The organism is Pseudomonas sp. CFBP2511, from assembly GCF_030209255.1.
Taxonomy (GTDB): Bacteria; Pseudomonadota; Gammaproteobacteria; order Pseudomonadales; family Pseudomonadaceae; genus Aquipseudomonas; species Aquipseudomonas avellanae.
In genome coordinates this window covers 1-57,198 of sequence record NZ_JARVSI010000021.1, presented here as the reverse complement: position 1 = coordinate 57,198, position 57,198 = coordinate 1, and the positions used below count along the sequence as shown (strand labels likewise).

Below are 57,198 nucleotides of genomic sequence, written 5' to 3'. Positions count from 1 at the left end.
TAACCCCGAGGCATTCATGGCTGCCAGCAGCCTGTCGGTCATGTGTTGTGGATCATCGCTGATGTATTCGATGACCTTACCCTTGGCGCCCAGCACGTGAATGAAGCAATGCGAGGTGGTTTTCGAGCGTATCTGGAAAATGCCCGGCACGGTTTCGCCGCCGAGTGACAACACGCGAACCTCGGATTTTTGCGCGCACCCGCTTTGTTCCAGCGCCTGTGCGTCGACAGGAAATTCGCTCAGCCCCAAGGCGTCCAGCGCCAGAACGTAGCCATCGAGGCTGATTTGCCGGTAAGCGTATTGGCGGGCCAGCGTGTCCAGAAAGCTCAACCGTGACAACACGCGGAAGGTCTCTGCATGGCGGGCCCGGAAAGCCTCGAGCATTGCGCTGTAATCGCGGTCCAGAGGCAGCTCGCTGACCCACCTGAACGCCTGCGTGGTGCTCAGTGACGGGGTCTCGTCAGACAGCGGCATGTCAGTGATATCGCTGCGATTCAAGGCCACAAGCAGCGCCGGGTCGAAGGTAGCCAAAGCCAGCTCGGTCAGCGACAGGCGAGCGCTGTAACGCTCATACCCATCGTCGTCCACAGCGGGGTGGTTCTCGGTGCTGAAGGTCATCGTCAGTGTGTCGGGGTTCAGTGTCTTGCCGGTTTTCTCTGTGAGCTGCGTGATCAGTTGTTGGCGAACGTAGTGCTGTCGGGACGGTGGGAAGTCCATGTCCAGCTGGCAAGCCTTCAGGAGCAATGCCGAGTGTGCAATCAGCTTAAAACCGGGGCTTGCGCGCAAGGCCTTGAGTTGGCGTTCGATGTGCGCAGACTGCCCTTCAGGTTCGCGCTCTTCAGGCAGCAGCGGCGTGGGGTTTTCAGGCGGTGGGAAAGGGAACGGTGGCACTGTAAATGGCCGCGCAGCGTTGAGCGTATCTTGCCGTGCGCTGCCGTGTTCGGGCCGCAGGATACCGGGCTGCTCCAGCAGGGAAGAGTAGGATTGAAACAAGGTGTCTTGGCGAAGCGGATTCCAGGGGTGGTTCATGACGGCCGGTCAAAGTGAATGGATGCTCACTATGTCGGAAGGCGTGCCTGCAAACGGCATAACTATTTATCGAGAGACAGGTGGCATACCCAGGCATGCCACCTGTTCGGTCACAGCTGTTGCAGGTAGGCGCGCCAGCCGCCGAGGTGGCTGATATCGCGAGCGCCTTCAAGCCCGGACGTTTCGCAAATGAAGCCGGTTTCCCAGCGACCATCGGCCAGTTGCACTTTGCCCAGGCCGAGCGGTGCCGGAATACCGGTCAGGAACGAGCCCAGTTCGGCGCTCGGCAGCTCCCAGACTTCAACGGCAATCGCTACGCCGTGCTCGGCCACCCGCACCATGCCGGGCCTGAACGGCGGGCCGCCGGCCAGTGCGTAAAGTTGATAGTCGGCTGAGCTGTATGTGACCTCCAGCAAGCGGGCACCGCGTTGTATGAGCTGCCAGTTCAGCGCCAGGCCGTCCAGGTGCGCGCCGCAGACCACCAGCCGGGCCATGTCGTTGCGGGCGGCATTGCTCGGCGCGGGCAGCAACGGGCTGTCACCGCCAATCAGCGGCAGGGCGGTTTGCCGCTGGAATGCATCGGCGAGACTGAGCAGATACTGGTCAGTGAACGCCCGCCCGAACAGCGTCACGCCCCACGGCAGGCCGTTGCTCATGAAGGCGCTGGGTACTGCGATGGCGGCATAATCGAGCAGGTTGACGAAGTTGGTGTAATAACCCAGTTCCGAGTTACGCAGCACGGGCTCGGCGAGCAGTTCTGCCGAGGTTACCGGGCGACCGATGCTCGGTGTCATCACGCAATCCAGTCCCTCCAGCGCCTGATCACACAGCGCTTTCAACGCTTGCAGGCGGTATTGCGCGCGAAAGGTATCGACCCCGTTCACACCCGGTGCCTTGGCCAGTACATCGCGAATCACCGGCAATACAGCCTCTGGATGCTCTTCCATCAATGGCCCGGCGATGCTGTAGCGCTCGGCCACCCACGGGCCGTCGTACAGTAGCTGTGCAGCTTCCAGAAAGGGCGACAGGTCCAGCGTGACCGCCTCGCCGCCCAGCGCAGTGAGGCGTTCGATGGCATCGCTGAACAGCTGCGGCCCTTCGCTGCAGCCGAAAAACGCCAGGTCTTCACTTCGCGGTACACCGAAGCGCAACGGACGGGGCGCGCCGAACGCCGAGGCGTCGTTCCACTGCGGGTTGCGACGGCTGTACGCGTCGCGCGGGTCAAACCTCGCGACCAACCCCAGCAACTGGCTGGCCTCTCTTGCCGTGGCGGTGAAGGTGGAAACGCAATCCTGCGTGCGGCACGCGGGCACCACACCCGCTGTGGAGATCAAGCCCTTGCTGGCTTTCATGCCCACCAGATTGTTCAGCGCTGCAGGCACTCGCCCCGAGCCTGCGGTGTCGGTGCCCAGCGAGAAACTGCTGACCCCCAGCGCGACCGCCAGCGAAGAGCCGGAGCTTGAACCGCCGGACGGATATTCGTTAAGAATGCTGTTGGGACAAACGCCATAGGGCGAGCGACTGCCATTGAGGCCGGTGGCGAACTGGTCGAGATTGGTCTTGCCCATTGGCACTGCGCCCAATGCGATCAGTTGTTCGACAATGGTAGCCGAGCGCTCTGGCGTGTAGGCGTAATCCGGGCAGGCGGCGGTGGTTGGAATGCCGGCCAGGTCGATGTTGTCCTTGATCGCGAAAGGTACGCCGTACAGCGGCAGATCCTTGAGGTCACGGCCCTCCAGTGCGGCCAGATAAGGCTCAAGTTCAGCCGGGCTGAGCAGGTGAATGAACAGGTGATAAGCGGGGTTGAGCGCAGCGGCCTTTTCCCGCAGGGCCAGAATCAGCTGGCGCGGCGACAGATGGCCGGCCTGGTAGGCGGCGCGTACGGTGTCCAGACGCAAGTTGTTCGGCAGAGCTGTGTCGTTCATGACAGGATTCCCTCGAAGTTGAAAAGTTGATCGGTTCAGTCTGCTGCCAGCACTACGACCCGTTGCCCGGCGCGGACTGCCGAGCCAGGTTGCACCCGCACTTCCTGCACCACGCCTGCGACCGGTGCGAGCAGCGGGATTTCCATCTTCATCGACTCCAGAATCACCAGCACATCGCCTGCTTCGACACGCTCGCCGGGTTGCACCTGGACCTGCCAGAGGTTACCGGCAATGTGGCTCTCGACGCCTTGCTGGCCCGCTTGCAGCGGCAGTTCTTCGATGTATGGCGCGACACCTTCATCGCTTTGGAAATCAGCCTGGCCGTTGGCAATCCAGCGTTCACGTTCGGCGTTGAATGCGCCCTGTTGTTGAGCGCGGAACGCCGCGATGCCGTCAGCTTCACGGGTCAGAAAGGTCTGGTAATCGGCCAGGTTCAGAGTGCTGTGTTCGATGTTCAGCGCAAAACGGCCCAGCGGAAAATCGCGGCGAATGCGCAGCAGTTCGTCGGCGCTGACCGGGTAGAAGCGGATCTGATCGAAGAAGCGCAACAGCCACGGTTTGCCTTCAAAGGCTGCGACTTCGCGGTAGCGATTCCACATCTGCAACGTGCGCCCGACAAATTGATAACCGCCGGGGCCTTCCATGCCATACACACACATATAGGCACCACCGATGCCGACCGAGTTTTCGGCAGTCCAGGTGCGCGCCGGGTTGTACTTGGTGGTCACCAGACGGTGACGCGGGTCCAGCGGGGTGGCAACCGGCGCGCCCAGATACACATCGCCCAGGCCCATGACCAGATAGCTGGCGTCGAACACCGTGCGTTGCACTTCGTTGAGGTTGGGCAGGTCGTTGATGCGCCGGATGAACTCCAGATTGCTCGGGCACCACGGCGCGTCCTTGCGCACGGTGGTCATGTATTTCTCGATGGCCAGCTGGCAGGCCGGATCGTCCCAGGACAGTGGCAGATGGACAATGCGTGAAGCGACTTGCAGGTCTTTCGCTGCACACACGGCGTCCCATTCGCCAGCAATAATGACGAGCATTTGATCAAGCGGCAGTTGCTCGGGGCGATAGTGGACTTGCAGCGAGCGAATGCCCGGCGTCAGGTCGATCACCCCTGCCAGCGCCTTGGCTTCCAGCGCCAGCATCAACGCATGGCCGCGCAGCCGCAGCACCAGATCCAGCTCGGGCGCGCCGATTTCCAGCAGCAGGTGAGTGTCGCCGGACAGCCGCGCAACGAGGCGTTTGTCGCCCTGACCGATGTCGAGAATGATCGGGCTGGGCAGGCTGGCTACCTTGTGTGGGAGCGAGCTTGCTCGCGAAGAGGCCGGTACATCCGATGCATTTTCTGTGTCTGGAATAGTGCCTTCGCGGACAAGTCCGCTCCCACTGGTGTTAAGCGGACCTTGTGGGAGCGGGCCTTGTGAGTTCATTGCTGCATGACATGCCTCGACACTCACTGGATAAAACCTGACCTTGTCCCCGGCCTTCAACTGTCCCAACTGCCACAAGTCCGCTTCGATGATGGTCACCGGGCAAACGAAACCGCCCAGGCTCGGGCCGTCCGGGCCGAGGATGACCGGCATGTCGCCCGTAAAATCCACCGCGCCAATGGCATACGGGTTGTCGTGGATGTTGGACGGATGCAGACCCGCCTCACCACCGTCCGCGCGGACCCATTCAGGCTTGGGGCCGATCAGGCGCACGCCGGTGCGGCTGGAGTTGAAATGCACTTCCCAGTCGGTCGCAAAGAACGTCTCGATATAGCTTTCGGTGAAGTATTCCGGCGCGGCGTGCGGGCCGTAGATCACTCGAATCTGGCGAACGTCTTGCAGCGCGTCGAGTTGTTCATCGGCGATTTTTTGCCCGGCAGTGCGATCAACCAACCGCGCGATATGCAGCACATCACCCGCGCGTAAGGCCCGACCGCCATGACCGCCGAACTGGCCAAGGGTAAAGGTGCTTTTGCTGCCCAGATAATCCGGCACGTCCAGCCCGCCACGCACGCACAGGTAACTGCGTACACCCGCCCCGGCAATGGTGCCCAGCGCAAGGGTCGAACCTGCACGCACCAGCAACGCGGTGTTCATGGCGCAGGACTCGCCATCCAGCGTGATTGGAATATGCGCGCCGGTCACGGCGATCACCGCGTCTGTGTTGAAGCGCAGCAGCGGCCCGCTCATGGTGATTTCCAGCGCGGCGCAGCCCTCTGCGTTGCCCAGCAGCCGGTTGCCCTGACGCAAGGCGCGGCTGTCCATCGGACCGGACGGCGGTACACCGACCGCCCAGTAGCCCAGCCGGCCGGGATAATCCTGAACGCTGGTTTGCGTGCCGCCGCTTAACACCTCGAACGTATCGGCGCGATACACCAGACCTTCCAGGCAACGCGTCCACGGCTGACCACCGGCGAAGGGCGCGTCATCGATGATTTGACGCAGGTAGTCTCGGTTGGTCTCTACGCCATACAGGCGCGTCTGCTGAAGCGCGGTAGCCAGCCCGGCGCTGGCTTGATCGCGGGTGGGCGCCCAGCTGATCAGCTTGGCGATCATCGGGTCGAAATACGGCGGTATTTCGCAACCGGCTTCGACCCAGGTATCGATGCGCAGCGCATGCCCATCAGCAGGCGGAAAATTCACTGCGGTCAGCAGGCCGGGGCAGGGCTGGAAATCGCGGCCTGGGTCTTCGGCATACAGTCGCGCCTGAATGGCATGGCCGACCGGTTGCAAGCTGGCCTGCAACTGACTGAGCGGCGGCAGATCACCGGCAGCCAGTTGCACCATCCAGCCGACCAGATCGACGCCCCACACCTGTTCGGTAACGCCGTGCTCGACCTGCAGGCGCGTGTTCACTTCCAGAAAATAGAAGCGCTGGTCTTCACTGTCGAACACAAACTCGACGGTCCCGGCGCTGCGATAATTGACCGCTTTGGCCAGCTTGATCGCCGCCGCGCACAGCTCATCGGCCATGCCCTCCGGCAGGTTCGGGGCCGGGGTTTCTTCCAGTACTTTCTGGTTGCGGCGCTGCACCGAGCAGTCGCGCACGCCCAGGGCCAGCACCTCGCCCTGGCCGTCGCCGAACACCTGCACTTCCAGATGGCGGGCGCGCTGGATGTATTTCTCGATGAACACGCCCGCGTCGCTGAAATTGTTCTGGCCGAGGCGTTTGACGGCCTCGAACGAGTCCGCCAGCTCCTCGGCACTGCGGCACACGCGCATGCCGATACCGCCGCCGCCCGCCGTGCTTTTGAGCATGACCGGATAGCCGATATCACGCGCTGCGGCGATGGCCGATTCCAGGCTGTCGAGCAGTTCGGTGCCTTCCAGCAGCGGCACGCCGTGTTGTCGGGCCAGCGCGCGGGCCGTGTGCTTGAGGCCAAACACCCGCAGTTGCTCGGGCGTCGGGCCGACGAAGGCGATACCGGCGTCTTCGCAGGCCTGGGCAAATGCAGCATTTTCGGAGAGAAAGCCGTAACCCGGATGAATGGCATTGGCGCCGCTGGCTTTGGCGATGGCGAGGATTTTGTCCACCGCCAGATACGTCCCGGCCGCGCCGCCTTCGCCCAGGCTGTGGGCTTCGTCGGCCTGCATCAGGTGCAAGCTGGCAGCGTCAGCTTCGCAATACACGGCCACACCTTTGACCTGCAAAGTGCGCAGGGTCCGCAGAATGCGGCAGGCAATGGCGCCACGGTTGGCGATCAGCAGTTTGTCGAACATGGCATAACCCCGGAAACCCAGCCGCGCTCGGTTTCGTGGTGGGAAGCGGGCCGTCCCGCTATTGATCTATCTACGCAACGGTCGTCCGTTGCTGAGGACGCTTGCCGGGTCAGTCGCGAATCAGCAACTGTGCAGGCGTCGGGTTGTAGCCGTTGCACGGATTATTCAATTGCGGGCAGTTGGAGATCAGCACGATCACGTCCATCTCGGCACGCAACTCAACGTATTTGCCGGGCGCAGAAATACCGTCTTCAAAGGTCAGGCCGCCGTCGGCGGTCACCGGCACGTTCATGAAGAAATTGATATTGGGGCCGATGTCGGCCTTGGTCAGGCGACCGTCGTGCAGGCAGGCGCGCAGGTAGTTGTCGCGGCAGCTGTGCATGTAGCGTTTTTCCAGGGCGTAACGCACGGTGTTGCTCTCTTGTGCACACGCGCCGCCCAACGTGTCGTGGCGACCGCAGGTGTCATCGATGATGGTCAGCATTGGCCGGCCGAGGTTGGAAAACAGCACGCTGCCGGTGGTCAGGTAAACGCTATTCTGACGGCGCAAGGTGCGCTGCACGTCATAGCGTTCGCGCGGGTTGGCGAGGCTGAAAAACAGCGTGTCGACGGCCTGATTGCCCTCCAGGTCGAGAATGCGCACGGTTTGCCCGGCCTTCACTTCGGCCAGAAAAGGCTCACCTGCCGCAATGGTCGCGTCGCAGCAATGATGATTATGTGAGTTCATGACAGGGCTCCTCAAGCGAACAGGCGGTCGGTGTTGATGAAACCGCGCTCGTTTTCCGGGCGCGAGGTGCGGCAGTGCTCGGCGACGCTGGCGTCGGCTTTCATCCAGCTGAGCGTGAGCGGTTGCGGCACGTAGTCAGGGTTGGGGTCCATCGGGTGTTGCAGCGCGGTCAGCACCACCAGCGTGTCCATCGGCGCATACAGCTCGATGTAGTCACCGGCTTTCGAGTTGTTCGGGGCAAAATGCAGCGTGCCCGTTTCGCTGACATCGACGCGGCTGAACAGGTTGAGTGTCATCAACAGGTCCGACAGGCCCAAGCCCCATTTGCCCAGCTCGACCAGCAGGTTGTCGACGCCGTTGCGAAAGAAGCCATTGCGCAGTTCCTGATAGCGGCCCTGGCCGTATTTTTCAGCGACTTCCTGAGCGTTGAGCACGCCACCTATGCTGTCGCTCCAGCCGCAGGTGTCAGTGACGATGGCGGCCAGCACGCGGCCCATGTCCGAATACAGGCAGTGGCCGTTGCTCAATTTGGCCGTGTGCTGACATTTGAGGCTGTCGGGCAGGTTCAGCCGCTCGGTTTTTTCGTGAGCGTTGAGCAGCGTCAGGCTGACGTTGGCATTGCCGTTCAGGTCAGTCAGACGCAGCAGCTCGCCGCGCTTGAGGATGAAAGAGCGGTGGCCGCCACCGGGCAGCAGTTCTTCGGCAAAAACCGGGTAAAGGGTGGTCGAGTCAGTCATTGAACGGGCTCCTCTGAAACGGTAAGCAGCGAATCGATGGCGGCGCGTTCGGCGCGGCGTTCGCTGTTGAGGGGGATGTCGTAAGTGATGCGCGCGCCATACGCACCGGGCTCGTGCGGGTCGTGGCGGACCTTGTCGAACACCAGCAGACGGGTGCCGAGGTTGAAGCCTTCGGACAGGTCGTGGGTGACCATGAACACCGTCAGTTTCGTCTCGCGCCACAACTCCAGCAGCAGGTGGTGCATGTCCTTGCGAATGCCGGGGTCGAGCGCGCCGAAGGGTTCATCCAGCAACAGCACGCGGGGTTTCATGATCAGTGCCTGAGCGATCGCCAGCCGTTGTTGCATGCCACCGGACAACTGCGTCGGGTACTTGTCCAGCGCGTGGCCCAGGCCGACTTTTCCCAACAGTTGCGCGGCCTGCTGGCGTGCCTCGCGTTTGGCCCGACCGAACAGACGGCCTGACCAGGACGCCCGGGGCAGTTCCAGGCCCAGCGCCACGTTGTCCAGCACTGACAGGTGCGGAAACACCGAATAGCGCTGGAAGACCACACCACGGCTCGCGTCCGGCTCATCGCGCAGGGCCTTGCCGTCCAGCGTGATCAGGCCGCGACTGGGCGTTTCCTGACCCAGCAACAAGCGCAGGAAAGTGGATTTTCCGCAGCCCGATGCGCCGACCAGCGTGCAGAACTCGCCTTCGGCCACGTCCAGATTCAGGCCCTCAAGCACCACTTGGTCGTCGTATTGCTGCCAGACATTGCGCACACAGATAAAGCTCATGCGCGGGCTCCTTCGTACCAGGGGAACGCGCGGCGGGTCAGGGCTTTGAGGCCCCAGTCCATTAGCCAGGCAAGCAGGGTGATCCACACCACGTAAGGCAGAATCACGTCCATCGCCAGGTACCGGCGGACCAGAAAGATCCGGTAGCCCAGACCGTCCGTTGAGGCAATGGCCTCGGCGGCGATCAGAAACAGCCATGCCGAACCCAGCACCAGGCGCAGGGCGATCAACAGGCGCGGTAGCAGTTGCGGCAGGACCACCCGCAGAATCAGCGTCCACGTCGACGCGCCCAGTGTCTGGGCCTTGATCAGCAGTTCGATCGGAATCTCCCGGGCGCGCTGTTCCAGATCACGGGCCAGAATCGGCGTGATACCGATCACGATCAGCATCACTTTCGACAGCTCACCCAGGCCGAAGACAATGAAAAGAATAGGCAGGATTGCCAGCGGCGGCACCATCGACAGCACCGTCAGCAAGGGCGACAGCGGTGCACCGAACAGTGGCAGAATGCCCGACGCAATGCCCAGACACAGACCCAACAGCGCGCTGATTCCCAGGCCGATGGCCAGACGCTTGAGGCTCGATGCCGAGTCTTGCCACAACAGGTAGTCGCCGGTTCGCGTGTCTGCGGTAAACGCCATGCGGTTGACCGCATCGGCCATCTGCACAGCGCTGGGCAGCAGTTTGTCGGTGGGGTTTTCCGCAAGCCGGGTGGCCGAGCCCATGAAATAGGCGAACAGCAACAGGGCGAACGGCAGGATCACCAGAATCAGGCGACCGGCGCGATCCGGATGGCGGTTTATCAAGCGCATGGCAATGACCTTTTTACGAAACGTGATTTACAGCTTGCCGTCGGCGGCCATCTGCACGTAGCTGGGGTCAAAGTGCAGCTTGAGATTGGCCTTGTCGCCGAGGACCACGTCATTGGCAAATGTCATGCCGACTGCGTTCGCATCACGCGCGCCTTCACCGAGCAAGTCGTGGGCAAACGAGAAGTCCGCGACCTTGCGCTGGGTGTCGGGCAGTTGTTTGCTGGTGGCGAACTCAAGCGCTTCCTTGGGCGTGGCGAACAGCCTGGTGGTGTCGAGCTGCGCCTGGAAACCGGCCAGATCAGTACCCGATGCCTTGGCCATGTGCTCCAGTGCGGTTTTGCTCTGGGCGTTTTTGGCGTTCATCAGCGCGACCACTTCAAACCATGCGCCGGTCAGGGCTTTGCCCAGGGCCGGGTTATCCTTCAGGGTCTGAGTGTTGACGACCATCATGTCCATAATCTCGCCAGGGATCTGGCTGGAGTTGAACACTTCGGTCACGCCAGGCTTAGCCTTGATGTCCGACAGCATCGGGTTCCAGGTGGTGACCGCCTGCACGTCATCGGTATTGAAAGCAGCCGAGATATCGGCATCCGAGGTGTTGACGACTTTCAGGTCTTTTTCGCTGAGCTTGGCGGAGTCCAGCGCACGGGCCAGCAGGTAATGCGACACCGACAGTTCGACCAGATTGACGTCCATGCCTTTCAGGTCGGCGACTTTCTTGTCTTTGCCTTTGAGTACGATGCCGTCATTGCCGTTGGAGAAGTCACTGACGATCAGCGCCGTGCTTTCCACGCCACCAGCGGCCGGGATGGTCAGGGCGTCCATGTTGGTCATGGTGCAACCATCGAACTGGCCGGCGGTGTACTGGTTGATGGATTCGACGTAGTCATTGAGCTGGGTGACATCGATCTTGATGCCGTATTTCTTGGCCCATTTGTCGACGATGCCCTGGCTGCCTGCGTATTCCCACGGCATCCAGCCTGCATAGATGGTCCAGCAGACGTTGAAGTGATCTTTCTGGGCGGCATTCGCCGAGAGGCTCAACGCAGCCAGCAAACCTGCGGTGAGCAGGCTGAAGAAACGAGACTTTTGCATGTTGAGAAATCTCCAGTAGTGAAAAAAGGCGGCCAGGAGCAACGTGACACCACTGGTGTCCCTGTCTCCCGGGCTTTTGTCCCGCCGTGTAACCTCTACTGGAGGTCGCCAACTCTCGGACCAGCCACTTGCCTGTCGGCAAGTCGGAACCCTAGTCGGCTATTGCAAATTGTGGTGCCGCGAACCTGTGTTGACTCCTGCACAACAGTCCTCAAGCGAGAGTTGTGCCAACTCGCGCAAAGCACCGGTTTCAATGAGGCGCTGCTGAAAGAGGGCGCTTGATGGACGCAGAACTGCCTTGTGCTGGTGCGACGCTGCACCGCGATGAGGCGCGAGGTTTTCGGCCGTTGCGAAATGTTTTGTAGCATCTTTGTAAGAAACTGCGACAGTCCCGCAAACCATGGTTTCAGAGCCTTTTCCAGATCGATTGCCAGTGCGCAAACGGCGCAGAAGGTAAAGGGCCCAGGGCACTAGAAGGCCTTTTCGCTGTCTGATTTTTCGTCCGCCAACCGCTTTGGCGGACGCCGACCAGCGTCGCTGGTTTGTGCCCAATCGCGGTCCAGGAGGCCGCCATGTATCGAAGACCCTTGCTTATCACGTTGCTGACCCTTTTCCTCACTGGTTGCTACGCAGGCCCTGGATACTACGAATCTGACGTGTACACACAGCCGACGACGGTCGTCAGCGGGGGTGCTTACGCGTACGACAACGGCTACAACGCCACCTATTATCAAGAGCGGCGCGTCTACGTGGCGCCGCAACCGCGTTATTACACCCAACCTCGCTACTACGCTCCGGCACCGCGTTATTACGCGCCACCCCCCGTGCCGCGCTATTACCAGCCAGGACGCCCGCCGGGCTATGGCTGGAGAAATGACGGCTTTCGTGGAAATGGCGGTTTCGGGCGTAACGACGGTTTTCGCGGAGACCGTGGCAATCGCGGCTGGGATGACCACGGTGGTCGAGGCGGGCGCGATGGCCGCGATCATGGACGAGGCGGACGCGGTGATGGTCGTGGTGGTCATCGGTAGCTGAAACCTGCGCGTTTACTACAATGCCAACGCTGTGAACTGACTATCGTGCTGACGCTCTGCGTCGGCATGCCTTTCTGGACGCTCTGCGTCCGATTCTGGATGCGCAGAGCGCAACCGGCATTGACTTTGCTGCCGGGCTTTTCTAGTGTCCGCGCATTGTTTTTACCGGATGTAACCATGACGAGCGATGACCGCATCAAGCTTGAGCCAAGCTGGAAAGAAGCCCTGCGTGACGAATTCGAGCAGCCTTACATGGCGCAGCTGCGCGAGTTTCTGCGTCAGGAGCATGCCGCTGGCAAGGAGATCTATCCGCCGGGGCCGTTGATTTTCAATGCGCTGAACTCCACGCCGCTGGACAACGTAAAAGTCGTCATTCTCGGTCAGGACCCGTACCACGGCCCTAACCAGGCCCACGGCTTGTGCTTCTCGGTGCAGCCAGGCGTGCCGACGCCGCCTTCGCTGGTCAACATTTATAAAGAGCTGAAACGCGACCTGAACATCGATATTCCGAACCATGGTTGCCTGCAATCCTGGGCTGATCAGGGCGTGCTGATGCTCAATACCACCCTGACGGTCGAGCGCGCCAATGCTGCGTCTCATGCGGGAAAGGGCTGGCAGCATTTTACCGACCGGATTATTCAGGTGGTCAGCGAGCATCAGCCGCATCTGGTGTTTTTGCTGTGGGGCGCTCACGCGCAAGGCAAGCAGAAGCTGGTCGATGCGACCAAGCATCTGGTGCTGACCTCGGTCCATCCGTCGCCGCTGTCGGCGTACAAAGGCTTTCTGGGCAACGGGCACTTCGGGCGCGCCAACAAGTACCTTGAGCAAAACGGCCTGGCGCCGATCGACTGGCGATTGCCTGCACTCTGATCAATGTGGATCAAGGTATCAGTCAGCGAGCCGCGTGTTCCAGCGTCGATACAGCGGTTCGGCGAGAAACAGTACGAACAGCAGGCGCATGACCTGCATGGCCGTCACCAAGGGCACCGACAGTTGCAGCACCTCGGCGGTCAGGCTCATTTCGGCAATGCCACCGGGCATCATGCCCAGCGTCAGTGAGCGCACATCCAGATGGGTGAGGGCGCTCAGCCCCAGTGCTGCCAGCGCTGCGATCAACATGGTCAGCGCAGTGCCCAGCAACGTGCGCGCCAGAAACGACGGCGCTCTCCGAAAGAACTCCCGATTGAAGTGACAACCCAGCCCGCTGCCGATCAGCAATTGACCCAACTGGCTGGCCCCATTGGGCAGGCCGATTTTCAGGTCCCAGACCACGCTCACCACGGCGCTGAGCAACAACGGACCAAACAGCCACGGGTTAGGCTGTTTGAGGCGTTGCCACAGCCAGGCCAATGCCGCGCCGGCCACCAGCAGGAAGGCCAGCCAGCGCCAGTCGACTACCGTGCTGTGCAGCGCAGGCGCGCCATCACCCAGCAGGTATTTGAAGATCGCCGGCACGCATAACACCACCGCCAGCACCCGCAGACTTTGCGCGGCAGCGACGCTGCTGAGCTTGGCCCCGTTGCGTGCGCCAAGGTTGACCATCTCGCCGGAACCGCCCGGCATGCTCGAGAAAAACGCTGTTGGGCGATCCTCTCCGGTGCGCAGCATCAGCCAGACGCCGACCAGACACGAGAGACTGGTAACCAGCGCACCGATGAAAATCAGCCCGAAGTGCGCCAGCACCTGCTCGATGACCACCGGGGTGAAGTGCAGGCCGATACCGATGCCAATGATCAACTGACCGCATTTGCGCCCGCCGGGAATCTGCGCCAGTTGCCAGGGCGTCAGGCAGCGCACCAGGATGATCGCCAGTAAAGAACCGACCATCCACGGCAATGGCCAGCCGACCTGGCTGGCGAGATACCCGCCAAGCAGACCGACCAGCGGTGTCGCCCACCAGTGGCGAAAAGACGAATCAGCCATGCGTCATGGCAGCCCGCTGTTTTGCGCGCTTGCGCCAGATACGAATCAGCGGGAACAGCATCATCAGTACGGTCACCACCCAGACGCCCAGCGTGATCGGGCTGGCCCAGAGAATGCCCAGCTCGCCATTGGAGATCGACAGGGCACGGCGCAGGTTCTGCTCCATCAGCCCACCGAGGATGAAGCCGAGCAGGATCGGTGACAGCGGGAAGTCCAGCTTGCGCAGGATGTAACCGAAGATGCCGATGCCGACCATCAGGAACAGGTCAAAAGTGGTGGCATGCACCGCGTACACGCCGATCCCGGTAATGATCGCGATCACTGGTACCAGCGCCCAGTTTGGTACGGCGAGGATGCGGGTGAAGATACGGATCATCGGAATGTTGAGGATCACCAGCATGATGTTGGCGATGAACAATGAGGCGATCAGACCCCAGACAATGTCCGGCTGCTGCTGAAACAGCATCGGCCCCGGCGTGATGTTGTACAGCGACAGCGCACCGATCATCACTGCCGTAGTGCCCGAGCCCGGAACGCCCAGCGTTAGCATCGGCACCAGCGCGCCACAGGCACTGGCGCCGATGGCGGTTTCCGGGGCTGCCAGGCCGCGCATGTCACCCTGACCGAATTTGCCGGTCGGGCCGGCGATACGCTTTTCCGTCATGTAAGCGACCGCGCTGGCCAGCGTTGCCCCGGCACCTGGCAGCACGCCGAGAATGAAGCCCAACAGCCCGCAGCGAATGTTGACCACGAACACCGAGGCCGCTTCCTTGAAATTGAACATCATGCGCCCGGTGGCTTTGACCGCCTCCTGACCTCGATGGGTTTTCTCCAGCAGCAACAGGATTTCGCTGATCGAAAACAGTCCCAGAACCAGCACCACGAACTGAATGCCATCGGTCAGGTGAATGTTGTCCCCGGTAAAACGATACACCCCGCTGTTGGCATCAATGCCCACCGCAGACAGAAACAGGCCGATCAGCGCAGCAATGAACGTCTTCAGGGGCTTGTCGCCAGCCATGCCGCCCAGACAGACGATGGCGAACACCATCAGTACGAAATATTCCGCAGGACCGAAGGCAATTGCCCACTTTGCGAGCAACGGCGCGAACAGCACCATGCCGCAGGTGGCAATCAGCGCACCGATGAACGAGCTCCAGGCCGACAGCGATAGCGCAACCCCGGCCAGGCCCTGACGCGCCATCGGATAACCGTCCAGCGTGGTCATGACCGTGGACGCTTCGCCCGGAATGTTCAGCAAAATGGAACTGATGCGGCCGCCATACTCGCAGCCCAAATAAACAGCCGCCAGCAGAATCAGTGCTGATTCGGGCGGCAGGCCCAGAGCAAAGGCGATGGGGATCAGCAGCGCCACGCCGTTGATCGGTCCCAGCCCCGGCAGCAGGCCGACGACGGTGCCGATCAGCGTGCCTGACAGTGCGGTGATCAGGTTGTACGGGGTGAGCGCGACGCCGAAGCCTTGGCCCAGATAGCTGAAAGTGTCCATGTCAGTTCTCCAGAACGCTGAGCAGGCCCAAAGGCAGGGGAACGTCCATGGCCTTGTCGAACAACAGGTAAAGGCCGATGCTCATTACAATGACCACCACGACGCTGGGCAGCCAGCGCCCGCCGTACAGGCGCGCCATGGGAATGCCGATCAGGATGCTGCTGAGTATGAAGCCCAGCGGTTCAAACAGCCCGGCGAAGATCAGCAGCAGGGCGATGCACAGGCCGATCTTGACCAGCGTTTCGCGATCCAGTGCGGGCTCTTCTTCGGTATGGACAATGGCTGTGGGACGAATCAGCAGGTACAGCAGGGCCGCGCCCATCAGCCCGAGCATCAGCAGTGGAAAGGCCCTCGGCCCGACCGGTTCGTAGGAAAAAGGTGCCTGATACGGCCAGGCCATTAGGGCCAGGCCCAGGCAGGCCATTAGCAATACGGCAGCGAAAATGCGTTGTATGACCATGAGAAGCTCCTTGATCGCGCCCGTTGTGCAGGCGCAACTGAAAGTCAGTCAATTGGGTGCAATTACTGAATCAGGCCGAATTCCCTGGCCATCAGTTTGTAGTCGGCGACTTGCTTTTTGACGTAGGTGTCCAGCTCCGCACCGGTCATGGCGAACGGGAAGAGTTCGCGCTGATCGCGCAGTTTGGCGAAGTCTTCCGAGGCCAGAATCCTGTCGAACGAGCCTTTCCACCAGGTGTAGTCTTCGTCGCTGACCTTGGGCCCCAGGTAGAAACCGCGCACCACCGGCCAGACGATGTCGTAGCCCTGTTCCTTGGCGGTGGGGATGTCTTTCATTTCCGGCTCGTCGATGCGTTTCTCGGCGAATACGGCGAGCAGGCGCATGTCGCCGCTTAGAATGTGCGGCATGGAGTCGGAGATGTCGGTACTGCCCACCTGAATGTGCCCGCCGAGCAGTGCTGTGGCGATCTCGCCGCCGCCCTCCAGCGCCACGTAACGCAAGGCGCGCGGGTTGATCCCTGCGGCTTTGGCGATAAGGGCGGTCTGCATCCAGTCCTGGCTGCCTACCGTACCGCCGGAGCCGATCACGACTTTGCTCGGGTCGGCCTTGAGGGCTTTGACCAGATCGTCGAGGTTTTTATAGGGCGAGTCGCTTTTCACCGCGATAGCACCATAACTGGTGCCGACGGCGGCAAGCCAGCGCACGGCGTTTTCATCGAAACGACCAAATTTACCCTGCGCCAGATTGAGCAGCGAACCACTGGACCACGCCACCAGCGTACCCGCATCGGCCGGACGCTGAGCCACCACGGCGTTGTAGGCCACCGCACCGACGCCGCCGGGCATGTAGGTCACGCGCATGGGTGTGGTCAGAATCTTCTCGTTGATCAGCGCGCTCTGCACCAGCTTGCACGTCAGATCGAAGCCGCCGCCGGGTGAGGCGGGCGCAATGCATTCCGGGCGTTTGGGCTCGGCAAGCAACTGGCTGGCCATCAACAGGCATCCGGTGGTGGCCGCTATCTGACGCAGGGAAAATTTCATAGTCAGTCTCCAGAAATATTATTGTTTTTGGATGAGAGAGGTTTTATGGATGAAAGAGGCGGTTCAACAGTCGCTTTTGTCGCGCGCACGCCAATAATTGTTCACTGACAATGAGCAGTCATCGATGACAGGGGGTGTATCCAGGTGCTGGAGGAGAGTGCAGCGGCGAGGGGGCTGACGCTGTGCGATACACAGTGCAATGCGATTGACGAGCGAGCAAGCCTTAGCTGGCGTAGACATGAGGTGACTCCGTTTACCGATTTATTGTTTTTATTTTCCAGACGCATCCGGGCGCCTGTTTTACACGTACCCGGTTGTCGGGTCGTTCTGCGATGCTAAATGACCAACCTTTCGCAAACCTTTCAGCTACCTTGCAATTCGCTGTGGAAGGTTTGCGGGTCGTTTCTGCCCTTCACAGGCGGCGGCCGGCCTGTAAACTCCACGGCCATAAGCATCGATGCCCAGATCGATAACAACAGTGACAATCAGGAGACGGCGATGCGTGTTCTTCTTGTGGAAGATCATCTGCAATTGGCTGAAAGTGTCGCGCAGGCGCTCAAGAGCGCGGGTTTGACCGTGGATGTGCTGCACGATGGCGTTGCCGCCGACCTGGCGCTGAGCAGCGAAGAGTACGCTGTCGCCATTCTCGATGTCGGTCTTCCGCGCATGGACGGTTTTGAAGTGCTGGCACGTTTACGGGCGCGCAGCAAGAACCTGCCGGTGCTTATGCTGACCGCCCGCAGCGACGTCAAAGACCGGGTTCACGGCCTGAATCTGGGGGCCGACGATTACCTGGCCAAGCCGTTCGAGCTCTCCGAGCTGGAAGCCAGGGTCAAGGCACTGTTGCGTCGCAGTGTGCTGGGCGGCGAGCGCCAGCAGCGCTGTGGTGTACTGGCCTACGATCTGGACACGCGCCGTTTTACATTGAGCGATGAGTTGCTCACGTTGACCTCCCGCGAACAGGCGGTGCTCGAAGCCTTGATCGCCCGGCCGGGCAGGGTCATGAGCAAAGAGCAACTGGCCGCGCAGGTGTTCGGCCTCGATGAAGAGGCCAGTCCTGACGCCATCGAAATCTACGTCCATCGTCTGCGCAAGAAGCTCGACGGGCATTCTGTGGGCATCGTGACCTTCCGGGGGCTGGGGTATCTGCTTGAAAGTCGCGATGATTAACGACAGCCTGCGCTGGCGGCTGCTGTGGAATCTGGCACTGCTGCTGGTGATGTTGATGCTGGCCAGCGGCATGAGCGCTTACTGGAATGGCCGAGAGGTGGCTGACACCGCCTACGACCGCACCCTGCTGGCGTCGGCCCGGACCATTGCTGCTGGCCTGACCCAGCGCGACGGAACGCTTAGCGCTGACATCCCCTACGTCGCGCTGGACACCTTTGCTTACGACAGCGAGGGGCGCATTTATTACCAGGTCAACGACATCCATCAGAAGTTGATCTCCGGTTACGAAAATCTGCCATCGCCGCCGCCCGGCACACTGCGCACCGATGATTACCCGGCGCTGGCCAAATTTTATAACGGGACCTATCAGGGCCAGGATGTGCGGGTGGTCAGCCTGCTCAAGCCGGTGACTGATCCGGGCATGAACGGCACGGCAGAAATCCGTGTGGCGGAAACCCAGGAGGCGCGCAAGGGCATGGCGCGCAGCCTGATGGCCGACACATTACTGCGTCTGGGCATGCTCGGTGGCGGCGCGTTGTTGCTGGTCTGGTTTACCGTCAGTGCAGCATTGCGCCCTCTGGAGCGGCTGCGCACGGCGGTCGAAGAGCGACAGACCGATGACCTGCGCTCGTTGCCGATGGTCGAAGTGCAGCATGAACTGCGCCCGCTGGTCGGCGCGCTCAACCATTTTACCGAGCGGCTGCGTTTGCAGTTCGAGCGTCAGGCGCAGTTCATTGCCGATGCCGCCCATGAGTTGCGCACGCCGCTGGCCGCGCTCAAGGCTCGGGTCGAGCTGGGGTTGCGCGAGCAGGACCCGCAACAATGGCGCAGCACGCTGGAGTCAGCTGCGCTTGGCACGGATCGCCTCACGCATCTGGCCAATCAACTGTTGTCGCTGGCACGCATTGAAAACGGTGCGCGGGCAATTGCCGAAGGGGGCGCGCAGCACCTGGACCTCAGCCAACTGGCCAGGGAGCTGGGCATGGCAATGGCACCGCTGGCCCATTCGCGTGGTGTCGCGCTGGCGCTGGAAGCCGACGAGCCGGTCTGGCTGCGTGGCGAACCGACCTTGCTTAACGAGTTGCTGAGCAACCTGATCGACAACGCGCTGGCTCATACACCACCGGGTGGCAACGTGGTATTGCGGGTTTATGCGCCGGGCGTTCTGGAAGTGGAGGATGACGGCCCTGGTATTCCGCCAGCGGAACGCGAGCGAGTCTTCGAACGCTTTTATCGACGCAGTCAGCAGGGCAATGGGGCAGGGCTGGGTCTGGCAATCGTGGGAGAGATCTGTCGTGCGCACCTGGCCAGAATCACGCTGCATGATGGTGCCGAGCAGGGGCTGAAAGTGCGGGTCAGTTTCAGCGCGACCTGATCGCGCTAATAAAGCATGCTTTTGGCTTCGTCCATCTGGGCTGCGAGCATGCCGTCGGCGCGGGAAAGCCGCAACTGGCTATACGCCGGCAGGTCGACCATTTCAATAAGGCTGAATGGATGGTCGGTGTCCTTGTGGACATGCACGGTGGCTATCTGAACCAGATCAATGTAGTCCGGGTTTCTGGAAACGCGTGCGAAATTCTGGAACTGACCCGGCACACAGGCCAGCGGCTCCGGGAAATCCCATGAGCGCAGCAGGCGTTCGCCGATGACCGGGTGAATACTGTCGATCACATGATTAAGGCTGATCGGGTCGGCGAGCAGTTCGTAGTGGTCTTCCGCGTAGGTAAGAATCGGCAGAATGCCGATCAAATGGATCAGCCCCGCGAGCGTCGCCTGGTCAGGTTTGAGGTTCGTGTAATTCTGGCACAGGGTGTAACTGATACCGGCGACCTGCAGGCTCTGTTTCCAGATGTCGCGCATTTTCTGCTCGATGACGGGCGACTTGGCGTGGAACATCTGCTCGACCACCAGGCCGATGGCCAGGTTGCAGGTGTAGTTGACGCCCAGGCGACGGATCGCCGTATTTACGTCGCTGACCTCGAAATTGGGGCGTAGCAGCGGGCTGTTCGCGACCTTTATCAGGCGCGCGGATAGGGCTGTATCGCTACCGATGACCTTGCTCAGGTCCAGGATACTGATTTCAGTGTCCTCGGCGGCAAGGCGAATTCTCAGTGCTACTTCCGGCAGGGTAGGGAGAAACAAGGCATCTCTGTCGATGGCCTTGATCAAGTTTCTCTGCACCTCGTCAGCCATCTTGCTCATGTTGCATCTCGCAGCCGTTGGGGGTGTCCAGAGTTTGCCGCGCGCCCCGCAGGGCGCCAGCAAGTGTGCTGGAACGCTCTACAGACCATTGGAATCTGAATGTGTTCGTCTGCCTAGCGCTGAGTTTCGAGTTTGCTGTCCAGTGTGTAGGGCAGTTCATTCATGTGCAGCGCAGCGCCCTCGGGCGAGCCGAGGTGTATGTGACCGTTTTCTGCCGCATCGCCCTGCAGGACAGCCAGCAGTTCGACGTCCTGGCCGGCCTGTGCTGCGATCACCACATTGCCCACCGCGCTGCCATGCACGGGGGAAAACAGCGCAGTGCCCGGTGCCGGGATTTCATCGCTGCGCAGCGTCAGGCGGTAAAGCCTGCGCTTGAGTTTGCCAAGATATTGCATTCGCGCAACGATTTCCTGACCGGTATAGCAGCCCTTTTTGAAGCTGACGCCGCCGACCGCTTGCAGATTGATCATCTGCGGGATGAATTCCTCGCGGGTACTGCCGAACACCTGACCGATACCGACTCGGATCTGACCCAGCAGCCAGTCATTCAGCGGGCCTTCGGCCAGTTGTGATGCCAGGCGCGCTTTGAGGGTGTCGGCCTGCTCGGCGCGGACCCAGAGTTCAGCGCGCGCCGGGGAGACACGAATCGCGATCAGTTCGTTGGCGCGCACCACAGTGCCGGTGTCCTGAGGCAGATCCAGCCCCAGACCGACCAGCGCACCGTCACCGTCCTGCAGGCCGAAACGCACCCAGGCTGAACTTTCGTCAGTCAGTTTTGATTTGGAGAACACTGCGTACTTGCGCAGGTCCAGCAATTGCGGCTCGATCAGCTCGCTGGCCATCGCCAGCAAACAGCCGTCACCTTCGAAAACGAGGCGAAAACTCGACTGCATACGGCCTTTCTGGGTGCAACGGGCGCCCAGGCTGGAGGTGTTCTCGTCGAGATAATTGAGGTTGCACGTCAACTGACCCTGAAGAAATTTGCCAGCATCCACGCCGCGAACGGCGAGAACGCCCTCATGGGATAGCGTGCAGAAAAAAGCTGTGTAGGCCATGGTCATCGCAAAGTGGGGAAAGTGTCCGGGGACACATCATAGTGCCGAGTGGAGGTTATGCATACGGGTAGACGAAAACTGCTGCGACCATTGCGATATTCGCGTGGCTGGCTCACGGCTGTATACTCGTCGCCTACTTTGAGGAGCGCTCCATGGTCGAAGACGTCGAACTCAACCGCCTTTACTGGCACAGCCGCCGTGGCATGCTCGAACTGGACGTGCTGCTGGTGCCGTTTGTCCGTGAGGTCTACCCGCATTTGAATGACGTGGACCGCGATCTGTATCGCCGCCTGCTGACGTGTGAAGATCAGGACATGTTTGGCTGGTTCATGCAGCGCGCCGAGTCCGAGGACGCCGAATTGCAACGCATGGTTCGCATGATTCTGGATCGTGTCCAGCCCAAGTGATCGATTTGAATGTCACTGGCAGGCCTCGCGCCTGCTGCTGACGGCGTACGTTGCTGTTCAGTTACTGGCACTGACGGCCTTGTGCTGGCTGGATATCCCTTTATGGGCATCGGTTGCAGGTGCGTTGTTCTGTCTGGGGCATGCCGCCTGGGTGATTCCCCGTGCGTTACTGCTCAGTCATCCTGCGGCCTTCACTGCCCTGCGGCGCGATGAACAGGGCTGGCAATTGTGGAGCGAGCGGGGCGGCTGGCAGCCTGTGCAGCTATGCCCGGACAGCCTCGCGTTGCCGTTAGTGGTTATTCTGCGTTTTCGTCCGGTTGTTCAGGGGCGACCCTCCCGGATGGCAAAAAGCTGCTGTATCACGCGTGACGCGCTGACGCCGGACATTCACCGGCGTTTGCGCGTGCGACTGAAGTTCAGCCGACGAAAGTGGGCGGTACCAGAATAGTGTCCAGTGCCTCCGGGAGCATGTCCGGGTAATCCAGCGTGTAATGCAGCCCTCGGCTTTCCTTGCGTTGCATGGCCGAGCAGATCATCAGTTCGGCCACCTGGGCCAGGTTACGCAGCTCGATCAGGTCGCGGCTGACCTTGTAGTTACTGTAGAACTCATCAATTTCGTCGAGCAACAACCGCACACGGTGCTGGGCGCGCTGCAAGCGTTTGTTGGTGCGCACGATACCAACGTAATCCCACATGAACCGCCTTAATTCGTCCCAGTTGTGGGCGATGATCACGTCTTCGTCCGAGTCGGTTACCTGGCTGGAATCCCACGCTGGCAGGTCAGTCGGCATCGGCACACTGGACAACTGTTTTTCGATGTCGGCGGCTGCCGAGCGGGCGTAGACGAAGCATTCCAGCAGCGAGTTGCTGGCCATACGGTTGGCGCCGTGCAGGCCGGTGAAGCTGGTTTCGCCGATAGCGTACAGGCCGGGTACATCGGTATGGCCCTGGCTGTCGACCATCACGCCGCCACAGGTGTAATGCGCTGCCGGGACGACGGGGATCGGCTCGCGAGTGATGTCGATGGAAAATTCCAGGCAGCGCTCGTAGACGGTCGGGAAGTGCGTTTTGATGAAAGCTTCGGGCTTGTGGCTGATGTCCAGATAGACGCAGTCGATACCCAGCCGCTTCATTTCGTGGTCAATGGCGCGGGCAACGATGTCACGAGGGGCCAGTTCTGCCCGTTCGTCGAATCGCGGCATGAAGCGTTCGCCGTTGGGCAACTTGAGGTAAGCGCCTTCACCGCGCAGGGCTTCGGTAATCAGAAAGCTCTTGGCCTGCGGGTGGTACAGGCAGGTCGGGTGAAACTGATTGAATTCAAGGTTAGCCACCCGACAGCCGGAGCGCCAGGCCATGGCGATCCCGTCGCCGCAGGCACCGTCCGGGTTGCTGGTGTACAGATAGACCTTGGCAGCGCCGCCCGAGGCCAGGATCGTGAAGCGCGCGCTGTAGGTATCCACTTCGCCGCTGTTGCGATTGAGCACGTAAGCGCCCAGGCAACGCTGGCCTTCAAGGCCCAGGCGGCGCTCGGTGATCAGGTCGATGGCGGCGCGCTGTTCAAGCAGTTCGATGTTCGGCCGTTTGCGGGCCTGCTCAAGCAGTGTACGAAAGATGGCCGCGCCTGTGGCGTCGGCGGCATGAATGATTCGACGATGACTGTGGCCGCCCTCGCGGGTCAGGTGAAATTCAAAGCCGCTTTCATCGACGTCTGCGTCGTCGCCCCGGGTGAAAGGGACGCCTTGATCAATCAGCCACTGAATCGCCTCACGACTGTGCTCGACGGTAAAGCGCACTGCGTCTTCGTTGCACAGGCCGCCACCGGCGTTCAACGTGTCTTCGACATGAGACTGCACAGTGTCAGTGTCATCAAGGACCGCCGCAACACCGCCCTGGGCCCAGAATGTCGAGCCGTTGGACAGGTCACCCTTGCTCAGAACCGCAATCCGCAGATGGTCGGGGAGGGTAAGCGCCAGGCTCAGGCCTGCAGCGCCGCTGCCGATTACCAGTACGTCGTGCTGAAAATGTTGGCTCATCTGCGAATTCTGCCCTTGGCGGCTACTAGTATAAGTATGGGGGGAACGGCACAATAGCCGCGCCTACATGGCAATGTGAGACCACGGCGGGTCAGGATTGTGCTCCAGTCCCGGACGCTCTGCCTATTGTTTTCCCTGAGTTCCGTCACTGGAAATGCTTCAGTACGCTGATTTCAGGGGCATTTGTGCAGTTTGCGGCTCACACCTGTAATTGTGTCAATGGAACTTTTTGATAAGAACCGGGCTCAATAGCAGGTTGCCTATACAGGAACAGCGTCGTTTTCGCAGGGTTAGATAAGTGATCATCAACTGCGAGACTGGCGACAAGACTATTCGCGCAGCCGACCGTGTCGAGCTGCGTTTTTCGTGCAGGCTTTCAAGACGGCCTGCAGGAAACTTGCTTGAAGGGGGAGAACTTTTGCGAAAAGCCCGAGTCTATGTTTGCAAGCCTGAACAATGTCAGTTGCAACACTCCTTCATGCTTAATGAGGAGTGTTCATGCTAACCCAGGAAGAGGATCAGGCGCTTGTCGAGCGCGTACAGCGCGGCGATACAAGAGCATTTGATCTGCTGGTGCTGAAATATCAGCACAAAATTCTAGGGTTGATCGTGCGGTTCGTGCACGACACCCATGAGGCTCAAGACGTTGCACAGGAAGCTTTTATCAAGGCTTACCGTGCACTCGGAAACTTTCGCGGCGACAGTGCTTTTTATACATGGCTGTACCGCATCGCCATCAACACGGCGAAAAACTATTTGGTATCGCGAGGTCGGCGACCGCCAGATAGCGATGTCAGGTCTGAAGACGCGGAGTTCTACGATGGCGATCACGGCCTCAAGGACATCGAGTCGCCGGAACGTGCATTGCTGAGGGATGAGATCGAGGGCACCGTCCATCGGACCATCCAGCTTCTCCCGGAAGATTTACGTACGGCACTAACTTTACGTGAATTCGACGGTCTGAGTTACGAAGACATTGCGAGCGTCATGCAGTGTCCTGTTGGTACCGTGCGCTCTCGAATCTTTCGCGCTCGGGAAGCCATCGATAAAGCCCTGCAGCCGTTGTTGCAGGAATCCTGAGACAGCGGCGATAGCCCAAGAGAGGAACCCGCCATGAGTCGTGAAGCCCTGCAGGAATCGCTGTCCGCGGTACTGGATAACGAAGCGGACGAGCTGGAATTACGTCGGGTATTAAATGCCATTGACGATGTCGACACCCGTGCCACCTGGTCGCGTTACCAGGTTGCTCGCGCAGCCATGCACAAAGAGCTGCTGATCCCTCATCTGGACATTTCGGCCGCAGTATCTGCCGCAATTGCCGATGAAGTCAGCCCGCTTAAGGCCGCACGCGGTCCTTGGCGTACGCTGGGTCGTCTGGCTGTAGCAGCGTCGGTTACTGTTGCCGTTCTGGCTGGTGTCCGCCTGTACAACCAGGATGACATCGCTGGTGCGCAATTGGCACAGCAGACACAGCAGCCTGCGAACCTCACGGTTCCGCAAGTGAAAGGTCCCGCTGTACTGGCTGGTTACACTGAAAGCGCCGAGCAAGCGCCAGGTCCTATGGCTAATGGTGTGTTGCAGGGTGCCGGTCAAGGTGATCAGCGTCTGCCCGGTTACCTGCGTCAGCACGCACAGGAAGCTGCCCTGAAAGGCACCGAAAGCGCGTTGCCGTATGCCCGTGCTGCGAGCCTGGAAAACCGTTAAGGAGGATCATGCGAGCCGTCCCTCTACTGCCATTACTGCTTGGCGGATGGCTTGCCCTCCCGGTTCAGGCTGATGATGCACAAGACGCTATAAACCGTCTTGCGAAGGTTGATCAGCAGCAAAGCTATCAAGGCACCTTTGTTTACGAACGCAACGGTAGTTTCTCTACCCATCGGATCTGGCACCGCGTCGCGGATGGCACGATTCAAGAGCGTTTGTTGCAGCTTGATGGTTCTGCACAGGAAGCTGTAAGGCTGGGTGGGCTCACCCAGTGTGTCAGTGGCACGCTCGAAGCGGGTGTTACCAGCCCGGCTGTTGCTGCTCCGCGTGCCTTCGATCTCAAAAGACTTTCCGCTTGGTACGACATTAAAACCGTCGGCAAATCCAGAGTGGCTGGTCGCTCGACAACCATTGTTGCGTTGTCGCCAAAAGACCAGCATCGATATGGCCTCGAGCTGCATCTCGATAATGAAACCGGGTTATTGCTCAAGTCACTGTTGTTGAGTGAAAGAGGCCAATTGCTCGAACGTTTTCAGTTTACCGATCTTGACACGTCCAGTGTCCTGTCCGAGCAGATGCTCAAGGCGGGTGCTGACTGCAAACCCGTCACGGTCGCGAAGCCTAAACCTGAGCCTTCTACGCCTGTGGCATGGCACTCTGACTGGCTGCCTCCGGGTTTCGAAGTCAGTAGCAGCAGCGTCCGTAAGGATCCCGCCACGCAATCGTCGGTTACCCGGTTGATGTACGGTGACGGTCTGGCGCAATTTTCAGTCTTTGTCGAAGCAGTGAAAGGCGCATCTTCATCAGACATCCGAACCCAGCTGGGTCCTACCGTGGCGGTCTCGCGTCGTCTTACCACGCCTCAGGGCGACATGATGGTGACAGTCGTGGGAGAGGTGCCGATGGGCACGGCTGAGCGTATTGCATTGTCCATGCGTAACGATGAAACTCCAGTGAAGAAGTAAGCACCCGAAATCACCAGAGCGCCCTTGATGTAGAAGTTTTCATCAAGGGTTCGATGAGTCGCCAGACTGCAGTCAATCTGGCCTCGCGCTGAGACGCTGAAATGTTTGGTGAGGTTTGAACGTTGCAAAAAGCCTGTTTTTTTTCTATAGGTCATAGCCTCGCAGCTCTGGCCTTTTGTCGTTTTTAAGGCCATATAGCTGATCCAGGGATGAGCATCGCTGCTCGGGGTCTTTGAGTCAGTTGCTTTGTACTGCTTAATTTTGCTCGTTACGAACGGGAGCCATATGTCGACACCACGCATGAAATCCTACTTTTCATTGATCGCCGCCGTGCTGATGCTCGGCCAGGTCGCTACAGCCCAGGCAGAAAACCTGCCGGACTTTACCGGGCTGGTCGAGCAGGCCTCGCCTGCGGTAGTGAACATCAGTACACGGCAGAAACTGCCGGATCGCGCCGTTGCCAACAAGCAGATGCCTGATCTGGAAGGCTTGCCGCCGATGTTGCGCGAATTTCTCGAGCGCAGCATGCCACCAGGTTCGCGCGCACCAGGAGCCGGCAAGGGTGATCGCCAGCGCGAGGCTCAGTCGTTGGGTTCGGGCTTTATCATCTCCCCCGATGGCTATGTGCTGACCAACAACCATGTGATCGACGGTGCCGACGAAATTCTCGTGCGCCTCTCTGACCGCAGCGAATTGAAAGCCAAGCTGATCGGCACCGACCCGCGCACCGATGTCGCCGTGCTGAAAATCGAAGGCAAGGACCTGCCGACCGCCAAGCTGGGTAATTCCAACACGCTCAAAGTGGGCGAGTGGGTCTTGGCGATCGGTTCGCCGTTCGGTTTCGATCATTCGGTGACCAAAGGTATCGTCAGCGCAAAGGGCCGCAGTCTGCCCAATGACACCTATGTGCCGTTCATTCAGACCGACGTAGCGATCAACCCGGGTAACTCGGGCGGTCCGCTGTTCAACATGGCGGGCGAAGTGGTCGGGATCAACTCGCAGATCTTCACCCGCTCGGGCGGCTTCATGGGCCTGTCGTTCGCCATTCCGATCGATGTCGCCATGGACGTTGCCAACCAGCTCAAGGCCAGTGGCAAAGTCAGTCGCGGCTGGTTGGGCGTGGTTATTCAGGAAGTGAACAAGGACCTGGCGGAGTCGTTCGGTCTGGACAAGCCTGCCGGTGCACTGGTTGCACAGGTGCTTGAAGATGGTCCGGCGGCCAAGGGTGGTTTGCAGGTCGGTGACGTTATTCTCAGTGCCAACGGCCAGCCAGTCGTCATGTCGGCTGACCTGCCACACCTGATCGGCAACCTCAAGGACGGCAGCAAGGCCGAGCTTGAAGTGATTCGTGATGGCAAGCGTCAGAAACTGACCGTCACTGTCGGCGCGCTGCCGGATGAGGGCCTGGAAATGGGCGGTGCTGCAGGCGCCAGTGCCGAGCGCAGCAGCAACCGTCTGGGCGTTTCGGTGATCGAGCTGACCGCCGAGCAGAAGAAGACGCTGGACATCAAGGGTGGCGTGGCCATCAAGGAAGTCACTGATGGTCCTGCATCGCTGATCGGTTTGCAGCCGGGTGATGTCATCACTCACCTGAACAATCAGGCGATCACGTCCGGGAAGCAATTCACTGATGTGGCGAAAAGCCTGCCCAAGGACCGTTCTGTCTCGATGCGCGTACTGCGTCAGGGCCGAGCGACCTTCATTACCTTCAAACTGTCGGAATAACAGGCAGGTTTGATCGGGAAGGGTGGCCATGGCCACCCTTTTTTGTGGCTGTTTGTTTGCCGTGCGCCGATCCGGGTGCCTGTAAGCGTGACGCCTCTTGCTTAGTTCAGGTACAATTCCCGGCTATTTTTCGGCGGGCAATCTGCCTGCAACCTTTTTGAGTGTTGATCCGTGAGTGATTTGAGTCATATCCGCAATTTCTCCATCATCGCCCACATTGACCATGGCAAGTCGACGCTGGCCGACCGCTTCATTCAAATGTGCGGCGGCCTGTCCGAGCGCGAAATGGAAGCGCAGGTGCTCGACTCCATGGACCTCGAGCGCGAGCGCGGGATCACCATCAAGGCCCATAGCGTTACCCTGTATTACAAGGCCAAAGACGGTATCACCTACCAACTGAACTTCATCGACACGCCGGGGCACGTGGACTTCACCTACGAAGTCAGCCGTTCCCTGGCTGCGTGCGAAGGTGCGTTGCTGGTCGTCGATGCCGGTCAGGGTGTAGAGGCGCAGTCGGTTGCCAACTGCTACACCGCCATCGAGCAGGGCCTTGAGGTCATGCCGGTGCTGAACAAGATGGACTTGCCGCAGGCCGATCCGGACCGCGTCAAGGAAGAAATCGAAAAAATCATCGGCATCGACGCCACCGATGCCGTGGCGTGCAGCGCCAAGAGCGGCATGGGCGTAGATGAAGTGCTCGAGCGTCTGGTAGCGACCATCCCGCCACCGACCGGCGACATCGAAGCGCCGCTGCAAGCGTTGATCATCGACTCCTGGTTCGACAACTACCTGGGCGTCGTGTCGCTGGTACGTGTGCGTCACGGCCGGGTCAAAAAGGGTGACAAAATCCTCGTCAAGTCCACCGGCAAGCTCCATCTGGTCGACAGCGTGGGCGTGTTCAACCCCAAGCACTCTGCAACCGTCGATCTGAAAGCGGGCGAAGTAGGCTTCATCATCGCCGGCATCAAAGACATTCACGGTGCGCCGGTCGGCGACACCCTGACCCTGAGCACTACACCCGACGTAGACGTGCTGCCAGGCTTCAAGCGTATCCAGCCGCAGGTTTACGCCGGCCTGTTCCCGGTCAGCTCCGACGATTTCGAAGACTTCCGTGAAGCGCTCCAGAAGCTGACGCTGAACGACTCTTCCCTGCAGTATTCGCCGGAAAGCTCCGACGCACTGGGCTTCGGCTTTCGTTGCGGCTTCCTCGGCATGCTGCACATGGAGATCATCCAGGAGCGCCTGGAGCGCGAGTACAACCTCGACCTGATCACCACTGCGCCAACCGTAATCTTCGAGTTGCTGCTCAAGACCGGTGAGACGATCTACGTCGACAACCCGTCCAAGCTGCCTGACCTGTCGGCCATCGAAGACATGCGCGAGCCCATTGTCCGGGCAAATATTCTTGTGCCGCAGGAGCACCTGGGCAACGTCATTACGTTGTGCATTGAAAAGCGTGGCGTCCAGCACGACATGCTGTTCCTCGGTACTCAGGTGCAAGTGAGCTACGATTTGCCGATGAACGAAGTGGTCCTCGACTTCTTCGACCGTCTCAAATCGGTCAGCCGCGGTTACGCTTCCCTGGATTACCATTTTGATCGTTACCAGTCTGCCAACCTGGTCAAGCTCGACGTTCTGATCAACGGCGAGAAGGTCGATGCCCTGGCGTTGATCGTTCACCGCGACAACGCGCACTACAAAGGCCGTGCGTTGACCGAGAAGATGAAAGAGCTGATCCCTCGACAGATGTTCGACGTCGCAATTCAGGCCGCCATCGGTGGTCAGATTGTTGCCCGGACGACCGTCAAGGCGCTTAGAAAGAACGTATTGGCCAAATGCTACGGCGGCGACGTCAGCCGCAAGCGTAAATTGCTGGAGAAGCAAAAGGCCGGTAAGAAACGCATGAAGCAGGTCGGCAACGTGGAAATTCCACAGGAAGCCTTCCTTGCCGTGCTCAGGTTGGAATAGTCAGGTCCTATGTCACTAAATTTCCCGCTGTTGTTGGTCATCGCAGTCTTCGTCTGTGGCGTGCTTGCACTGATTGATCTGGTCTTCCTGGCGCCGCGTCGCCGGGTTGCCATTTCCAACTATCAGGGTAGCGTCGGAGAACCTGACATTGCTGTCGTCGAGCGCTTGAACAAGGAGCCGTTGCTGGTTGAATACGGCAAGTCGTTCTTCCCGGTGCTGTTCATCGTGCTGGTGCTTCGATCGTTTCTGGTAGAGCCATTCCAGATCCCTTCGGGCTCAATGAAGCCGACGCTGGACGTGGGTGATTTCATTCTGGTCAACAAGTTCTCGTATGGCATCCGCCTGCCGGTACTGGACCAGAAAGTCATCGAGATCGGTGATCCGCAGCGTGGCGATGTAATGGTGTTCCGCTACCCAAGCGACCCGAGCGTCAACTACATCAAGCGTGTGGTCGGTCTGCCGGGTGATCGCATCCGCTACACCAGCGACAAGCGGTTGTTCATCAATGGCGAGCTGGTGGCCAAGAAACTGATCGGCACCGAACCCGGCACACTGGGCAGTGCAGAGCTGTACGAAGAGCAACTGGGCACCGTGGAACACCAGATCCGTCAGGAAATGAGCCGTTACCGTGCACCGCCTGACAGCGAATGGACCGTCCCGGCTGCGCACTACTTCATGATGGGCGACAACCGCGACAACTCCAATGACAGCCGTTACTGGGATGATCCCAACATTCCCAAGGACGAGTTGGGCATGGTTCCGGACAAGAACATCGTCGGCAAGGCCTTCGCTGTCTGGATGAGCTGGCCGGAGCCGAAATTGAGTCACTTCCCTAATTTTGCACGTGTAGGGTTGATCAAGTAATCGATGCGGCGCTGCCTGGGGCAGCGCCGTATGTCATTTGGGCTGACTGGAAACGCCTCTGAACGATGCGTAGGCCCGGTCGGGCAGGCGGTCTATTCTTGAGGTCGAAGTCGAACATGACGTTCTCTACTTCTCAAAAAGGTTTTTCGTTTGTGGGATGGCTGTTGGTGCTGGCGCTGGTCGCGTTTGCGACGAGCACGGCCTTCAAGCTTGTCCCGCATTACCTCGACTACATGACGATGAAGAAAATCATCGAAGCGGCTGACAATAATCAGGCCCTGGACATTACCACGGTCAACGATTTTTACGGTTACGTCGGCAAGAACATGCAGGTCAACAATATTCGGGATATAGATTTGGACAAGGCGTTGAAAGTGACAGTGGAGAACAATGCGTTCAAAGCTCATTTGAACTATGAGCAGCGTGAACCGTGGTTCCAGAATATCGATCTGGTAATGAAGTTCGACAAGCAATTGAGTGTGGGTAAACCGTGAGCGTATCCCTGAGCCGCCTTGAGCGTCAGCTCGGCTACACCTTCAAGGATCAGGAACTGATGATCCTGGCCCTGACCCACCGCAGTTTTGCCGGTCGCAACAACGAGCGTCTGGAGTTTCTCGGTGATGCCATCCTCAATTTCGTGGCGGGCGAAGCGTTGTTCGAACGCTTCCCGCAGGCCCGCGAAGGTCAGTTGTCGCGTTTGCGAGCGCGGCTGGTCAAGGGCGAAACCCTGGCGTTGCTGGCGCGTGGCTTTGATCTGGGCGAGTACCTGCGCCTGGGCTCCGGCGAGCTGAAAAGCGGTGGCTTCCGTCGCGAGTCGATTCTGGCTGACGCCCTTGAGGCGCTGATCGGAGCGATCTACCTCGATGCAGGCATGGAAGCGGCGCGCGAGCGTGTGCTGGCCTGGCTGACGACCGAGTTCGACAGTCTGACGCTGGTGGACACCAACAAGGACCCCAAGACCCGACTGCAGGAATTTCTCCAGTCGCGGGCCTGCGACCTGCCGCGCTACGAAGTGGTGGATATCCAGGGCGAGCCGCATTGCCGGACGTTTTTCGTCGAATGCGAGATCAACCTATTGAATGAAAAGAGCCGAGGACAGGGTGTCAGCCGCCGGATTGCCGAACAGGTAGCCGCCGCAGCAGCACTCATCGCCCTAGGCGTGGAGAACGGTCATGAATGATACAACTGCAACCCGCTGTGGCTATGTTGCCATCGTCGGCCGTCCTAACGTAGGCAAGTCCACGCTGCTCAACCATATTCTGGGTCAGAAGCTGGCGATCACCTCGCGCAAGCCGCAGACCACTCGCCACAACATGCTGGGCATCAAGACCGAGGGCGCGGTGCAGGCGATCTACGTCGACACCCCCGGCATGCACAAAAATGGCGAGAAAGCGCTCAATCGCTACATGAACAAGACTGCATCGGCCGCGTTGAAAGACGTCGACGTGGTGATTTTCGTGGTAGACCGCACCCGCTGGACCGACGAAGACCAGATGGTTCTGGAGCGCGTTCAATACGTGCAGGGCCCGGTCATTCTGGCGATCAACAAGACCGACCGCATCGAAGACAAGAGTGACCTGATGCCGCATCTGGAGTGGCTGCAAGGCCAACTGCCGAATGCGTCCATCGTGCCGATTTCTGCGCAGCACGGGCACAACCTTGAAGCGCTGGAAAGCCTCATCGCCTCTCATCTGCCGGAGAATGATCACTTCTTCCCGGAAGACCAGATTACCGACCGAAGCAGCCGTTTTCTGGCTGCCGAGCTGGTTCGCGAGAAAATCATGCGCCAGTTGGGCGCCGAGCTTCCGTACCAGATCACCGTCGAGATCGAAGAGTTCAAGCAGCAGGGCCGTACCCTGCACATCCACGCGCTGATCCTCGTCGAGCGTGATGGGCAGAAGAAGATCATCATTGGCGACAAGGGCGATCGCATCAAACGCATCGGCAGTGATGCACGTCGCGACATGGAAGTGCTGTTTGACTCCAAGGTCATGCTCAACCTGTGGGTCAAGGTCAAGGGTGGCTGGTCCGATGACGAGCGGGCACTGCGCTCGCTGGGTTACGGCGACCTTTAAGCTGCCCCTTCGCCCGACCATTCTCCGGTCGGGCGAGCCTTTCTCTTACGAGCCCGCCTGATGAGCACGCCCACCGGCCAACCTGCTTATGTGCTCCACAGCCGTGCGTATCGTGAAAACAGCGCGCTGGTCGATTTCCTCACGCCTCAGGGCCGCCTGCGTGCGGTGCTGCGCAGCGCCAAGGGCAAGGCCGGTTCGCTGGCGCGGCCGTTCGTGCCGCTGGAAGTCGAGTTTCGCGGGCGTGGCGAACTGAAAAACGTCGGTCGTATGGAGAGCGCAGGGGTCGCCACCTGGATGACCGGTGAAGCACTGTTCAGCGGCATGTACCTCAACGAACTGCTGATTCGCCTGCTGCCCGCCGAAGACCCGCATCCCGCCGTATTCGAACACTACGCCGCCACCTTGCTGGCCCTCGCGCTGGGTCGTCCGCTGGAACCGCTGTTGCGTTCGTTTGAATGGCGCTTGCTCGACGACCTGGGCTACGGCTTTGCAATGGACGCTGATATCAACGGTGAACCGCTGGCGGTTGATGGCATGTACCGTCTACAAGTGGATGCCGGGCTTGAACGGGTCTACCTGCTGCAGCCTGGCCTTTTTCAGGGCGCAGAGCTGCTGGCCATGTCCGACGCCGACTGGAGCGTTCCCGGTGCGTTGTCGGCGGCCAAGCGCCTGATGCGTCAGGCGCTGGCGGTGCACCTGGGCGGTCGCCCGTTAGTCAGCCGTGAACTGTTTCGCAAGCCGTAATCAGGCCTTATGCTTCACAGCCCCGATAAAACATCAGTCTGTACACTTTTCTGGAGACAGCCGTGACCCAAAGCACTCGCATCCTTCTTGGCGTGAACATCGATCACGTGGCCACTTTGCGTCAGGCCCGCGGCACGCGTTACCCGGACCCGGTCAAGGCCGCGCTGGATGCCGAAGAGGCGGGCGCTGATGGCATTACCGTGCACTTGCGTGAAGACCGTCGGCATATTCAGGAGCGTGACGTTCTGCTGCTCAAGGACGTGCTGCAGACGCGCATGAATTTCGAGATGGGCGTGACCGAAGAAATGCTCGCGTTTGCCGAGCGTATCCGGCCTGCACATATCTGCCTGGTGCCGGAGACGCGTCAGGAACTGACCACGGAAGGCGGTCTGGATGTTGCCGGGCAGGAGGCGCGGATCAAGGCCGCCGTCGAGCGGCTGGCGAAAATCGGTTGCGAGGTGTCGCTGTTCATCGATGCCGATGAGCGCCAGATTGCTGCATCAAAACGTGTCGGCGCACCGGCCGTCGAACTGCACACCGGTCGCTATGCCGATGCCCAGACCCCGACCGAGGTCGCCGAAGAACTGCAGCGGGTTGCCGACGGCGTAGCGTTTGGTCTCGCGCAGGGCCTGATCGTCAACGCTGGTCATGGCCTGCACTACCACAACGTCGAGGCAGTGGCTGCGATCAAGGGCATCAACGAACTGAACATCGGCCACGCGCTGGTGGCCCATGCACTGTTCGTCGGCTTCAAGGCGGCGGTGTCAGAGATGAAGGCGCTGATCGTGGCGGCTGCAGAACACCGCTAGATCTGAGATCTGACTATGTGACCCGGTGCAAGCCGGGCTATAGTGCTACCGACGATTGGGGAGTTACTCAAATAGACGCTCGGGTGCAAGAACATAACGCGCAGGCCTAGCGTGTTTTTCTATATACCCTTCGTCAATAAAGCGTTTCAGCCAAAGTCGTGTTTGCGTACTTGACACTTCCAGAGCCGTGGCTATTTCGTCTTCCTTCATGGGATGTTTCAAAATGTCCTTCAACACATCATGAACGGTTTTTAATAAAGCGTCTGCCGGGCTAATTGATGGTTTTTTTGCTGTCTTCTTTCTAGGCTTTCTTTTTTTGACTGCCGGGGCAACAGCGTTGGTGATTGGCTGCCGATAGTCAACAGGGCACACTTCATTTGTCTCTACCTGTGAAAGCAGATCGTGAGAGAGGCTGATGTCCGGGTTGTCATTGACTGAAGAGGTCACGCCTTGCTTTTCGCCCATTCCGTTTGCGGGGTACTCAAACATTTTTTTGAAGTCGGATCTTGTTTTTGGATTAGGCCATGGCAGTGCGCCTTTATTCGTCAGTGCACTTAGAGCCTCTGATGGCGTACCTGTGGAGCGCACATAAACTTTAACTAACTTCAGTTTCTCCAGTTGCTCTACAGCACCTGACCATGTGCCGCCCTTGTTAACTTCTGCGTTGACTACCAGCGATGCATCGGAAAGCGCATAAATGAGCTTGTTCCTTTGCATCGCATGCCCGACACTGAAAATAGAGGCTGGATCGTAGGCAGAGACGAGGACGAGCTGACCACTCATGAGGTAGGGTCGGTTATCTCGATCAAGTGCTGCTCTGTCCAAGCGCTCAGCCATTACCTCACACACGTACCCGTTTTCGTACAACGACCCATTCATCGCTGCCCGATCTACACCTTTTGCGCCTCCGGAAATAATAGGAATTGACGAGTGTGCAGCCAGTTGACCGACCGTCGTCGAGTAGTCTATCAGTTCAGGCGGGACCTGCCTCGGGCCGACGACGGCGAGTCCGCCTGATTCAAATAAATCTATGTTGCCGCAGCCATATAAAATGGCCGGAGCATTTTCTTTTAATCGTGCTTTCAGCCGTCTCGGATAGATACTGTCTGCCCGACTGATTACCCATATGCCACGTGCTTCCCAGTGTTCAATAACCTGGCTTAACAGAAAACCTCTATTAAGTAGCTTTCTAAGCCTTGTTTCATCAACGACTGTCTGACAAGCAGCAATCAATTCGGATCCACTCGCGGCCGTCAAATCCGCCGGCTGCCGTTGCATGTGTCTCAGGTGCATAGCCAAACGTTTATATTCTGCAGGCGAGAGCAGGTCCTTGGAAGGAGCATTTCCAATAATCAAGGGTGCAGTCAGCAGTAATATAGCTTGAGTATTCGGAGACAGGTCCGGCGTCATTCTTGGTGTCCACTAAAGGCAAGTGCTAATGGCCATACCTCGCCACCCCCGTTTTTTCGCAGAAGCCAGGCAGCGGTGGTGAAGGTCCAACGTGAGTTGACAATATCATCTATCAGCAATACAGGGCCAGTCGGGAATTTTTCAGTTACCAGGGCCATCGACCCGTCTACGTTCAAGGCCTGCTGAGTGGAGTTGGCCATGGCCTTCTGTTCTTGCCGATGCACTGTTTTTGTCAGCACCTCATGAAATGGCAAGCCTAGTTTGCAGGCTAAACGGCGGGCAAACGCAGGCACCAGATCAGGGTGACGGAGAGACGGGATTGATGTGACCCATGTGGGGGCTGGTTGAGGGTTCCAGTCCTTAAACATTTTTACACAAGCATCCAGAAGCTCATCGCCGAAAGACTTCCTCACGTAGCGTCCGTATTTTACCTGCGCACCCCATCCAGAGTCTCCCCATACGCAGAGTGCTCGTCCCTGTTGCGCTTGATGAGCTGGGGTGATGTTACCGCTTGTTCGGTAGTGAGGCATCACGCCTGCAGGCCACTTTTTTCTGGGATCGATAGAAATATTTGAGCGACATAAAAAATCATTCGCATCTTGTTCAGCCTGCTGGCTGACTGTGGCTGAGAAAGGTTTGAGTGTGGGGGCTACTACGGATGCTGGGTTACCGTCCAGAGCGCGTATCAGAAACTGCATATGATGGCCAAAGGGAAGCTCACAGTAGCTCTTCATTTCCTGGAGTTCTTGTTGACGAAGGGATGTCATATTCTCTGCCCTTGCCCAGAATTCAGGATTCAGTTTTAAATAGTTGAGATGCCATTTAGGCTTTTCATAAACGATAGGGGTGGGGAATTCCAGTGCCATCAGGTTTAATGCTTGTTCAATTCGGCCCTTTCCAAAGTTTAAGAACTTCATAAGTGTCGGTACCGTTAAGCCGTCTCGATGTTCAGTCAATACAGCTATTATCTTTTCCACCAGCGCTGGAGACGGAAACGCATTGTCGATGAAAAAGTTATTTATGCTTTTTTCTTCATCACCATAAAGTAGAATGCCGTAGGCGTCAGGTAATGCCCGACCCGCTCGCCCGACTTGTTGATAATAGGCTACGACGGAACCTGGCATCTGGTAGTGTATGACGAATGACAGGTCAGGTTTGTCGTAGCCCATTCCTAATGCCGTCGTGGCGACGACGGCTTTCAGCAGATTGTCATCAAGATTTTTTTCAATGGCTGCCCGGTCTTCCGTTTGCCCCGTATACGCCTCAACGGCAAAGCCCTTGTGCTTCAACCATCGGGTAAGTTCTTCCGCATCGCGTACCGTGAGAGCATATATGATTCCACTGCCTTTCAAACAGTTCAGGTGTTCTGCGATCCAGGCCATGCGTTGTGCCTGGTTCGGTATGTATAGAGTTTGCAGCGTCAGTGAGGCGCGGTTCAAGTCGCCACGTGATATCTCAATATCAGGGCCTAATACATGAGTGAGGTCATTAATTACTCGATCGTTTGCAGTCGCTGTTGTTGCCAGAACTCTCATGTTCGGAGGCAGCTTTTTTATTGTTCTTTCCAGTAGTCGGTAGTGTGGTCTAAAATCATGCCTCCAGTCGGAAATACAATGGGCTTCGTCTACAACCAGGAGGGAAATGTTTGAAGCTAATTGTGGTAGTGATTTTTCGCGAAATCGACTATTGGCAAGTCGCTCTGGCGAAATAATTAAAATATCAACGTTGTCTGCTTCGATCAATTGCTCGATGGACACCCACTCGTCTTCATTGTCTGAATTGATGTGTGCGGCTTTTACACCCATTCGAGTCGCGGCCAAAGTCTGATTTCTCATTAGCGACAGCAGAGGCGATATTAATACAGCAGGCCCTTGTCCTTGCTCGCGTAGAAGTTTAGTAGCGATGAAGTATACGAAGCTTTTTCCCCATCCTGTTTTTTGCACTACAAGCATTCTATTATTGCCATCCACAATACCTTGAATGGCCTCTCTTTGGCCATTGCGAAATTGGGCGGTCGGATTATTCGAACCCGTACGAAGTAATTCGAGGGCGCGCGAGTGGTTATAGTTCACGTTTAAGCTTTCCTTGCTTTGAATTGAGTTTTCTTTCACTGCCTGAGTGAGACTAGACATCCTTGGCTTACATTTCAGTCATGCAACCAAATCAAAATATTTTACGAGTGATGTCTATGTGCTAGCCGCTTTTACTATAGATGCAGCCATCGATCAAGGCTTACGCCCCACAATCACCGCACGCATTGGCGCTGGCAGTCCTTCGACCGTCTTGCTGTGATCGTTAGGGTCCAGGTAGTCGCCCAATGACTGAAAGCGCATCCACTCTGTGCTGCGCTGCTCTTCGACCGTCGTGTGGCTCACATCAACACAGCGCACATCGGTGAAGCCTGCGCGGCGCATCCATAGCTCCAGCGCCGGCACTGAGGGCAGGAACCACACGTTGCGCATTTGCGCATAACGGTCTTCCGGCACCAGCACCTGATGCACATCGCCAGGAATCACCAGCGTTTCCATCACCAACTCGCCCCCTTTGACCAGGCAGTCTTTCAACGCCAGCAAATGGTCAATGGGCGATTTGCGGTGATACAGCACGCCCATGGAAAATACCGTGTCGAAACCTTCCAGGTTGGCGGGCAAGTCTTCAAGTGCGAACGGCAGGTGCCAGGCGGGCAGGTCGGGCAGGTAGCGTTGCATGGCCTGGAACTGGCAGAAGAACAGCCAGTTGGGGTCGACACCAATCACGCTGTCCGCCCCGGCACCGAGCATGCGCCACTGGTAATAACCATTGCCGCAGCCCACATCCAGAACACGCTTGCCCTTCAAGTTGAGGTGCGGTGACACCCGTGACCACTTCCAGTCCGAGCGCCATTCGGTGTCGATGTGCACACCGAACACATTGAACGGCCCCTTGCGCCACGGCGATAAACCGAGCAACGCCTTGCGCAGCACAGTACGGGTTTCGCCGTCGCACTCGGTTTCCAGAGTAAAGCTGTCAGTCAGATCGACCTTCTCGGGTTGCAGGGCCGGCAGGGCGTCCAGCGCGCTTTGCCAGCGTTGCAGATCGCCGTGGCCTTTGCTCATCTTGGTGTCGAGTTGTGCTTGCAGGCCATTGGCCCATTCAGCCAGAGGGGTGCCCGCCAGACGACGGGCAAGAGGTGCGAGATCAATCATGGCAGGGCAATCAACGAGGCAAAGTTAAGGCACTGGAACCAGGGCACCACCTTGGAAAAACCGGCGGCGAGCAGGCGTTGGCGGTGTTCTTCAAGGCTGTCGGGTTTCATGACGTTTTCGATGGCGCTGCGTTTCTGGGCAATTTCCAGATCGCTGTAGCCGTTGGCGCGCTTGAAGGCGATGTGCAGATCGGTCAGCAGCGCGTGCTCCTGCTCGTCGTTGAACCGTAGTTTTTCCGACAATATCAGCGCGCCGCCCGGCACCAGCGCACTGCGAATGCGGCCAAGCAGGGCCAGGCGTTGTTCGGGCGCAACAAACTGCAGGGTGAAATTCAGCGCAACCACTGAGGCGGGCTTGAACGCCAACGCCAGAATGTCACCTTCAATGACCTGCACCGGCAACAACTCCTGAAACATGGAATTCTGCGCATTGAGGTATTCACGGCAGCGCTCGACCATCGCAGTGGAGTTATCGATTGCAATGACTTCACAGCCGTCGCTGCGTACATGGCGGCGCAGGGCCTGAGTCACCGCGCCCAGTGAGCAGCCAAGGTCATACAAAACGGTGTCGGGCTGGGCAAATTGCGCGGCGAGCACGCCGAGGTTTTCGACAATCGCCGGGTAGCCGGGCACCGAGCGCTTGATCATGTCCGGAAAAACCCGCACCACGTCTTCGTTGAAGGCGAAGTCAGGCACCTGGGGCAAGGGCTGGGCGAAAAGGCGGTCGGGTTCTTTGCTCACGGCGGTTCCGGCGAAGGCTTTGAAAGGCGGGCATTCTAGCCAAGTTGTCGACGGGATGCATGGTGCAGCGCGCGCCTTCGGACAAGCCGCGCGCAAATAGTCAGTTCACCGTGATTGCGCACTCGAAGGTCTGCTCCGGCGGCACCTCCGGAGCCCACGGCTGCTGGTAGGTCATCACCAGTCGCCCGGTCCCTGCGTCAGTTGCCTTGTAGCGCCAGACCGACTGCCCACCGTTGCCGACCATCTCCTTGCTCTCGGCGTTGGCGTACACCTCCGGCCCAAGGCTGCGCAGGATACTTTGCGCCGGGTTCTGGGTCAGCCAGCGAAAGCCGGTCGTCGGGTTGCTGGGCAGCGTGAGGATCAGCGTCTGACCGGTTTTGAGGGCCAGTGGGCAATCGCTTTGCGTGTCGATGGAAACGATGTTCTTGGGCGTTTGCGCACACGCCGTCAGCAGCGCAAGGCTCAACGGTGCAAGAAAACGAACAGGGGGCATGGCAAGTTCCGGTTTTGCGAGACGAGGCGCAAGGATAACCGATCAGGGTTTTAGGGGGGAGTGCGGCAGGTATACCGCTCAGGATCGGACGCAGAGCGTCCATAGCGGAGTGCCGACGCGGAGCATCGGCACGATAGTCAGTTACATTTGTGCATTACGATGAGCGCGGGAGCGAGAGTCGGTATGCGACTTGCCCCCGCTCAATCTTTAAAACAACACCTTCACCACATCGGCAAAGCGCTTGGCAAAATGCACGGTGATGCCTTCTTTGAGGTAATCCGGCAGCTCTTCAAAGTTGCCACGGTTAGGCTCTGGAAGAATCAGTTCGTGGATCTTCTGCCGGCGCGCTGCAATGACTTTTTCGCGTACCCCACCAATCGGCAGGACGTGCCCGGTCAGGGTCAGCTCGCCGGTCATGGCCACGCCTTTTTTCGGCGGCTGATTGCGCGCCAGAGACAGCAAGGCACTGGCCATGGTCACGCCCGCACTCGGGCCATCCTTCGGGGTGGCGCCCTCGGGAACGTGGACGTGCACAAAGGCCTCGTCGAAGAACTTCGCGTCGCCACCAAACTTCGACAGGTTGGCGCTGACGTAGCTGTAGGCGATTTCCGCCGACTCTTTCATCACATCGCCCAACTGCCCGGTCAGTTTGAAGCCCCGGTTCAGGGTGTGGATACGCGTCGCCTCGATCGGCAGCGTAGCGCCGCCCATGCTGGTCCAGGCCAGGCCAGTAATCACCCCCGTGCCCGACAGCACTTGTTCACTGCGGAACACCGGCATGCCCAGCGATGCTTCAAGGTCTTTCGGCCCAATCTTGATGACCGAATCCGGCGCATCGAGCAGTTTGACGACCGCTTTGCGCACCAGCTTGCCCAGTTGTTTTTCCAGATGCCGCACACCGGCTTCCCGTGCATAGCCTTCGATGACCGCGCGCAGGGCCGTGTCACTGATGCTCAGCTTGCTCTTGGCAACGCCGGCTTTGGCCAACTGCTTTGGCCACAGGTGACGCTTGGCAATCGCCAGCTTTTCTTCGGTGATGTAGCCCGACAGACGAATCACTTCCATCCGGTCCAACAGCGGGCCAGGGATCGAGTCCAGGGTGTTGGCGGTGCACACGAACAGGACTTTGGAGAGGTCCAGGCGCAGGTCCAGGTAATGATCGAGGAATTCGACGTTCTGTTCCGGGTCCAGGGTTTCCAGCAGCGCAGACGCCGGGTCGCCCTGATAGCTTTGGCCCATCTTGTCGATTTCATCGAGCATGATGACCGGGTTCATCACCTCGACATCTTTGAGCGCCTGCACCAGCTTGCCCGGCTGGGCACCGATGTACGTGCGGCGGTGGCCCTTGATTTCGGCCTCGTCGCGCATGCCCCCCACACTCAGGCGGTAGAACGGCCGCCCCAGTGATTCGGCAATCGAACGCCCGACGCTGGTCTTGCCCACGCCCGGCGGACCTACCAGCAAGACAATCGACCCGCTGATCTCGCCCTTGTACGCACCCACGGCGAGAAATTCGAGAATCCGCGCCTTGATGTCATCCAGCCCGGCATGATGCTGATCCAGCACTTTACGGGCGTGCTTGAGGTCCAGCTTGTCAGCGCCGTAGACACCCCACGGCAACGAACTGGTCCAGTCCAGATAGTTACGCGTCACGGCGTATTCCGGCGAGCCGGTTTCCAGCACCTTGAGTTTGTTGATCTCCTCGTCGAACTTCTTGCGCGCCTGTGGCGGCAGGGTCTTGCCTTCCAGGCGCTGCTCGAACTGCTCGATGTCGGCGCTGCGGTCGTCCTTGCTCAGCCCCAGCTCCTGCTGAATGACCTTGAGCTGTTCTTTAAGGAAGAACTGACGCTGATGCTCGCCGATCTTGCGGTTCACCTCGGCAGAGATCTCTTTTTGCAGACGTGCGACTTCGACTTCCTTGCGCAGCATCGGCAGGACTTTCTCCATGCGCCTGAGCATCGGCACACAGTCGAGCACTTCCTGCAGTTCGACGCCGGTGGCGGAGGTCAGGGCCGCAGCGAAGTCGGTGAGTGGCGAAGGGTCGTTGGGGCTGAAACGGTTGAGGTAATTCTTCAACTCTTCGCTGTACAGCGGGTTGAGTGGCAACAGCTCCTTGATCGCGTTGATCAAGGCCATGCCGTAGGCCTTCACTTCGTCGGTCGGGTCATTGGGCTGCTGCGGGTACTCGACTTCCACCAGATAAGGCGGGCGATGATGCTTGAGCCAGGTGCGGATGCGCACGCGGCTCAGCCCCTGTGCGACAAACTGTAACCGGCCATTTTCACGACTGGCGTGGTGAACCTTGACCAAAGTGCCATACTCGGGGAGCGCATCGGTCTTGAAGTGGCGTGGATCTTCCTGCGGGGTGTCCATGAAAAACAGCGCCAGCGAGTGGTGCTCGGACTTGCTGACCAGCTCCAGCGTTTCTGCCCACGGTTCTTCGTTGACGATGACCGGCAAAACCTGCGCCGGGAAGAACGGACGATTGTGGATGGGGATGATGTAAACCTTGTCAGGCAGGTTCTGGCCGGGCAAGGCAAGTGAGGTGCTGTCGGAACTCAGAGACACTTCGTGCTCGTCTGCGTCATTGGGCAAATCTGGCGAGTCTGTCTGCTGGTCGCTCATGGGGCACCTGAGAAGTTGAACATGCTTGTTAGATGGGGCGACAACCCTCAGGTTTCAATAGTCTTGGTCGATAGTCTGTAAAGTGGTTTTAAAACTGCTATTTCATCGCTGTGAGGCCAGCTACTGCTGATCAGAGCTGACTTATTTATTTGCGGCACCGCCGTTATGGGTTGAATCCGGTATGACCAACGTATTGATCTCGGCATTAGTGGCTGGACTATGGATGGCATCGGCTGCGACTGCATCGGCAGCCACCTTCACCGCGCAGCTGTTCGACAAGCAGGGCCAGCCCCTCGCGGCCGCGGTCGTGACGCTCAAGGGGCCTCCCGGTTCAGCCGTAGCGCTGACGGCCGCCATGGACCAGCGTGAGCAGGAATTTGCGCCGCATGTGTTGGCTGTTCACGTCGGTACTGAAGTCAAATTCCCCAACAGCGACAACATTCGCCACCAGGTTTACTCCTTTTCTCAGGCCAAACGCTTTGAATTGCGCCTTTACGAGGGCACGCCCTCGGACCCGCTTCTGTTCGACAAACCCGGCGTTGTGGTGCTGGGCTGCAACATCCATGACTGGATGGTCGGCTATATCTACGTGACCAACGAGCCGTGGTTTGGTGTGACGGACAGCAACGGCGTGCTTAAATTTGAACATGTGCCCGCCGGACACTACGCCGCCACGCTCTGGCATCCACAAATAGAAGACATGCAGCCAGTGTCGGGTGGCGAGTTCGATGTGCCCGCAGCGGGCCTGTCGCAGCGCTTCAATCTGGCGGTCGAAGTGAAAAGCGAAGATAAACCTGTCAAACCCGCACCCGGTGGCTTCGGTGATGCTTTTCACAAGGCCGCACATGAATGAAGTTTAAGGTCAGCTTTCAGGCGCGTATCGCAGGGGTCCTGATTGCCCTGTTGCTGATTGTGGTGGGTGCAGTCTTTCTCGCGGTCAAGGTTGCAACCGGCGATGCAGTACGTACCCAGGCCCAGGCGCAACTGGAAGTGGGCAGCCGGGTGTTCGAGCGCCTGATCGATTTGCGTGGCAAGCGCCTGCGGGACGCTGTGCAATTGCTCTCGGCCGACTTCGGCTTTCGCGATGCAGTGGCGAGTGCCGACTCGTCGACCATTCGTTCGGTGCTGCTCAACCACGGCAAACGCATCAACGCCAGCGACATGTTCCTGCTGGGCATGGATGGCGTGGTGATTGCCAGCACTGAAACCCAGGTGCCCGAAGGTTCGAGGTTTATCTACGACCAAGCGCTGCGGGGCGCCAAGCGTTCCGGTCAGTCAGTGCTTATCGTCCCTGGCGGTGGAACACCCCACCTGCTGGTAGAAAGTACCGTTCTGGCACCGCTGCCCATTGGCCGCGTGGTCATGGGCTTTACCATCGACAGCGATATTGCCGAAGAGCTGCGTTCGCTCAGCGGGCTGGAAGTGTCTTTTCTCACGGTGGAAAACGGTCAGTCCGGCGATTTGATCAGTACCCAGCCGCCAGCCATGCATGCGGGTCTGGTCGAACTGATGCGCAGTTCTTCAGAAGGGCAGATGCTGCTCACCGAGCAATCGAACCTTAACTTCCTCAGTCAGACGCTGATGCTTGCCAAAAGCGACAATGGCGGTGACGGACAAGTGATCGCGCTGCTGCAAAGCCCGCTGGACAAGGCCTATCAAGCGTTTGCGCCGCTGGATGAAAAGATTTTCTGGATTTCCATGGCCGCCTTGCTGGCGTCGCTGATCGGCACGCTGGCGCTGGCTCGAAGTGTCTCGCTGCCGGTACGCGCACTGGCGACTGCTGCCAAACGCATCGGTGATGGCGACTATGAAACGCCGGTCACGATGGCCCGCAGCGACGAGTTGGGCATGCTCGCCGACGCGATCAACACCATGCAGCACGGCATCGCCGTGCGTGAAGGGCAGTTGGCGCACAACGCGCTGCACGACAACCTGACCGGGCTGCCCAATCGAGCGTTGGTGATGGAGCGTCTGGGCAGTTCGATTGCGGCAGATCGCCCGGTGGCATTGCTATACATGGGCATCGAGAACCTTAAAACGATCAGCGAGAGTTCGAATGCAGAGGGCGTTGATCAACTATTGCGTCAGGTCGGTCAGCGCTTGCAGAGCAACTCGCGTGCCGTCGATACCGTGGCCCGCCTGAGCGCCAACGAGTTTTTGCTGTTGCTGGACAACACGGCCAGCGACGGTGCAGTCGGTATTGCCGATGCCTTGCAACGCTTGCTCAGCGAGCCGCAGCGTATCGACAACCATGACTACGCGCTCGAATGCTGCATCGGCATCACGGTTTATCCGGAACACGGTGATTCGGCCCAGGAACTGGTCAACCGTGCGGCGATTGCACGCAAGGACGCAACCTTCCTGCCCGGTCGTCTGCAGATCTACCAGGACGGGCGTGATGTTGCTCACCAGCGCCAGATATGTCTGATCCGCGACCTGCGCAAGGCTCCGCAGAATGGCGAGCTAATGCTCCATTACCAACCCAAACTGGATATTCGCCAAGGCTATGTTCGTCAGGCTGAAGCCCTGTTGCGCTGGACTCACCCGCGCTTCGGCAATGTGTCGCCGGCCGAATTCATTGTGCTGGCCGAGCGTACGGGCAGTATCAACCTGCTGACAACGTGGGTTATCGAGGAAGCCATACGGCAACTGGCCGAGTGGCGTCAGCGCGGTCTGGTGCTGCAGGTATCGGTCAACATTTCCGCGGACGACTTGCTGGGCGACGACCTGGCCGGTTATGTCATGAAATTGCTCAAGCAGTACGGGCTGCCTGCTGAACAACTGGTATTCGAGATCACCGAGAGCGCGGTCATGAGCGAGCCGGAAAAAGCCCTGGTGGTCCTGCACCGCCTGCGCGACTGCGGCATCAGCCTGTCAATCGATGACTTCGGCACGGGCTACTCGTCACTGGCGCACTTGAAGCGCCTGCCGGTGCAGGAGCTGAAAATCGACCAGTCCTTCGTACGTGATCTGGACGAGACCAGCGAAGACGCTGTGATCGTGCGCTCGACCATCGAGATGAGCCATAACCTGGGGCTCAAGGTGGTTGCCGAGGGTGTCGAATACCAACACAGTCTGGACCTGCTGCGGCGCTGGCACTGCGATACGGCTCAGGGTTACCTGATTAGCCGGCCGCTGACGGCGGGTGCATTCGAGGCATGGATTGCTACATACCAGACATCACCCAGTCTTATGGCGCATTGATCCATGTCCTACAAAATCTCATTGCTGATGGGCTGCGTGCTGGCGGGGGCGGCAGGGTTTGCTCCGACGCTTGCGCTGGGTGACAACGGCCGGTTGATCGCTACAGGCGGTGCAACCAGCATTGAAGGCAGCGCCGGTGGTGGTATCACCCCGTGGGCGGTGATTACCGGTTACAGCGAGCAGGGCGAGTGGGGCGCGACGGCCTTCGCCACTCATGTGAACCTGCCGGATTACAACCTGGATGTAGCGGGGCTCGCGGTCGCCTATGGCAACCGCGTCGAGCTTTCCTACGCCCATCAGCGCTTCGACATCAGTAACCTGCAGCACAAGCTCAGTCTGCCTGACGACAACCTCAGTCAGGACGTGTTCGGGGTCAAGGTGCGACTGTTCGGCGACCTGATCTACGACAGCCTGCCGCAGGTATCGCTGGGCGTGCAGTACAAGCATCAAAACGACTTTCTGATCCCCAGTCTGGTGGGCGCTCAGCGTGATTCGGACGTCGAGGGCTACCTGACGGCCAGCAGGCTGTTCATGGGCGCAGCCTTCGGTTACAACGTGGTGGTCAACGGTGGCGTGCGTTACAGCCGCGCCAACGAAACCGGCCTGCTGGGTTTTGGCGGTGATCGGCGTGACAGCCGCAGCCTGCTCAAGGAAGGTTCGGTGGCGGTGCTGTTCAATCCGCGCTGGGCGCTGGGCGTCGAGTACCGTGAAAAACCCGACAACCTGTCGTTTGCTGGCGAGAGTGACTGGGCCGACGTGTTTCTGGGTTATTTCCCCAACAAACACGTGTCCGTGGTGCTGGCCTACGCCCGATTGGGGGAAATCGCTACGCTGGACAACCAGAACGGCACGTATCTGTCTGTGCAGGGGAATTTCTGATGCGCCGTGTGCTGATTGTTCTGATGCTGACGGTACTGGCTGGTTGCGCCCAGCAGCCGCCCAGGGATGACAGCCTCTATCAGGACCTTGGTCAGCGTGCCGGCATCCAGCGTATCGTCGAGGGCATGCTGCTGAACATCGCCAAGGATGAGCGCATTGTCGAGCACTTCAAGACGGTTAATATCGTGCGTTTGCGCGACAAACTGGTCGAACAGCTCTGTGTCGAAGCGGGCGGTCCTTGCCGCTACACCGGTGACAGCATGGCCGAGTCCCACAAGGGCCAGAACCTCACCCCAAGCGACTTCAATGCGCTGGTCGAAAACCTGATCGCAGCGATGGACACCGAGAACGTTCCGGTTCCGGTCCAGAACCGTTTGATCGCCCGGTTGGCGCCGATGCGTGGGGAAGTGCTTGGTAAGTGATATGACGCTCGCGCCAATGAGTGGGCATGCATTTGATGACGCTCTGCGTCAAATCTGTGCTGTTGAACAATGTCATGTCCTACGCGCATTCACTGCACATAAACGAAAGCGCTTTTTCACCGCGATGGCACTGACGACGCAGAGTGCGACGTAAGTGACGGCTGAGCGCTGACACTGATCCGGTATTTCGCTTACTTTGATCTTTCAAAGTCAGTCGCCGAGGGGCGAAAAGGTGCCTTGAGTCGTGAGCAAACATCACTGACATCGCAGAACCATGGTGTGACGCAGAGCGTCACGAAATGCATTCCCACCAGAGCGCGGGGCTGGTAGTCAGCGTGGGACCGAGCGTGCATCCCTCAACTCAACCGCGTCAGATACCCCGGCACTTCCTGCTCTGGCAATACCGACAACACTTTCAGGCGCTGGAGCATGCGTTGCCGGGCACGTTGCAGGTGTTCCTTGAGGTTCAAGGCGGCGGCGTCGAAAGCACCGTGCAGCAATAACTCAATGATCAGCCGGTGCTCGGCCAGCATCGCCTCATCCGCGCCAATATCCAGCAGCCGGTAGAAAATCCGGTTGATGATCATCGGGCTTTGCGCCTGGCTGATCAGGGTTGCGATCTTGCGGTTCTGCAAGCCTGCCAGGCATTGCTGATGCAGGTCTTCCTCAAGGCGTTCTATGTCCTCCAGGCTGCATTGTTCGGCGTTTTGCGCCTCAACGACCCTGGTCAGCATGGCCTCCAGGGTTTCGCGACTCAGTTGCGGGGCAGTCAGGCGCAACGCCTCTGGTTCAAGACAGGCGCGCAGTTCGTAATCCTCGGTGATCTCCCGCGCGGTCAACGGCCCGGCCAGCCATTGTGAATAAGGCTCTTTTTCCACCAGGCCGCGATCACGCAGGCGCATCAGCGCCTCACGCACCACCGAGCGGCTGACGCCGTAGTGCTGCGCGGCGCTTTGCTCATCCAGGCGATAGTGGCCGAAGGCGATACACGCCGACAGCGCCGCGCCGATCTCGTCATGAATGCGTTCGCCGAGCGGACGTGTGTCGACCAGTTCTTCATTGCTGTCCAGGCCGAACTGCCTGTGGCTCAGGCTCAAGCGCAACGGCTCGACGTGCTGGCGCTCTGGATTGACCAGATAACCCCGACCGTCGAAACGACTGATCAAGCCTTCTTCGTGCAGCAGGTTAAGTGCCTTGCGCACCGGCACCCGGCTGGTACCGAACAGCTCCCCAAGCGGCGCTTCAAGTAATACCAATCCCTTGGCGGCCGCGCCCGAGACAATGGCATTACGCAATACTTCTCGAATCATTGCGTAACGCGATGCGGTGCGCGAGTCCTCTTCTGACATCGTTTTCATACACTTCTGGCGGCTGACGGGCGATTCTCGCACAGATGCGCCGTTGTCACCTTGGGCTACGTCCTGACGCTCACTCATGGGGCCACCGTTACTTTTTTGCACTAAAATGTATCTTTTATAAAAGATACATTATTTCTTTATGACGCTTCGATTCTCGGCCAGACCTCCCGTTCTGACCGAATGACTCCTTTGCAGAAAGAGTTCTAGCACGGCGGTTACAGCTTCACAGCGCCTGAATGGCGACGGTGACGAATGACTGATTCAAGCAGATTGGCATGGAATCTGCCTTTATTAAATGTACATTTTATTAATAAGTACATTTTAAGGTGTGATACCCATGACCGATACCAGGAGTCACAGCGTCACCCGTGATGCCTGCGCAATGGCCGAAGCGTTTGCACAGGGGCTCAGTGACCCGTTGCAGGTTCTGGAAGACGCCCTGCAACAGGCGACACAGGTCGATCATGTGTTCATCTCCATGAGTGTCGAACGTGCCCGCAGGGAAGCCGAAGCGTCCGCGGCCCGCTGGAGGCACGGACAGCCGCTTAGCCCGTTCGACGGCGTGCCGGTCGCCTGGAAAGACCTGTTCGATGTCGCCGGTTGCGTCACGACCGCGGGCGCTACGGTGCGCAACAACCTGTCGCCAGCCTTGCTGGATGCGCCGAGCGTCGGGCTGCTGGCGCGTGCTGGCATGGTCAGCCTGGGCAAGACCAACCTCAGCGAATTTGCCTATTCCGGGTTGGGCCTGAATCCGCATTTCGGCACGCCGATCAACCCGATGAGCGATGGCTCGCCGCGCATTCCCGGTGGGTCTTCTTCGGGGTCGGCGGTGGCGGTGGCTGCCGGGATCGTGCCGATTGCGATGGGCACCGACACTGCGGGCTCTATCCGCATTCCTGCTGCTTTCAATGGTCTGGTCGGTTTTCGCAGTACCAGCCTCCGTTACAGTCGCGACGGCGTGTTCCCGCTGGCGCTGACTCTGGACAGCGTCGGCCCGCTGACCCGTAGCGTGCGCGATGCGCTGGTGATCGACGACCTGCTTTGCGCGCGCAGCAAACCCACTTCACTGCTACCCCGCAGCCTTGCCGGTCAGCGTTTTCTGGTCGATCGGGCCGTGCTGGAAGACGAGCGCGTTGCGCCTGCCGTTCGCGACAACCTGTTGCGCGCCGTCGAGGCTTTGCGGGCCGGCGGTGCGTTGATCGAGATGGGCCATTGCCAGGCCTTTCAGGCCACCTTGCAAGTGATCCAGCAGCACGGCTGGCTGGGTGCTGCCGAGGCCTTCGCACTGCATCAGTCGTTGCTCGACAGCGACGCCGCCAGCCAGCTCGACCCTCGGGTTCGCAAGCGTCTGGAGGCCGCGCGCCACATGCCTGCCAGCTTGCTGGTCAATCTGTACGCCGCGCGGGAACGCTTGCAGGAGCAATTGACCCTCGAACTTGATGGCGCGCTGCTGATCACCCCAAGCGTTGCCCACGTTGCACCGCCGCTCGCGCCGCTGTTGAACGACGAAGAACTGTTCATTCAGACCAACCTCGCCACGCTGCGCCTGACCATGCCCGGCAGCCTGCTGAACATGCCCGGCGTGTCGCTGCCCAGCGGCCGCGATGCCTCGGGCCTGCCCACCGGGCTGCTGCTCAGCGCTCCGGCGGGAGAGGACGCGCGCCTGTTGCGCGCGGCTCTGACGGTGGAGTCGTTGCTCAACCAACCTTGAAAGCAAGCACCTTGAAAGCAGCACTTTGAAAGCAGGCACCTGAACACTGCAAACCGGCGCGCGTGCTGAACACCGCGTAGCCGTTCTGATTAACCAGCGGGAGAAGCAAGATGGCCAAAGAAATTCTGTGTGCGTTTGGTGTAGATGTCGATGCCGTCGCGGGCTGGCTCGGCTCGTATGGCGGCGAAGATTCGCCGGACGATATCTCGCGCGGGCTGTTCGCCGGGGAAGTCGGTGCGCCACGTTTGCTCAAGCTGTTCGAGCGTTACGGCCTGCGCACCACCTGGTTCATTCCGGGGCATTCGATGGAAACGTTCCCGGAGCAGATGAAGGCCGTGGCCGACGCCGGGCATGAAATCGGCGTGCATGGTTACAGCCATGAAAACCCGATTGCGATGACCCCCGAGCAGGAAGAAATCGTCCTCGATAAGTCTATCGAACTGATCACCCAAATGACCGGCAAGCGCCCGACCGGCTACGTCGCGCCCTGGTGGGAATTCAGCAACGTCACCAACGAGCTGCTGCTCAAGAAGGGCATCAAGTACGACCACAGCCTGATGCATAACGACTTTCATCCTTACTACGTTCGCGTCGGCGACAAGTGGACCAAGATCGATTACAGCCAGCATCCCGACACCTGGATGAAACCGCTGGTGCGCGGCGAAGAAACCGATCTGGTGGAAATTCCCGCCAACTGGTACCTCGACGACCTGCCGCCGATGATGTTCATCAAGAAAGCGCCGAACAGCCACGGTTTCGTCAACCCACGGCACCTGGAAGAGATGTGGCGCGACCAGTTCGACTGGGTCTATCGCGAGCACGAACACGCTGTCTTCACCATGACCATTCACCCGGACGTGTCTGGTCGCCCGCAAGTGCTGCTGATGCTGGAGCGCTTGATCGAGCACATTCAAAGCCATGCCGGCGTCAAGTTCGTCACTTTCGACGAAATAGCCGACGACTTCGTGCGTCGCAACCCCCGTACCCGCTGATTCATTGCCCTGTCCGAGGCGTCACTCATGTCCATTTACAACAAGCTCGACCTGACCGGCTGGAAACCTGAGCAACTGACTCCAGAGCAAGTACGGTTCGCCACATGGATTGCGTTTTTCGCGTGGGTGTTTGCGGTATACGACTTCATTCTGTTTGGTACGCTGCTACCGGAAATCGGTCGGCATTTCAGCTGGAGTGAGGTCGAACAGGCCGAAATCGCGACCTGGGTCGCGGTCGGCACGGCGGTGGTGGCATTGGCCATCGGTCCGCTGGTAGATCGCCTGGGACGGCGCGTGGGTATCATTTTCACTGTGAGCGGTTCGGCAATCTGCTCGGCGCTCACGGCCATAGGCGGGTCGTGGGGCAAATCGCCGCTGATCCTGATTCGTTCGCTGGGCGGTCTGGGTTATGCCGAAGAAACGGTCAACGCGACCTACCTGAGCGAAATCTACGCCGCGTCCGACGACCCGCGTCTGGCCAGGCGCCGTGGCTTCATCTACAGCCTGGTGCAGGGTGGCTGGCCGGTCGGTGCGTTGATCGCGGCAGGGCTGACCGCCGTGCTGCTGCCGATCATCGGCTGGCAGGGTTGCTTCGTGTTCGCGGCCATCCCGGCCATCGTCATTGCGATCATGGCGCGCAAACTCAAGGAGAGCCCGCAGTTCCAGATCCATCAACGCATCACTCAGTTGCGCAAGAAAGGTGACGTGAGCCAGGCGCAGGCCGTGGCGCAAACCTATGGGGTCGATTACGACGAGCACAGCAAAGCGGGCATCGGTGCTGCCTTCCGCGGTTCTTCGCGTCGCGCCACGCTGGTGATCGGTGCTGCGATCCTGCTCAACTGGGCAGCGATTCAAGTGTTCAGCGTGCTGGGCACGACGGTGATCGTCAGCGTTCACCACATCTCGTTTGAAAACTCGCTGATCATTCTGGTGCTGTCCAACCTGGTGGGCTACTGCGGCTACCTGTGCCACGGCTGGATGGGCGATCGCATTGGCCGTCGCAACGTCATCGGTCTTGGCTGGATGCTTGGCGGCCTGGCCTTCGCTGGCATGCTCTACGGGCCGAGCAGCATGGTGACGGTCGTTGGCTTATACAGCCTTGGGCTGTTCTTCCTGATCGGCCCTTATTCGGCGGCTTTGTTCTTCATCAGCGAAAGCTTCCCGACCAGCATTCGTGCTACCGGCGGCGCAATCATCCACGCCATGGGCCCGCTGGGTGCCGTGGTAGCAGGTTTCGGTGCCACGTCGGTCTTGAGTGCCGGCGGCGACTGGCAGACCTCGGCGTTGTACTTTGGCGCAGTGCCTTGCTTCCTGTCCGGCGCGCTGATGTTCGCGGCCAGGCATGTGCGACCTGAAACCGTGAAATAAGGAGCAACCCATGACTCGTAAAGTTGCAATGATAACCGGTGCTGCCAGCGGCATCGGTCAGGCGCTGGCAGTGGCCTTCGCTCGGCAGGGTGTTGCGGTGGCAGGCGGGTATTACCCGGCGGACCCGCATGACCCGGATGAAACCCGCAGGTTGGTTGAAGAGGCGGGCGGCGAATGCCTGATGCTGCCGCTGGACGTGACCTTCACAGCGTCGGTCGATGACCTGGCCGCAGCGGCGATCAAGGCGTATGGCCGAATTGACTACGCGGTGGCCAACGCCGGATTGCTGCGCCGTGCGCCTTTGCTGCAAATGACCGACGAGCGCTGGAACGAGATGCTCGACGTGGACCTGACCGGCGTGATGCGCACCTTCCGGTCGGCTGTTCGGCACATGGGCGAGGGCGGCGCGCTGGTGGCTATTTCCTCGATTGCCGGCGGTGTTTATGGCTGGCAGGACCATTCCCACTATGCCGCCGCCAAGGCTGGCGTACCGGGCCTGTGCCGTTCGCTGGCGGTGGAGCTTGCGCCCAAAGGCATCCGTTGCAATGCCGTGATACCCGGCCTGATCGAGACGCCACAGTCACTGGACAGCGAGAACTCGCTGGGGCCCGAAGGCCTGGCACAGGCGGCCAAGGCCATCCCGCTGGGTCGCGTCGGCCGAGCGGACGAAGTCGCCGCGCTGGTGCGTTTTCTGTGCAGTGACGAAGCCAGCTACCTGACCGGGCAAAGCATCGTGATCGACGGCGGCCTGACCGTGCGCTGGCCGGGCTAGATCGCGCAAACTCAACCAAGGACCCCAACCCATGCAACAACTCAAACAAAAGCGGGCAGTGATTACCGGTGCAGGCAGCGGCATTGGTGCTGCCATCGCCCGCGCCTACGCCGTTGAAGGCGCGCATCTGGTGCTGGGTGATCGTGATCCGGTCAACCTGGCAAACGTCGCCGAACACTGCCGCCAGCTCGGCGCGCAGGTGCATGAATGCGTGGCCGACGTCGGCAGTGTCGAGGGTGCACAGGCCAGCGTCGATGCCTGCGTCGAGCATTTCGGCGGCATCGACATTCTGGTCAATAACGCTGGCATGCTCACCCAGGCACGCTGTGTCGACCTGAGCATCGAGATGTGGAACGACATGCTGCGCGTTGATCTGACCAGCGTGTTCGTGGCCAGCCAGCGGGCCTTGCCGCACATGATTGCGCAGCGCTGGGGACGCATCATCAACGTCGCCTCGCAACTGGGCATCAAGGGTGGCGCCGAACTGACCCATTACGCCGCCGCCAAGGCCGGAGTCATCGGCTTCAGCAAATCGCTGGCGCTGGAAGTCGCCAAAGACAACGTGCTGGTCAACGCCATCGCGCCCGGTCCTATCGAAACGCCGCTGGTGGCTGGCATCAGCAGCGCCTGGAAAACCGCCAAGGCCGCCGAGCTGCCGCTGGGTCGTTTCGGGCTGGCCGAAGAGGTCGCGCCCGTGGCTGTGCTGCTGGCCAGCGAGCCGGGTGGCAACCTGTTCGTCGGCCAGACACTGGGCCCCAATTCCGGCGATGTCATGCCATGAGCTTACTGCTGGAGAAGCGCTGATGTGTGGACTGTGCGGCCTGTTGGGCGAAGATGTGCACTGGAGCGACCCGCTGGCGACCGAGCTGCCACGGCGGCGTGAGCGCCTGCGGCGGATTGCGGCGATCAACAAGGTGGTTGCGCCGTTTCGTCTCAAGGTCGAAGACTTTCAAGGGGTGTCCTACCTGCTGCTCGGGGCGACCGGCAAGCAGGAATTGGCGACCGGTCTTGAGCAGTTATGGCAGAAGGCCGAACTGCTGATCGGACGCCCGCTCGACCCGCTGGATGCTCGCCTCCTTGACCATTTGCAGAGGTCATCATGAGCATTGCCCTCAACGTGATCACCGGCTTTCTCGGCAGCGGCAAGACCACACTGCTCAAGCGCCTGCTGGCCGATGAAAACATGGGCGACACCGCGCTGCTGATCAACGAGTTCGGTGATGTCGGCATCGATCATCTGCTTGTTGAAGAGGTCGCGCCGGACACCGTGCTGTTACCCAGCGGTTGCGTTTGCTGCACCGTTCGCGGCGAGCTGAAGGATGCTTTGCTGGGCCTGCTGGAGCGGCGCAATCGTTGCGAGATTCCGGCGTTTCGCCGGGTGATTCTGGAAACCACCGGCCTGGCCGATCCGGCCCCTATCCTCTCAACCCTGAGCAACGATCCGCAACTGCGCGGACGCTTTCACATCGGCCTGATCATCACGCTGGTGGACGCCTGCCACGCAACCCTGCAAGAGCGCCTGCACCCGGAGTGGCTGGCGCAAATCGCGGCGGCGGACCGGCTGTTGCTGAGCAAGACCGATCTGGTGGACGAGCCTGCACTCGACGCGTTGCGTGAGCACCTGCAGGCCCTGAATTTTTCCGCGCCGTTGCTGGACACCGCGCAGATCCACAGCGGCGATCAGTTGCTGCTCGGGGAGGGCGTGCGCAGTGCCGAACCGGCTGCCGAGGTAACACGCTGGCAACTGCATCGCGTCGAGTCGAGGTCGGCGCGGCATGGTGATGCGCAGGTCTGCTGCCTGACCTTCGACCGCCCGCTCGACTGGGTTGGTTTCGGGGTGTGGCTGTCGATGCTGTTAAGATGCCACGGCGAACGAATCCTTCGCGTCAAAGGACTGCTCAACGTGAACGACAACCAGGCCCCCATCGTGATTCATGGTGTGCAGCATTGCCTGCATGCACCGGTGCACCTCGCGGCATGGCCGGGTGAGGATCGCACCTCGCGGCTGGTGTTCATCCTGCGAGGTCTGGATGCGGAGTTATTACGGCGCTCGTTCGAGGTGTTCTCCAGCAGCTTCGCGCCGCCGCTCAACGAGTCGGCGGCATGACCATCACTTTACGTGTGCTCGGCACTTCGGTGACCTTGCTCGAGTCCTTGCGCGAGCGAGCCGAGCAGGAACTGGGCATCAAGCTGGTCTACCAGATTCATGACGTGCAGACCGCGCAGCGCATCGCGGTCATGCAGCCTGACAGCTACGACCTCTATGATCAGTGGTTTCACAACGTCGATTTCGTCTGGCCTGCGCGGGCGATTCAGCCCATCGACACGCGTCGTATTGCGCTGTGGCATGAGATCAACGACCTGCCCAAGCGCGGTCGTTTACGGCCCACCGATCAACCGGGCAGCGGCAGCGTGCCCAGCGAGCGCCTGTTCGTGCAGCACGACGGCAGCCTTGGCAGCACGGTGACCGAGCGCATCAGCATGTTGCCGCTGACCCACAACGCCGACAGTTTTGCCTATCGCCCCGAGCGCTTGCCGGACGGGTTGAGCCCTGCCGATGAAAGCTGGGGCTGGCTGCTGGATTCAGCGTGGGGCGGGCGTATCGCGTTACAAAGTGATGCCGCCATCGGCGCGCTGGATGCCGCATTGGCTGTACAGGGCGCGGGGCTTGCGCAGTTCAACGACATCGGCAACATGAGCATCGAAGAAATCGACCTGCTCGCCGATGTGCTGGTGCGCAAACAGCAGCAAGGGCACTTCGGCGCATTCTGGTCTGACGACGAAGAAGCTGCCGAACTGATGCTCAGCCCGACCATCGACATCCAGAGCCTGTGGTCACCGACCCTGGTCAGGTTGCACCGCGCTGGCGTGAAATACCGTGTGGCGGTGCCCAAAGAGGGCTATCGCGGCTGGTTCGGCGGGCTGTCCCTGTCGCGCTACGCCAAAGGGCCGGTGCTGGATGCAGCATATGCCTACCTGAACTGGTGGCTTTCGGGATGGCCGGGCGCAGTCATGGCGCGACAGGGGTACTACATCGGCAATCCGGCACGCAGCCGTGACCATCTGAGCGCCGCCGAATGGGACTACTGGTACGCAGGCTTGCCCGCCCGCGAACAACTGCTCGGCAGCGACGGCTTGCCCCTGATCGACGCCGGAGAGATCCGCGACGGCGGCTCCTACGAAGAACGCATGGGCCACATCGCCGTGTGGAACTCGGTCATGAACGAACACAACTACCTGGTACGCCGCTGGAGCGACATCCTGCGCGCCAGCGGCAAAAGCAGCGCGAAGGCTCGTTAGGCATCCGGGCTTCGGATGATTGTCGTGAAAATGTGCGCTGGTATGCACCGGGTGACGTCCGTCTTACATCTGTGCTGCCGCACAACGTCACGCCTTGCCCGCAAGCACTGCACATAAACGAAAGCGCCTTTTGATCACGATGGCACTGACGACGCAGAGTGCGACGTAAGTGACGGCGGCCCCCGGATCAGTGTCAGGGCGAAGGAACCCGACGAAGTCGGGCCGGAAACGGAG

Annotated in this window: 51 protein-coding genes and 1 riboswitch (1 of these 52 only partly in view); of the genes, 29 read left to right on the top strand and 22 right to left on the bottom strand. The window is 59.5% G+C overall.

Features of this window, described 5'->3' with window-relative positions; translation table 11 throughout:
- The 8 genes from QRN38_RS17405 to QRN38_RS17370 all read right to left on the bottom strand — a co-directional run.
- Nucleotides 1–1,029: the 5' end (the start) of a dermonecrotic toxin domain-containing protein gene (locus QRN38_RS17405; RefSeq protein ID WP_057418233.1), read on the bottom strand. 2,307 nt of this gene lie to the left of the window's left edge; the window shows 1,029 of its 3,336 coding nt (coding positions 1–1,029); its start codon is at nt 1,027–1,029; the stop codon falls past the left edge of the window.
- 110 nt (nt 1,030–1,139) lie between these two features.
- Nucleotides 1,140–2,954 carry an allophanate hydrolase gene (atzF, locus tag QRN38_RS17400; protein WP_057418232.1) on the bottom strand — a complete coding sequence of 605 codons (1,815 nt, stop codon included), beginning with the start codon at nt 2,952–2,954 and terminating at the stop codon, nt 1,140–1,142.
- A gap of 35 nt (nt 2,955–2,989) precedes the next feature.
- Entirely contained in the window at nt 2,990–6,670 is a 3,681-nt protein-coding gene (gene uca / locus QRN38_RS17395) for an urea carboxylase (RefSeq protein WP_057418231.1), read from the bottom strand.
- A 109-nt stretch (nt 6,671–6,779) separates the two neighbouring features.
- Nucleotides 6,780–7,397, bottom strand: coding sequence for an urea amidolyase associated protein UAAP2 (locus QRN38_RS17390; protein ID WP_019333530.1), 618 nt, complete (start codon nt 7,395–7,397; stop codon nt 6,780–6,782).
- 11 nt (nt 7,398–7,408) lie between these two features.
- A complete protein-coding gene (locus QRN38_RS17385; RefSeq protein ID WP_005764729.1) occupies nt 7,409–8,134 on the bottom strand; it encodes an urea amidolyase associated protein UAAP1 in 726 nt (241 codons plus the stop codon).
- On the bottom strand, nt 8,131–8,913 hold the full coding sequence (locus QRN38_RS17380; protein ID WP_007246818.1) for an ABC transporter ATP-binding protein: 783 nt from the start codon (nt 8,911–8,913) through the stop codon (nt 8,131–8,133). The genes QRN38_RS17385 and QRN38_RS17380 overlap by 4 nt, the downstream gene beginning before the upstream one ends.
- A complete protein-coding gene (locus tag QRN38_RS17375; protein ID WP_057418230.1) occupies nt 8,910–9,725 on the bottom strand; it encodes an ABC transporter permease in 816 nt (271 codons plus the stop codon). The genes QRN38_RS17380 and QRN38_RS17375 overlap by 4 nt, the downstream gene beginning before the upstream one ends.
- Before the next feature lie 27 nt (nt 9,726–9,752).
- Nucleotides 9,753–10,820 (bottom strand): putative urea ABC transporter substrate-binding protein, encoded by a 1,068-nt coding sequence (locus tag QRN38_RS17370; protein ID WP_057418229.1) that lies wholly within the window; start codon nt 10,818–10,820, stop codon nt 9,753–9,755.
- A 63-nt stretch (nt 10,821–10,883) separates the two neighbouring features.
- Nucleotides 10,884–10,986, bottom strand: a riboswitch (guanidine-I (ykkC/yxkD leader).
- A gap of 490 nt (nt 10,987–11,476) precedes the next feature.
- Between QRN38_RS17370 and QRN38_RS17365 the strand changes: the two genes are divergently transcribed.
- Both QRN38_RS17365 and ung read left to right on the top strand, forming a co-directional pair.
- Nucleotides 11,477–11,851 (top strand): hypothetical protein, encoded by a 375-nt coding sequence (locus QRN38_RS17365; protein WP_020341470.1) that lies wholly within the window; start codon nt 11,477–11,479, stop codon nt 11,849–11,851.
- Between the two features lie 180 nt (nt 11,852–12,031).
- Nucleotides 12,032–12,724 (top strand): uracil-DNA glycosylase, encoded by a 693-nt coding sequence (ung, locus tag QRN38_RS17360; protein ID WP_003378513.1) that lies wholly within the window; start codon nt 12,032–12,034, stop codon nt 12,722–12,724.
- 18 nt (nt 12,725–12,742) lie between these two features.
- Here the strand turns inward: ung and QRN38_RS17355 are convergent, their stop codons facing one another.
- The 4 genes from QRN38_RS17355 to QRN38_RS17340 form a co-directional block, all read right to left on the bottom strand.
- On the bottom strand, nt 12,743–13,777 hold the full coding sequence (locus tag QRN38_RS17355) for an AbrB family transcriptional regulator (protein WP_005764742.1): 1,035 nt from the start codon (nt 13,775–13,777) through the stop codon (nt 12,743–12,745).
- A complete protein-coding gene (locus tag QRN38_RS17350) occupies nt 13,770–15,284 on the bottom strand; it encodes a tripartite tricarboxylate transporter permease (RefSeq protein ID WP_007246815.1) in 1,515 nt (504 codons plus the stop codon). The genes QRN38_RS17355 and QRN38_RS17350 overlap by 8 nt, the downstream gene beginning before the upstream one ends.
- A gap of 1 nt (nt 15,285) precedes the next feature.
- A complete protein-coding gene (locus tag QRN38_RS17345) occupies nt 15,286–15,744 on the bottom strand; it encodes a tripartite tricarboxylate transporter TctB family protein (protein WP_005764744.1) in 459 nt (152 codons plus the stop codon).
- 62 nt (nt 15,745–15,806) lie between these two features.
- On the bottom strand, nt 15,807–16,790 hold the full coding sequence (locus QRN38_RS17340; RefSeq protein WP_375232269.1) for a Bug family tripartite tricarboxylate transporter substrate binding protein: 984 nt from the start codon (nt 16,788–16,790) through the stop codon (nt 15,807–15,809).
- 492 nt (nt 16,791–17,282) lie between these two features.
- On the opposite strand from QRN38_RS17340, the gene tctD reads away from it, so the two are divergent.
- A complete protein-coding gene (gene tctD, locus QRN38_RS17335; protein WP_005739198.1) occupies nt 17,283–17,954 on the top strand; it encodes a two-component system response regulator TctD in 672 nt (223 codons plus the stop codon).
- Complete coding sequence (gene tctE, locus QRN38_RS17330; protein ID WP_005764749.1) at nt 17,947–19,329, top strand: two-component system sensor histidine kinase TctE; 1,383 nt, start codon at nt 17,947–17,949, stop codon at nt 19,327–19,329. The genes tctD and tctE overlap by 8 nt, the downstream gene beginning before the upstream one ends.
- Before the next feature lie 5 nt (nt 19,330–19,334).
- Here tctE and QRN38_RS17325 read toward each other — a convergent pair whose 3' ends face one another.
- Nucleotides 19,335–20,156 carry an HDOD domain-containing protein gene (locus tag QRN38_RS17325; protein WP_005764752.1) on the bottom strand — a complete coding sequence of 274 codons (822 nt, stop codon included), beginning with the start codon at nt 20,154–20,156 and terminating at the stop codon, nt 19,335–19,337.
- Between the two features lie 113 nt (nt 20,157–20,269).
- A complete protein-coding gene (ygfZ, locus tag QRN38_RS17320; protein ID WP_057418901.1) occupies nt 20,270–21,211 on the bottom strand; it encodes a CAF17-like 4Fe-4S cluster assembly/insertion protein YgfZ in 942 nt (313 codons plus the stop codon).
- A gap of 152 nt (nt 21,212–21,363) precedes the next feature.
- Here ygfZ and QRN38_RS17315 point away from each other — a divergent pair, with 152 nt between their 5' ends.
- Nucleotides 21,364–21,618 carry an FAD assembly factor SdhE gene (locus QRN38_RS17315; RefSeq protein WP_003378499.1) on the top strand — a complete coding sequence of 85 codons (255 nt, stop codon included), beginning with the start codon at nt 21,364–21,366 and terminating at the stop codon, nt 21,616–21,618.
- Nucleotides 21,602–22,066 (top strand): protein YgfX, encoded by a 465-nt coding sequence (locus QRN38_RS17310; protein ID WP_011104913.1) that lies wholly within the window; start codon nt 21,602–21,604, stop codon nt 22,064–22,066. Before QRN38_RS17315 ends, QRN38_RS17310 begins: the two co-directional genes overlap by 17 nt.
- On the opposite strand, the gene nadB is transcribed toward QRN38_RS17310, so the two are convergent.
- The gene (gene nadB, locus QRN38_RS17305) at nt 22,035–23,651 is read right to left on the bottom strand and encodes an L-aspartate oxidase (RefSeq protein WP_054090412.1); all 1,617 of its coding nucleotides are present in this window, start codon (nt 23,649–23,651) and stop codon (nt 22,035–22,037) included. The two genes, QRN38_RS17310 and nadB, sit on opposite strands and share 32 nt — an antisense overlap.
- A 498-nt stretch (nt 23,652–24,149) precedes the next feature.
- On the opposite strand from nadB, the gene rpoE reads away from it, so the two are divergent.
- The 11 genes from rpoE (at nt 24,150) to pdxJ (ending at nt 34,505) form a co-directional block, all read left to right on the top strand.
- A complete protein-coding gene (gene rpoE, locus QRN38_RS17300; RefSeq protein ID WP_003378493.1) occupies nt 24,150–24,731 on the top strand; it encodes an RNA polymerase sigma factor RpoE/AlgU in 582 nt (193 codons plus the stop codon).
- A gap of 33 nt (nt 24,732–24,764) precedes the next feature.
- A complete protein-coding gene (locus tag QRN38_RS17295; RefSeq protein WP_057418893.1) occupies nt 24,765–25,355 on the top strand; it encodes an anti sigma-E factor RseA C-terminal domain-containing protein in 591 nt (196 codons plus the stop codon).
- Nucleotides 25,356–25,363: 8 nt separating this feature from the next.
- Nucleotides 25,364–26,320, top strand: a complete 957-nt coding sequence (locus QRN38_RS17290) for a MucB/RseB C-terminal domain-containing protein (protein WP_057418894.1) — start codon at nt 25,364–25,366, stop codon at nt 26,318–26,320.
- 300 nt (nt 26,321–26,620) lie between these two features.
- Nucleotides 26,621–28,045 carry a DegQ family serine endoprotease gene (locus QRN38_RS17285; protein WP_373413277.1) on the top strand — a complete coding sequence of 475 codons (1,425 nt, stop codon included), beginning with the start codon at nt 26,621–26,623 and terminating at the stop codon, nt 28,043–28,045.
- A 171-nt stretch (nt 28,046–28,216) separates the two neighbouring features.
- A complete protein-coding gene (gene lepA / locus QRN38_RS17280) occupies nt 28,217–30,013 on the top strand; it encodes a translation elongation factor 4 (protein WP_005764765.1) in 1,797 nt (598 codons plus the stop codon).
- 9 nt (nt 30,014–30,022) lie between these two features.
- Nucleotides 30,023–30,877, top strand: a complete 855-nt coding sequence (gene lepB, locus QRN38_RS17275; RefSeq protein WP_005739189.1) for a signal peptidase I — start codon at nt 30,023–30,025, stop codon at nt 30,875–30,877.
- Nucleotides 30,878–30,993: 116 nt separating this feature from the next.
- Nucleotides 30,994–31,371 carry a DUF4845 domain-containing protein gene (locus QRN38_RS17270; protein WP_007246809.1) on the top strand — a complete coding sequence of 126 codons (378 nt, stop codon included), beginning with the start codon at nt 30,994–30,996 and terminating at the stop codon, nt 31,369–31,371.
- Nucleotides 31,368–32,057, top strand: a complete 690-nt coding sequence (gene rnc / locus QRN38_RS17265) for a ribonuclease III (protein WP_005620106.1) — start codon at nt 31,368–31,370, stop codon at nt 32,055–32,057. Before QRN38_RS17270 ends, rnc begins: the two co-directional genes overlap by 4 nt.
- Nucleotides 32,050–32,952, top strand: a complete 903-nt coding sequence (gene era, locus QRN38_RS17260) for a GTPase Era (protein ID WP_003378474.1) — start codon at nt 32,050–32,052, stop codon at nt 32,950–32,952. The genes rnc and era overlap by 8 nt, the downstream gene beginning before the upstream one ends.
- A 60-nt stretch (nt 32,953–33,012) precedes the next feature.
- Entirely contained in the window at nt 33,013–33,696 is a 684-nt protein-coding gene (gene recO / locus QRN38_RS17255; RefSeq protein ID WP_003378472.1) for a DNA repair protein RecO, read from the top strand.
- A 62-nt stretch (nt 33,697–33,758) separates the two neighbouring features.
- Nucleotides 33,759–34,505 carry a pyridoxine 5'-phosphate synthase gene (gene pdxJ / locus QRN38_RS17250; protein ID WP_024667684.1) on the top strand — a complete coding sequence of 249 codons (747 nt, stop codon included), beginning with the start codon at nt 33,759–33,761 and terminating at the stop codon, nt 34,503–34,505.
- A 63-nt stretch (nt 34,506–34,568) separates the two neighbouring features.
- On the opposite strand, the gene QRN38_RS17245 is transcribed toward pdxJ, so the two are convergent.
- The 6 genes from QRN38_RS17245 to lon all read right to left on the bottom strand — a co-directional run bounded on the left by QRN38_RS17245 (nt 34,569) and on the right by lon (nt 42,958).
- Nucleotides 34,569–35,915 carry a DNA-processing protein DprA gene (locus tag QRN38_RS17245; RefSeq protein ID WP_024667685.1) on the bottom strand — a complete coding sequence of 449 codons (1,347 nt, stop codon included), beginning with the start codon at nt 35,913–35,915 and terminating at the stop codon, nt 34,569–34,571.
- Entirely contained in the window at nt 35,912–38,047 is a 2,136-nt protein-coding gene (locus QRN38_RS17240) for a RecQ family ATP-dependent DNA helicase (RefSeq protein WP_235814757.1), read from the bottom strand. Before QRN38_RS17240 ends, QRN38_RS17245 begins: the two co-directional genes overlap by 4 nt.
- Before the next feature lie 93 nt (nt 38,048–38,140).
- A complete protein-coding gene (cmoB, locus tag QRN38_RS17235) occupies nt 38,141–39,100 on the bottom strand; it encodes a tRNA 5-methoxyuridine(34)/uridine 5-oxyacetic acid(34) synthase CmoB (RefSeq protein ID WP_057418895.1) in 960 nt (319 codons plus the stop codon).
- Nucleotides 39,097–39,840 carry a carboxy-S-adenosyl-L-methionine synthase CmoA gene (gene cmoA, locus QRN38_RS17230; RefSeq protein WP_010208701.1) on the bottom strand — a complete coding sequence of 248 codons (744 nt, stop codon included), beginning with the start codon at nt 39,838–39,840 and terminating at the stop codon, nt 39,097–39,099. Before cmoA ends, cmoB begins: the two co-directional genes overlap by 4 nt.
- Before the next feature lie 100 nt (nt 39,841–39,940).
- Complete coding sequence (locus QRN38_RS17225; RefSeq protein WP_005764773.1) at nt 39,941–40,333, bottom strand: protease inhibitor I42 family protein; 393 nt, start codon at nt 40,331–40,333, stop codon at nt 39,941–39,943.
- Between the two features lie 207 nt (nt 40,334–40,540).
- Nucleotides 40,541–42,958: an endopeptidase La gene (lon, locus tag QRN38_RS17220; protein ID WP_005620091.1), complete on the bottom strand. Its 2,418-nt coding sequence runs from the start codon at nt 42,956–42,958 to the stop codon at nt 40,541–40,543.
- Between the two features lie 181 nt (nt 42,959–43,139).
- On the opposite strand from lon, the gene QRN38_RS17215 reads away from it, so the two are divergent.
- From QRN38_RS17215 to QRN38_RS17200, 4 genes are read left to right on the top strand one after another with little or no spacing between them, the layout of a single operon-like run.
- Entirely contained in the window at nt 43,140–43,811 is a 672-nt protein-coding gene (locus QRN38_RS17215; RefSeq protein WP_007246805.1) for a methylamine utilization protein, read from the top strand.
- A complete protein-coding gene (locus tag QRN38_RS17210; protein ID WP_057418896.1) occupies nt 43,808–46,162 on the top strand; it encodes a bifunctional diguanylate cyclase/phosphodiesterase in 2,355 nt (784 codons plus the stop codon). The genes QRN38_RS17215 and QRN38_RS17210 overlap by 4 nt, the downstream gene beginning before the upstream one ends.
- 3 nt (nt 46,163–46,165) lie before the next feature.
- On the top strand, nt 46,166–47,041 hold the full coding sequence (locus tag QRN38_RS17205; protein ID WP_005764776.1) for a DUF3034 family protein: 876 nt from the start codon (nt 46,166–46,168) through the stop codon (nt 47,039–47,041).
- Nucleotides 47,041–47,463, top strand: a complete 423-nt coding sequence (locus QRN38_RS17200; protein WP_057418897.1) for a group I truncated hemoglobin — start codon at nt 47,041–47,043, stop codon at nt 47,461–47,463. Before QRN38_RS17205 ends, QRN38_RS17200 begins: the two co-directional genes overlap by 1 nt.
- Nucleotides 47,464–47,819: 356 nt before the next feature.
- On the opposite strand, the gene QRN38_RS17195 is transcribed toward QRN38_RS17200, so the two are convergent.
- Nucleotides 47,820–48,812: a GntR family transcriptional regulator gene (locus tag QRN38_RS17195; protein ID WP_375233348.1), complete on the bottom strand. Its 993-nt coding sequence runs from the start codon at nt 48,810–48,812 to the stop codon at nt 47,820–47,822.
- A gap of 346 nt (nt 48,813–49,158) precedes the next feature.
- Here QRN38_RS17195 and QRN38_RS17190 point away from each other — a divergent pair, with 346 nt between their 5' ends.
- From QRN38_RS17190 to QRN38_RS17155, 8 genes are all read left to right on the top strand, one after another.
- Nucleotides 49,159–50,532, top strand: coding sequence for an amidase (locus QRN38_RS17190; RefSeq protein WP_057418898.1), 1,374 nt, complete (start codon nt 49,159–49,161; stop codon nt 50,530–50,532).
- Nucleotides 50,533–50,642: 110 nt separating this feature from the next.
- Nucleotides 50,643–51,524, top strand: a complete 882-nt coding sequence (locus QRN38_RS17185) for a polysaccharide deacetylase family protein (protein WP_004658231.1) — start codon at nt 50,643–50,645, stop codon at nt 51,522–51,524.
- Nucleotides 51,525–51,551: 27 nt separating this feature from the next.
- A complete protein-coding gene (locus tag QRN38_RS17180) occupies nt 51,552–52,892 on the top strand; it encodes an MFS transporter (protein ID WP_005764782.1) in 1,341 nt (446 codons plus the stop codon).
- 10 nt (nt 52,893–52,902) lie between these two features.
- Nucleotides 52,903–53,664, top strand: a complete 762-nt coding sequence (locus QRN38_RS17175; protein WP_057415630.1) for an SDR family NAD(P)-dependent oxidoreductase — start codon at nt 52,903–52,905, stop codon at nt 53,662–53,664.
- A 31-nt stretch (nt 53,665–53,695) separates the two neighbouring features.
- Nucleotides 53,696–54,445 (top strand): SDR family NAD(P)-dependent oxidoreductase, encoded by a 750-nt coding sequence (locus QRN38_RS17170; RefSeq protein ID WP_007246799.1) that lies wholly within the window; start codon nt 53,696–53,698, stop codon nt 54,443–54,445.
- A gap of 22 nt (nt 54,446–54,467) precedes the next feature.
- Nucleotides 54,468–54,767, top strand: coding sequence for a hypothetical protein (locus tag QRN38_RS17165; protein ID WP_005764785.1), 300 nt, complete (start codon nt 54,468–54,470; stop codon nt 54,765–54,767).
- A complete protein-coding gene (locus QRN38_RS17160; protein ID WP_057418899.1) occupies nt 54,764–55,771 on the top strand; it encodes a CobW family GTP-binding protein in 1,008 nt (335 codons plus the stop codon). Before QRN38_RS17165 ends, QRN38_RS17160 begins: the two co-directional genes overlap by 4 nt.
- On the top strand, nt 55,768–56,964 hold the full coding sequence (locus tag QRN38_RS17155) for an ABC transporter substrate-binding protein (RefSeq protein ID WP_057418900.1): 1,197 nt from the start codon (nt 55,768–55,770) through the stop codon (nt 56,962–56,964). The genes QRN38_RS17160 and QRN38_RS17155 overlap by 4 nt, the downstream gene beginning before the upstream one ends.
- Nucleotides 56,965–57,198 lie beyond the last annotated feature (234 nt).

What these genes read in the sequence shown, in the direction of transcription:
- atzF (WP_057418232.1), bottom strand. Translation starts at nt 2,954, where the DNA reads ATGAACGACACAGCTCTGCCGAACAACTTGCGTCTGGACACCGTACGC.
- uca (WP_057418231.1), bottom strand. Translation starts at nt 6,670, where the DNA reads ATGTTCGACAAACTGCTGATCGCCAACCGTGGCGCCATTGCCTGCCGC.
- QRN38_RS17390 (WP_019333530.1), bottom strand. Translation starts at nt 7,397, where the DNA reads ATGAACTCACATAATCATCATTGCTGCGACGCGACCATTGCGGCAGGT.
- QRN38_RS17385 (WP_005764729.1), bottom strand. Translation starts at nt 8,134, where the DNA reads ATGACTGACTCGACCACCCTTTACCCGGTTTTTGCCGAAGAACTGCTG.
- QRN38_RS17380 (WP_007246818.1), bottom strand. Translation starts at nt 8,913, where the DNA reads ATGAGCTTTATCTGTGTGCGCAATGTCTGGCAGCAATACGACGACCAA.
- QRN38_RS17375 (WP_057418230.1), bottom strand. Translation starts at nt 9,725, where the DNA reads ATGCGCTTGATAAACCGCCATCCGGATCGCGCCGGTCGCCTGATTCTG.
- QRN38_RS17370 (WP_057418229.1), bottom strand. Translation starts at nt 10,820, where the DNA reads ATGCAAAAGTCTCGTTTCTTCAGCCTGCTCACCGCAGGTTTGCTGGCT.
- ung (WP_003378513.1), top strand. Translation starts at nt 12,032, where the DNA reads ATGACGAGCGATGACCGCATCAAGCTTGAGCCAAGCTGGAAAGAAGCC.
- QRN38_RS17355 (WP_005764742.1), bottom strand. Translation starts at nt 13,777, where the DNA reads ATGGCTGATTCGTCTTTTCGCCACTGGTGGGCGACACCGCTGGTCGGT.
- QRN38_RS17350 (WP_007246815.1), bottom strand. Translation starts at nt 15,284, where the DNA reads ATGGACACTTTCAGCTATCTGGGCCAAGGCTTCGGCGTCGCGCTCACC.
- QRN38_RS17345 (WP_005764744.1), bottom strand. Translation starts at nt 15,744, where the DNA reads ATGGTCATACAACGCATTTTCGCTGCCGTATTGCTAATGGCCTGCCTG.
- tctD (WP_005739198.1), top strand. Translation starts at nt 17,283, where the DNA reads ATGCGTGTTCTTCTTGTGGAAGATCATCTGCAATTGGCTGAAAGTGTC.
- tctE (WP_005764749.1), top strand. Translation starts at nt 17,947, where the DNA reads ATGATTAACGACAGCCTGCGCTGGCGGCTGCTGTGGAATCTGGCACTG.
- QRN38_RS17325 (WP_005764752.1), bottom strand. Translation starts at nt 20,156, where the DNA reads ATGAGCAAGATGGCTGACGAGGTGCAGAGAAACTTGATCAAGGCCATC.
- ygfZ (WP_057418901.1), bottom strand. Translation starts at nt 21,211, where the DNA reads ATGGCCTACACAGCTTTTTTCTGCACGCTATCCCATGAGGGCGTTCTC.
- QRN38_RS17315 (WP_003378499.1), top strand. Translation starts at nt 21,364, where the DNA reads ATGGTCGAAGACGTCGAACTCAACCGCCTTTACTGGCACAGCCGCCGT.
- nadB (WP_054090412.1), bottom strand. Translation starts at nt 23,651, where the DNA reads ATGAGCCAACATTTTCAGCACGACGTACTGGTAATCGGCAGCGGCGCT.
- rpoE (WP_003378493.1), top strand. Translation starts at nt 24,150, where the DNA reads ATGCTAACCCAGGAAGAGGATCAGGCGCTTGTCGAGCGCGTACAGCGC.
- QRN38_RS17295 (WP_057418893.1), top strand. Translation starts at nt 24,765, where the DNA reads ATGAGTCGTGAAGCCCTGCAGGAATCGCTGTCCGCGGTACTGGATAAC.
- QRN38_RS17290 (WP_057418894.1), top strand. Translation starts at nt 25,364, where the DNA reads ATGCGAGCCGTCCCTCTACTGCCATTACTGCTTGGCGGATGGCTTGCC.
- QRN38_RS17285 (WP_373413277.1), top strand. Translation starts at nt 26,621, where the DNA reads ATGAAATCCTACTTTTCATTGATCGCCGCCGTGCTGATGCTCGGCCAG.
- lepB (WP_005739189.1), top strand. Translation starts at nt 30,023, where the DNA reads ATGTCACTAAATTTCCCGCTGTTGTTGGTCATCGCAGTCTTCGTCTGT.
- QRN38_RS17270 (WP_007246809.1), top strand. Translation starts at nt 30,994, where the DNA reads ATGACGTTCTCTACTTCTCAAAAAGGTTTTTCGTTTGTGGGATGGCTG.
- era (WP_003378474.1), top strand. Translation starts at nt 32,050, where the DNA reads ATGAATGATACAACTGCAACCCGCTGTGGCTATGTTGCCATCGTCGGC.
- recO (WP_003378472.1), top strand. Translation starts at nt 33,013, where the DNA reads ATGAGCACGCCCACCGGCCAACCTGCTTATGTGCTCCACAGCCGTGCG.
- QRN38_RS17245 (WP_024667685.1), bottom strand. Translation starts at nt 35,915, where the DNA reads ATGACGCCGGACCTGTCTCCGAATACTCAAGCTATATTACTGCTGACT.
- QRN38_RS17240 (WP_235814757.1), bottom strand. Translation starts at nt 38,047, where the DNA reads ATGTCTAGTCTCACTCAGGCAGTGAAAGAAAACTCAATTCAAAGCAAG.
- cmoB (WP_057418895.1), bottom strand. Translation starts at nt 39,100, where the DNA reads ATGATTGATCTCGCACCTCTTGCCCGTCGTCTGGCGGGCACCCCTCTG.
- QRN38_RS17225 (WP_005764773.1), bottom strand. Translation starts at nt 40,333, where the DNA reads ATGCCCCCTGTTCGTTTTCTTGCACCGTTGAGCCTTGCGCTGCTGACG.
- lon (WP_005620091.1), bottom strand. Translation starts at nt 42,958, where the DNA reads ATGAGCGACCAGCAGACAGACTCGCCAGATTTGCCCAATGACGCAGAC.
- QRN38_RS17215 (WP_007246805.1), top strand. Translation starts at nt 43,140, where the DNA reads ATGACCAACGTATTGATCTCGGCATTAGTGGCTGGACTATGGATGGCA.
- QRN38_RS17210 (WP_057418896.1), top strand. Translation starts at nt 43,808, where the DNA reads ATGAAGTTTAAGGTCAGCTTTCAGGCGCGTATCGCAGGGGTCCTGATT.
- QRN38_RS17205 (WP_005764776.1), top strand. Translation starts at nt 46,166, where the DNA reads ATGTCCTACAAAATCTCATTGCTGATGGGCTGCGTGCTGGCGGGGGCG.
- QRN38_RS17200 (WP_057418897.1), top strand. Translation starts at nt 47,041, where the DNA reads ATGCGCCGTGTGCTGATTGTTCTGATGCTGACGGTACTGGCTGGTTGC.
- QRN38_RS17195 (WP_375233348.1), bottom strand. Translation starts at nt 48,812, where the DNA reads ATGTCAGAAGAGGACTCGCGCACCGCATCGCGTTACGCAATGATTCGA.
- QRN38_RS17190 (WP_057418898.1), top strand. Translation starts at nt 49,159, where the DNA reads ATGACCGATACCAGGAGTCACAGCGTCACCCGTGATGCCTGCGCAATG.
- QRN38_RS17185 (WP_004658231.1), top strand. Translation starts at nt 50,643, where the DNA reads ATGGCCAAAGAAATTCTGTGTGCGTTTGGTGTAGATGTCGATGCCGTC.
- QRN38_RS17180 (WP_005764782.1), top strand. Translation starts at nt 51,552, where the DNA reads ATGTCCATTTACAACAAGCTCGACCTGACCGGCTGGAAACCTGAGCAA.
- QRN38_RS17175 (WP_057415630.1), top strand. Translation starts at nt 52,903, where the DNA reads ATGACTCGTAAAGTTGCAATGATAACCGGTGCTGCCAGCGGCATCGGT.
- QRN38_RS17170 (WP_007246799.1), top strand. Translation starts at nt 53,696, where the DNA reads ATGCAACAACTCAAACAAAAGCGGGCAGTGATTACCGGTGCAGGCAGC.
- QRN38_RS17165 (WP_005764785.1), top strand. Translation starts at nt 54,468, where the DNA reads ATGTGTGGACTGTGCGGCCTGTTGGGCGAAGATGTGCACTGGAGCGAC.
- QRN38_RS17160 (WP_057418899.1), top strand. Translation starts at nt 54,764, where the DNA reads ATGAGCATTGCCCTCAACGTGATCACCGGCTTTCTCGGCAGCGGCAAG.
- QRN38_RS17155 (WP_057418900.1), top strand. Translation starts at nt 55,768, where the DNA reads ATGACCATCACTTTACGTGTGCTCGGCACTTCGGTGACCTTGCTCGAG.